The organism is Rahnella sp. NRRL B-41462, assembly GCF_003263525.1.
In the GTDB taxonomy this organism is placed as follows: Bacteria; Pseudomonadota; Gammaproteobacteria; order Enterobacterales; family Enterobacteriaceae; genus Rahnella; species Rahnella aceris.
In genome coordinates, this window is the sequence record NZ_JYDF01000044.1 from 1 (window position 1) to 57,671 (window position 57,671).

Annotated in this window: 52 protein-coding genes, 1 tRNA gene and 4 pseudogenes (1 of these 57 running past the window's edge); 35 read left to right on the top strand and 22 right to left on the bottom strand. The window is 53.1% G+C overall.

Annotation, left to right across the window (positions count from 1 at the left end; genetic code table 11):
* Positions 1–44: 44 nt before the first annotated feature.
* The 6 genes and pseudogenes from astE to UC14_RS26710 all read right to left on the bottom strand — a co-directional run bounded on the left by astE (position 45) and on the right by UC14_RS26710 (position 6,656).
* Positions 45–1,025 carry a succinylglutamate desuccinylase gene (astE, locus tag UC14_RS11500; protein WP_112197720.1) on the bottom strand — a complete coding sequence of 327 codons (981 nt, stop codon included), beginning with the start codon at positions 1,023–1,025 and terminating at the stop codon, positions 45–47.
* A 20-nt stretch (positions 1,026–1,045) separates the two neighbouring features.
* Entirely contained in the window at positions 1,046–2,389 is a 1,344-nt protein-coding gene (gene astB, locus UC14_RS11505) for an N-succinylarginine dihydrolase (protein ID WP_013575008.1), read from the bottom strand.
* A gap of 10 nt (positions 2,390–2,399) precedes the next feature.
* Positions 2,400–3,879: pseudogene (gene astD / locus UC14_RS11510) on the bottom strand (succinylglutamate-semialdehyde dehydrogenase).
* A complete protein-coding gene (astA, locus tag UC14_RS11515; RefSeq protein ID WP_013575006.1) occupies positions 3,876–4,949 on the bottom strand; it encodes an arginine N-succinyltransferase in 1,074 nt (357 codons plus the stop codon). Before astA ends, astD begins: the two are co-directional and overlap by 4 nt.
* Before the next feature lie 28 nt (positions 4,950–4,977).
* On the bottom strand, positions 4,978–6,198 hold the full coding sequence (locus UC14_RS11520) for an aspartate aminotransferase family protein (RefSeq protein ID WP_015689662.1): 1,221 nt from the start codon (positions 6,196–6,198) through the stop codon (positions 4,978–4,980).
* Positions 6,199–6,458: 260 nt separating this feature from the next.
* Positions 6,459–6,656 (bottom strand): hypothetical protein, encoded by a 198-nt coding sequence (locus UC14_RS26710; protein WP_126124174.1) that lies wholly within the window; start codon positions 6,654–6,656, stop codon positions 6,459–6,461.
* 358 nt (positions 6,657–7,014) lie between these two features.
* Here UC14_RS26710 and UC14_RS11525 point away from each other — a divergent pair, with 358 nt between their 5' ends.
* The 6 genes and pseudogenes from UC14_RS11525 (at position 7,015) to UC14_RS11550 (ending at position 14,031) form a co-directional block, all read left to right on the top strand.
* Positions 7,015–8,001 carry an autoinducer 2 ABC transporter substrate-binding protein gene (locus tag UC14_RS11525; protein WP_013575004.1) on the top strand — a complete coding sequence of 329 codons (987 nt, stop codon included), beginning with the start codon at positions 7,015–7,017 and terminating at the stop codon, positions 7,999–8,001.
* A gap of 280 nt (positions 8,002–8,281) precedes the next feature.
* A complete protein-coding gene (locus UC14_RS11530) occupies positions 8,282–9,820 on the top strand; it encodes a sugar ABC transporter ATP-binding protein (RefSeq protein WP_051931094.1) in 1,539 nt (512 codons plus the stop codon).
* The gene (locus UC14_RS11535) at positions 9,813–10,802 is read left to right on the top strand and encodes an ABC transporter permease (RefSeq protein WP_112197721.1); all 990 of its coding nucleotides are present in this window, start codon (positions 9,813–9,815) and stop codon (positions 10,800–10,802) included. The genes UC14_RS11530 and UC14_RS11535 overlap by 8 nt, the downstream gene beginning before the upstream one ends.
* A 1-nt stretch (position 10,803) precedes the next feature.
* Positions 10,804–11,757, top strand: coding sequence for an ABC transporter permease (locus UC14_RS11540; RefSeq protein ID WP_013575001.1), 954 nt, complete (start codon positions 10,804–10,806; stop codon positions 11,755–11,757).
* 29 nt (positions 11,758–11,786) lie between these two features.
* Positions 11,787–13,426 (top strand): annotated as a pseudogene (locus UC14_RS11545) (FGGY-family carbohydrate kinase).
* A complete protein-coding gene (locus tag UC14_RS11550) occupies positions 13,423–14,031 on the top strand; it encodes an SIS domain-containing protein (protein ID WP_013574999.1) in 609 nt (202 codons plus the stop codon). The pseudogene UC14_RS11545 and the gene UC14_RS11550 overlap by 4 nt, the downstream one beginning before the upstream one ends.
* A 9-nt stretch (positions 14,032–14,040) precedes the next feature.
* Here UC14_RS11550 and UC14_RS11555 read toward each other — a convergent pair whose 3' ends face one another.
* The gene (locus UC14_RS11555) at positions 14,041–15,474 is read right to left on the bottom strand and encodes a PLP-dependent aminotransferase family protein (RefSeq protein WP_015689659.1); all 1,434 of its coding nucleotides are present in this window, start codon (positions 15,472–15,474) and stop codon (positions 14,041–14,043) included.
* 367 nt (positions 15,475–15,841) lie between these two features.
* Here UC14_RS11555 and spy point away from each other — a divergent pair, with 367 nt between their 5' ends.
* Positions 15,842–16,351, top strand: a complete 510-nt coding sequence (spy, locus tag UC14_RS11560) for an ATP-independent periplasmic protein-refolding chaperone Spy (RefSeq protein ID WP_037035864.1) — start codon at positions 15,842–15,844, stop codon at positions 16,349–16,351.
* 76 nt (positions 16,352–16,427) lie between these two features.
* On the opposite strand, the gene UC14_RS11565 is transcribed toward spy, so the two are convergent.
* Together UC14_RS11565 and UC14_RS11570 are read right to left on the bottom strand one after the other, a co-directional pair.
* On the bottom strand, positions 16,428–16,970 hold the full coding sequence (locus UC14_RS11565; protein ID WP_112197723.1) for a hypothetical protein: 543 nt from the start codon (positions 16,968–16,970) through the stop codon (positions 16,428–16,430).
* Between the two features lie 15 nt (positions 16,971–16,985).
* Entirely contained in the window at positions 16,986–18,758 is a 1,773-nt protein-coding gene (locus UC14_RS11570) for a zinc-dependent metalloprotease family protein (protein WP_112197724.1), read from the bottom strand.
* Between the two features lie 377 nt (positions 18,759–19,135).
* On the opposite strand from UC14_RS11570, the gene UC14_RS11575 reads away from it, so the two are divergent.
* The 3 genes from UC14_RS11575 to UC14_RS11585 all read left to right on the top strand — a co-directional run bounded on the left by UC14_RS11575 (position 19,136) and on the right by UC14_RS11585 (position 22,082).
* Entirely contained in the window at positions 19,136–21,202 is a 2,067-nt protein-coding gene (locus UC14_RS11575) for a carbon starvation CstA family protein (protein WP_013574996.1), read from the top strand.
* Entirely contained in the window at positions 21,195–21,500 is a 306-nt protein-coding gene (locus UC14_RS11580) for a YbdD/YjiX family protein (protein WP_013574995.1), read from the top strand. Before UC14_RS11575 ends, UC14_RS11580 begins: the two co-directional genes overlap by 8 nt.
* Before the next feature lie 246 nt (positions 21,501–21,746).
* Positions 21,747–22,082 carry a phage holin family protein gene (locus UC14_RS11585; RefSeq protein ID WP_112197725.1) on the top strand — a complete coding sequence of 112 codons (336 nt, stop codon included), beginning with the start codon at positions 21,747–21,749 and terminating at the stop codon, positions 22,080–22,082.
* Positions 22,083–22,165: 83 nt separating this feature from the next.
* Here the strand turns inward: UC14_RS11585 and nac are convergent, their stop codons facing one another.
* The 3 genes and pseudogenes from nac to UC14_RS11600 form a co-directional block, all read right to left on the bottom strand.
* Positions 22,166–23,092 (bottom strand): nitrogen assimilation transcriptional regulator NAC, encoded by a 927-nt coding sequence (nac, locus tag UC14_RS11590; protein WP_013574993.1) that lies wholly within the window; start codon positions 23,090–23,092, stop codon positions 22,166–22,168.
* Between the two features lie 349 nt (positions 23,093–23,441).
* A pseudogene (locus UC14_RS11595) lies at positions 23,442–24,228 on the bottom strand (SDR family oxidoreductase).
* Positions 24,229–24,267: 39 nt separating this feature from the next.
* A complete protein-coding gene (locus tag UC14_RS11600) occupies positions 24,268–25,167 on the bottom strand; it encodes a GntR family transcriptional regulator (RefSeq protein ID WP_013574991.1) in 900 nt (299 codons plus the stop codon).
* 192 nt (positions 25,168–25,359) lie between these two features.
* Between UC14_RS11600 and UC14_RS11605 the strand changes: the two genes are divergently transcribed.
* The 7 genes from UC14_RS11605 (at position 25,360) to UC14_RS11635 (ending at position 32,183) form a co-directional block, all read left to right on the top strand.
* Entirely contained in the window at positions 25,360–26,178 is an 819-nt protein-coding gene (locus UC14_RS11605) for an ABC transporter substrate-binding protein (protein ID WP_013574990.1), read from the top strand.
* Between the two features lie 46 nt (positions 26,179–26,224).
* Positions 26,225–26,938 (top strand): amino acid ABC transporter permease, encoded by a 714-nt coding sequence (locus UC14_RS11610; RefSeq protein WP_013574989.1) that lies wholly within the window; start codon positions 26,225–26,227, stop codon positions 26,936–26,938.
* A gap of 10 nt (positions 26,939–26,948) precedes the next feature.
* The gene (locus UC14_RS11615; protein ID WP_013574988.1) at positions 26,949–27,692 is read left to right on the top strand and encodes an amino acid ABC transporter ATP-binding protein; all 744 of its coding nucleotides are present in this window, start codon (positions 26,949–26,951) and stop codon (positions 27,690–27,692) included.
* An 83-nt stretch (positions 27,693–27,775) separates the two neighbouring features.
* A complete protein-coding gene (locus UC14_RS11620; RefSeq protein ID WP_112197726.1) occupies positions 27,776–28,939 on the top strand; it encodes a M20 family metallopeptidase in 1,164 nt (387 codons plus the stop codon).
* A 10-nt stretch (positions 28,940–28,949) separates the two neighbouring features.
* Positions 28,950–30,047 (top strand): mandelate racemase/muconate lactonizing enzyme family protein, encoded by a 1,098-nt coding sequence (locus tag UC14_RS11625; protein WP_112197727.1) that lies wholly within the window; start codon positions 28,950–28,952, stop codon positions 30,045–30,047.
* Complete coding sequence (locus tag UC14_RS11630) at positions 30,044–31,228, top strand: Xaa-Pro peptidase family protein (RefSeq protein ID WP_112197728.1); 1,185 nt, start codon at positions 30,044–30,046, stop codon at positions 31,226–31,228. The genes UC14_RS11625 and UC14_RS11630 overlap by 4 nt, the downstream gene beginning before the upstream one ends.
* A 34-nt stretch (positions 31,229–31,262) precedes the next feature.
* Positions 31,263–32,183, top strand: coding sequence for a dihydrodipicolinate synthase family protein (locus tag UC14_RS11635; protein ID WP_015689654.1), 921 nt, complete (start codon positions 31,263–31,265; stop codon positions 32,181–32,183).
* A gap of 59 nt (positions 32,184–32,242) precedes the next feature.
* Here the strand turns inward: UC14_RS11635 and UC14_RS11640 are convergent, their stop codons facing one another.
* Positions 32,243–33,445: a gamma-glutamyl-gamma-aminobutyrate hydrolase family protein gene (locus UC14_RS11640; RefSeq protein ID WP_198670064.1), complete on the bottom strand. Its 1,203-nt coding sequence runs from the start codon at positions 33,443–33,445 to the stop codon at positions 32,243–32,245.
* A gap of 203 nt (positions 33,446–33,648) precedes the next feature.
* Between UC14_RS11640 and UC14_RS11645 the strand changes: the two genes are divergently transcribed.
* The gene (locus UC14_RS11645; RefSeq protein WP_013574982.1) at positions 33,649–34,857 is read left to right on the top strand and encodes a pyridoxal phosphate-dependent aminotransferase; all 1,209 of its coding nucleotides are present in this window, start codon (positions 33,649–33,651) and stop codon (positions 34,855–34,857) included.
* 151 nt (positions 34,858–35,008) lie between these two features.
* Positions 35,009–35,084: transfer RNA gene (locus tag UC14_RS11650), tRNA-Asn, on the top strand.
* 297 nt (positions 35,085–35,381) lie between these two features.
* Here the strand turns inward: UC14_RS11650 and UC14_RS11655 are convergent.
* Positions 35,382–36,032 carry a DUF1028 domain-containing protein gene (locus UC14_RS11655; RefSeq protein ID WP_112151786.1) on the bottom strand — a complete coding sequence of 217 codons (651 nt, stop codon included), beginning with the start codon at positions 36,030–36,032 and terminating at the stop codon, positions 35,382–35,384.
* 143 nt (positions 36,033–36,175) lie between these two features.
* Here UC14_RS11655 and UC14_RS11660 point away from each other — a divergent pair, with 143 nt between their 5' ends.
* Genes UC14_RS11660 through UC14_RS11680 form a run of 5 tightly spaced genes read left to right on the top strand, consistent with a single transcriptional unit; the run spans position 36,176 to position 42,077 of the window.
* Positions 36,176–37,750 (top strand): ABC transporter substrate-binding protein, encoded by a 1,575-nt coding sequence (locus tag UC14_RS11660; protein WP_112151785.1) that lies wholly within the window; start codon positions 36,176–36,178, stop codon positions 37,748–37,750.
* Between the two features lie 14 nt (positions 37,751–37,764).
* Entirely contained in the window at positions 37,765–38,712 is a 948-nt protein-coding gene (locus UC14_RS11665; protein ID WP_013574978.1) for an ABC transporter permease, read from the top strand.
* Positions 38,709–40,505 carry a dipeptide/oligopeptide/nickel ABC transporter permease/ATP-binding protein gene (locus UC14_RS11670; protein WP_112151784.1) on the top strand — a complete coding sequence of 599 codons (1,797 nt, stop codon included), beginning with the start codon at positions 38,709–38,711 and terminating at the stop codon, positions 40,503–40,505. The genes UC14_RS11665 and UC14_RS11670 overlap by 4 nt, the downstream gene beginning before the upstream one ends.
* On the top strand, positions 40,502–41,287 hold the full coding sequence (locus UC14_RS11675; protein ID WP_013574976.1) for an ATP-binding cassette domain-containing protein: 786 nt from the start codon (positions 40,502–40,504) through the stop codon (positions 41,285–41,287). The genes UC14_RS11670 and UC14_RS11675 overlap by 4 nt, the downstream gene beginning before the upstream one ends.
* 16 nt (positions 41,288–41,303) lie before the next feature.
* The gene (locus tag UC14_RS11680) at positions 41,304–42,077 is read left to right on the top strand and encodes a FadR/GntR family transcriptional regulator (protein WP_013574975.1); all 774 of its coding nucleotides are present in this window, start codon (positions 41,304–41,306) and stop codon (positions 42,075–42,077) included.
* 276 nt (positions 42,078–42,353) lie between these two features.
* Here the strand turns inward: UC14_RS11680 and UC14_RS11690 are convergent, their stop codons facing one another.
* Complete coding sequence (locus UC14_RS11690; protein WP_112197730.1) at positions 42,354–43,058, bottom strand: B3/4 domain-containing protein; 705 nt, start codon at positions 43,056–43,058, stop codon at positions 42,354–42,356.
* Between the two features lie 43 nt (positions 43,059–43,101).
* Between UC14_RS11690 and UC14_RS11695 the strand changes: the two genes are divergently transcribed.
* The 5 genes from UC14_RS11695 (at position 43,102) to UC14_RS11715 (ending at position 48,580) form a co-directional block, all read left to right on the top strand.
* The gene (locus UC14_RS11695) at positions 43,102–43,698 is read left to right on the top strand and encodes an XRE family transcriptional regulator (protein WP_112197731.1); all 597 of its coding nucleotides are present in this window, start codon (positions 43,102–43,104) and stop codon (positions 43,696–43,698) included.
* 338 nt (positions 43,699–44,036) lie between these two features.
* Positions 44,037–44,951, top strand: coding sequence for a GGDEF domain-containing protein (locus UC14_RS11700; protein WP_013574972.1), 915 nt, complete (start codon positions 44,037–44,039; stop codon positions 44,949–44,951).
* 213 nt (positions 44,952–45,164) lie between these two features.
* A complete protein-coding gene (locus UC14_RS11705) occupies positions 45,165–46,202 on the top strand; it encodes an extracellular solute-binding protein (protein WP_013574971.1) in 1,038 nt (345 codons plus the stop codon).
* Positions 46,186–47,874 carry an iron ABC transporter permease gene (locus tag UC14_RS11710; protein WP_013574970.1) on the top strand — a complete coding sequence of 563 codons (1,689 nt, stop codon included), beginning with the start codon at positions 46,186–46,188 and terminating at the stop codon, positions 47,872–47,874. The genes UC14_RS11705 and UC14_RS11710 overlap by 17 nt, the downstream gene beginning before the upstream one ends.
* 10 nt (positions 47,875–47,884) lie before the next feature.
* Positions 47,885–48,580, top strand: a complete 696-nt coding sequence (locus UC14_RS11715; RefSeq protein WP_015689650.1) for an ABC transporter ATP-binding protein — start codon at positions 47,885–47,887, stop codon at positions 48,578–48,580.
* On the opposite strand, the gene UC14_RS11720 is transcribed toward UC14_RS11715, so the two are convergent.
* Positions 48,577–49,059 (bottom strand): glutathione peroxidase, encoded by a 483-nt coding sequence (locus UC14_RS11720; protein ID WP_013574968.1) that lies wholly within the window; start codon positions 49,057–49,059, stop codon positions 48,577–48,579. The genes UC14_RS11715 and UC14_RS11720 overlap by 4 nt on opposite strands.
* 137 nt (positions 49,060–49,196) lie before the next feature.
* A complete protein-coding gene (locus tag UC14_RS11725; RefSeq protein ID WP_112151781.1) occupies positions 49,197–49,814 on the bottom strand; it encodes a dTMP kinase in 618 nt (205 codons plus the stop codon).
* Between the two features lie 337 nt (positions 49,815–50,151).
* Here UC14_RS11725 and UC14_RS11730 point away from each other — a divergent pair, with 337 nt between their 5' ends.
* From UC14_RS11730 to UC14_RS11740, 3 genes are all read left to right on the top strand, one after another.
* Positions 50,152–50,448 carry a chorismate mutase gene (locus UC14_RS11730; protein ID WP_013574966.1) on the top strand — a complete coding sequence of 99 codons (297 nt, stop codon included), beginning with the start codon at positions 50,152–50,154 and terminating at the stop codon, positions 50,446–50,448.
* A gap of 4 nt (positions 50,449–50,452) precedes the next feature.
* Positions 50,453–50,992 carry a LysE family translocator gene (locus UC14_RS11735; RefSeq protein ID WP_015689648.1) on the top strand — a complete coding sequence of 180 codons (540 nt, stop codon included), beginning with the start codon at positions 50,453–50,455 and terminating at the stop codon, positions 50,990–50,992.
* A gap of 229 nt (positions 50,993–51,221) precedes the next feature.
* Complete coding sequence (locus UC14_RS11740) at positions 51,222–51,845, top strand: pyridoxamine 5'-phosphate oxidase family protein (RefSeq protein ID WP_015689647.1); 624 nt, start codon at positions 51,222–51,224, stop codon at positions 51,843–51,845.
* Positions 51,846–52,199: 354 nt separating this feature from the next.
* Here UC14_RS11740 and UC14_RS11750 read toward each other — a convergent pair whose 3' ends face one another.
* From UC14_RS11750 to UC14_RS11760, 3 genes are read right to left on the bottom strand one after another with little or no spacing between them, the layout of a single operon-like run.
* On the bottom strand, positions 52,200–53,258 hold the full coding sequence (locus tag UC14_RS11750; RefSeq protein WP_112197732.1) for an aldo/keto reductase: 1,059 nt from the start codon (positions 53,256–53,258) through the stop codon (positions 52,200–52,202).
* A gap of 44 nt (positions 53,259–53,302) precedes the next feature.
* The gene (locus UC14_RS11755) at positions 53,303–53,581 is read right to left on the bottom strand and encodes a YciI family protein (RefSeq protein WP_013574961.1); all 279 of its coding nucleotides are present in this window, start codon (positions 53,579–53,581) and stop codon (positions 53,303–53,305) included.
* Between the two features lie 15 nt (positions 53,582–53,596).
* Positions 53,597–54,172 (bottom strand): NAD(P)H-dependent oxidoreductase, encoded by a 576-nt coding sequence (locus tag UC14_RS11760; protein ID WP_112151778.1) that lies wholly within the window; start codon positions 54,170–54,172, stop codon positions 53,597–53,599.
* 140 nt (positions 54,173–54,312) lie between these two features.
* On the opposite strand from UC14_RS11760, the gene UC14_RS11765 reads away from it, so the two are divergent.
* Positions 54,313–55,212, top strand: coding sequence for a LysR family transcriptional regulator (locus tag UC14_RS11765; protein WP_013574959.1), 900 nt, complete (start codon positions 54,313–54,315; stop codon positions 55,210–55,212).
* Between the two features lie 488 nt (positions 55,213–55,700).
* On the opposite strand, the gene UC14_RS11775 is transcribed toward UC14_RS11765, so the two are convergent.
* Positions 55,701–56,636 (bottom strand): zinc-binding alcohol dehydrogenase family protein, encoded by a 936-nt coding sequence (locus UC14_RS11775; RefSeq protein WP_013574958.1) that lies wholly within the window; start codon positions 56,634–56,636, stop codon positions 55,701–55,703.
* Between the two features lie 70 nt (positions 56,637–56,706).
* On the opposite strand from UC14_RS11775, the gene UC14_RS11780 reads away from it, so the two are divergent.
* Positions 56,707–57,189 (top strand): MarR family winged helix-turn-helix transcriptional regulator, encoded by a 483-nt coding sequence (locus tag UC14_RS11780; RefSeq protein ID WP_013574957.1) that lies wholly within the window; start codon positions 56,707–56,709, stop codon positions 57,187–57,189.
* 98 nt (positions 57,190–57,287) lie between these two features.
* On the opposite strand, the pseudogene UC14_RS11785 reads toward UC14_RS11780, so the two are convergent.
* A pseudogene (locus UC14_RS11785) lies at positions 57,288–57,431 on the bottom strand (TolC family protein); the annotation flags it as partial.
* Positions 57,432–57,473: 42 nt separating this feature from the next.
* On the opposite strand from UC14_RS11785, the gene UC14_RS11790 reads away from it, so the two are divergent.
* Positions 57,474–57,671 carry the 5' portion of a hypothetical protein gene (locus tag UC14_RS11790; protein WP_015689645.1) on the top strand. Its footprint extends 6 nt past the window's final position, so the window shows 198 of its 204 coding nt (coding positions 1–198); it begins with the start codon at positions 57,474–57,476; its stop codon lies off the right edge, out of view.

A 57,671-nucleotide genomic window follows, 5' to 3' on the forward strand; every position in this document is an offset into this window, starting at 1 on the left:
GAGGTTGGGAGGGGGTTTTGCAGCTACTGCGGTGCTTTTACTCATCAGATTTTCATCAGCATCAGCCCTGCCCTTAACCCCAGCGCCACATTCGGATTCGGGAATAACACGACTTCTTCCTCTGCTTCAACCTTGTAGGTTTTACCGCTTTCTTTAGCAATGACAAAACCCTGCCTGAACGCCGTAAAATTCAGGGCATCTGCCGGGACAAATAACTCGAAATCTTCCTGTGACCGGATCACATCCTGCACCACACGGTAATGCACCAGCGGCGCGGCGGCGTCACGGGCAGGCATCGGTTCGCCACTCACCAGCGTTTGCAGCGCGCGGCGGATACCGGTGAACTGCGCGTGATCGTTACTGCCGAACGGCAGCGCTTTGCCCAGTTCCAGCGTGCAACTGTCGGCCTGAAAAACATCGCTGCTGAAATGCGTAAAAGTACCGCCCGGCGAACGGTGATGCACCAGCGCATCCAGCCCGGCGGCGTCGAGCCAGGCGAGCATCGCTTCGCTTTTCGGACGACTTTGTAAAGGCAGCAGCCCGAAGCGCACGTGTTTTGATCCGCGGATCGCCGTGTGCAAATCATAGTGGAATCGCTGCGTGGTTCCCGCCGCCGTGGCACTGCGGTAAAACAACGCCATCACCTGTTCGAGTTCCTGCGCCCGGCGGGTTTCATCATTCGGTGTATAACGCGCATGACGCCCGCCGAACATGCGGTTCATGTCAGCCTCCACAAACCGCTTATTGACACGCATTGACGGCGGATTGCCCAGTAACACCAGCAGCCGGACCCGCAACAGCCTTTCGCCTGACAGCAACTCGCTGACCAGTTGATTGAGCAGTTCAACCGGCGCAGTTTCATTACCGTGAATACCGGCGGAAATCACCACCGCCGCCTCGCAGGGCTGCCGCGGTGAAAGCTCGAGAATGCCTTCACCACGCCATTGCCAGTCCAGCGTTTCGGTTTGTCCGGCAGGTTCTTTCACCGCATCACCGGCAAGCGTCGTCGCCAGTAAATCAAACATACATTCACTCCTGTGATGGCTCAGCGCTGGAACGGATAAATCGCACCCAGCCCGAGAATATTGGTCAGTTCGTCGAGCGCAGTACGCACTTCGGTCAGAAGCTGTGGATCGGCCAGATCTTTGGCCTGCATCCGGTCACGATAATGCGTGTCCACCCAGGTATTGAGCCGCGTGAACTGACTGTCACTCATCAGCGAAGCCACATTGATTGCATTAAGTTCGTTGCGGTTGAGCGCGACACGCAGGCGCAAACACGCCGGGCCACCGCCGTTGCGCATGCTTTCACGCAGATCAAACACTTCAATCTGATCAACCGGGCCACCGCTGTCTTTCAGTGCTGAAAGATACGTCCAGACGCCGGTGTGCTGGCGGGACTCTTCCGGCACCACCAGCATCATTTTGCCGTCGGATTTGGTCAGGAGCTGGCTGTTAAACAGATACGTCGCGACCGCATCGTCGAGAGACACTTTTGACTGCGGCACTTCAATCGGGTGGAAATCCAGCTCAAGCGCCGCCATTTTGCGACGAATTTCCTCCAGCGCTTTGCCTGAATTCACAAACGCCTGCTCGTGATGGAAAAGCACGTTGCCGTTGCTGACAGAAATGACGTCGTTATGAAAAACGCCGCTGTCGATGGCTTGCGGATTTTGCTGAATAAACACCGTGCGCTTTTCATCAAGCTGATGCAAACGCGCTACGGCATCACTGGCTAAACGGGTCTGACGTGCCGGATAACGCACCGGTTCGTTGTCGCCGGTCGCCAGCCCGTCGCGTCCGTAAACAAACACCTGTACGCCGGGTTTATCGTACTCACCGCATAACCGGTTATGATTCGCCGCGCCCTCATCTCCCAGCGCCGCCACCTGCGGCAGCGCATCGTGATGGGCAAAATATTTATCGGCATGGAAGGTCGCGCGTAAAATGGCAGATGTGGTTTCTGCCTCAATGGCCCGGTGAAATTTATTATTCAGGTTGGCAACCGTGAAATGCACACGCCCGTCTGCGCTGTCTGCCGAAGGCGACACCGTGGCCGCATTCGCCACCCACATGGAAGACGCCGAACTCAGTGACGACAGCAAACGCGGCGAATAAGCCTGCGCTTTAGTCAGCACTTCGCGATCGCTGCCACCAAAACCCATTTTGCGCAATGTGCTCAGATGCGGACGTTCATGCGGCGGCAAAATCCCCTGTGCAAAACCGAGATCGGCCAGCGATTTCATTTTCAGCAAGCCCTGTTTTGCCGCCAGACGCGGGTTCGCCACCGCATTCTGGTTTTTAGTCGAAGCTTCATTGCCAAACGACAGCCCCGCGTAATGGTGCGTCGGCCCGACTAAGCCGTCAAAATTTGCTTCACATCCAGACATTGCTGTCTCCTCAGGTTGTACGGAAATCAATACCAGGCGACAGCGTCGCAGGGAGTTCCAGCTTGTCTGTTTCCAGCGAGGCCATCGGCCAGACACAATAATCCGCCGCATAATAAGCACTTGGGCGGTGATTGCCTGAAGCACCGATGCCACCAAAAGGCGCGTTGCTCGATGCGCCAGTCAGCGGTTTGTTCCAGTTCACAATGCCCGCCCTTGCTTCCAATAATAGCTGCTCAAACTGAGAGCGCTCAGCAGAGATAAGCCCGGTGGCCAGCCCGAAACGGGTCTGATTGGCGAGGGCGACGGCATTATCGAAATCGCTGTAACGGTAAATGCTCAGCAACGGGCCGAAGTATTCTTCATCAGGAATGCCCGCCACACCGGTCAGATCGATAATCCCCCGGTGTCAGCAGGGTATTGAGCGGATCCGGGCGCGTCAGCAACAGCAGAGGTTTACCGCCCAGCGCCAGCAGTTCGTCCTGTGCTTTGAGCATATTGCGTGCCGCCACGTCAGAAATCACACCGCCCATAAACGGCTGCGGATCATCATTCCAGCCGCCCACGCGCAGTTGCATGGTGACATCGAGCAAACGCGCGATAAATGCATCACCTGCCGCGCCCTCTTTCACCAGCAGACGGCGTGCACAGGTACAACGCTGTCCGGCAGAAATAAACGCCGACTGAATAGTCAGATTAACCGCTGCATCAATATCTTCTACCGGCTCGACAATCAGCGCGTTGTTGCCGCCCATTTCCAGCGCCAGAATTTTTTCAGGCTGACCGGCGAGCTGGCGGTGCAACTGATAGCCGGTGCCCGCGCTGCCGGTAAATAGCAGACCGTCGATATTGCCGCACGCTGCCAGCGCCTCACCGGTCGAACGACCGCCTTGTACCAGATTCAGCACACCTTCCGGCAGCCCGGCCTGTTGCCACAATTTCACCGTTTCCTCGGCAGTTTTGGGCGTCAGTTCGCTCGGTTTGAAGACCAGCGTGTTGCCCGCCAGCAAGGCCGGAACGATATGGCCGTTCGGCAGATGTCCGGGGAAATTATACGGACCAAAAACCGCCAGCACGCCATGCGGCCGGTGGCGCAGCACGGCTTCACCGTCGGGCATGGCGGTGTGTTTCTCGCCAGTGCGTTGCTGGTTGGCTTCCAGTGAAATCGACACCTTGCCGATCATCGCCTGAATCTCGGTCAGCGTCTCCCAGCGTGGTTTGCTGGTTTCCAGACTGATAATTTCCGCCAGCCGTGCTTTATGTTCCGTCAGTAAATCCGCAAAACGTTGAATCACTTCGGCGCGTTCGGCCACGGTTTTACGTGCCCAGGCGGGAAATGCCGTGCGGGCGGCTGTACAGGCAGCATCGACATCTTCCGCATTGGCGCTCAGTGCCGACCACAACAACGTATTATCTGCCGGATTGGTTTTGTTCAGTTGCGCGCCTTGTCCGCTGCGCCACTGGCCCTGAATAAAAAGTGCAGGTTGCATCATGCGAGACTTTCCTTTTTGAGAATAGGGGTTGCAGGAGCCGGTTTATCGCCGGGGAAAAGCGCCACGGCGCGCAGGGTATCGCCCTCGCGCAGGCCAAGCATGTCAGCCTCGCGGGAATTAAGCGTCAGTGAATCGGCTGAATCTCCACCCGGCACCAGCAGGGCGCGGAAATGCTGATATTGCTCGTTGGCCACCAGGTACAGCGGCTCATCACGACCGCTGCGGTGTTCCGCCAGCCGCACCGGCAACAGACGGCTTTCTTTGACGGCGCGTAACTGATCGATTTCACCTTCGAGCGTCGGACCGGCATCGAAGATATCCACATAACCTTCGTAACGCAGCCCTTCACCTTCAAGTACGGCACGCGCCGGGGCGGTTTGCGGATGCACTTCGCCGATCACTTCACGGGCCTCATGGCTGAGCAATTCGGTATATAAAGGATGCTTTGGCATCAGTTCGGCAATAAAGGATTTCTGTCCCATGCCGGTCAGACGGTCAGCTTCGGCGAATTCCATACCAAAAAAATGACGCCCGACGCTGTCCCAGAACGGGGAATGGCCGCTGTCGTCAGACATGCCGCGCATCTCCGCAATTACCTTGCGGGAGAAATACTCACGAAATGCCGCCAGAAACAGGAAACGGACCTTCGACAACAGTTGCCCGTTTTTGCCGTGACGGCAGTCCGGATCGAGGAACAGCGTGCAAAGTTCGGTATAACCGGTGTGATCGTTACTCAGAAACAGCGTCGGTACCGGCTTATAAATATTCAGGCTTTTGGAGGCGTGCACCAGCGTGCCGAGGCGAAAGTTGTACCACGGCTCACTCAGCCCGACCGCCACTTCAATAGCGCTGACGCCGACAACTTTTTGCTGTTCGGTGTCTTCGAGCACGAACAGATAGCCCTGTTCGCCTTTTTCCAGGCGACCTTCCCAGGTCGCCACTGAGCGCTCAATGCGCCCGCGTAAATGCGCTTCATCCTTGGGCAAAGACGTTAAACCGATGCCGGTTTTGCCTGACAACTGCAGGATATCGGCGAGATCGCCGGGCCGCACAGGTCGAATCAACATCATGATGCTCTACCTCATTTAACCCAAAGAATCACACGCACAGGCGCGCGACAGCCCGCTCAAGGCGGTTCAGCCCTTCTTCAATATCCGCGCCCGGAATAATCAGTGATGGCGCAAAGCGCAGTACATTTGGCCCGGCAATCAGGGCGATCAGTCCTTCTTCTGCCGCCAGCGTGTTCAGCTGTTTGGCCTGATCTTTATACCGTTCACTCATCACAGCGCCGATCAGCAGCCCCTGCCCGCGCACTTCGCTGAATACCTTATAACGGTCATTGATGCGTTTCAGACCATCGGCAAACCACTGATGACGCTTTTGCACACCGGACAACACCTCCGGCGTGTTAATCAGCTCGAAGACTTTGCCCGCCACCGCCGTCGCCAGCGGGTTACCGCCGTAAGTGGTGCCGTGCGTGCCCGGCTGGAATAACGCAGCATAGCGGTCAGTGGTCAGCATCGCGCCAATCGGGAAACCGCCGCCCAGCGCTTTGGCACTGGTCAGAATGTCCGGCACCACGCCGTAATGCTGATACGCATACAGCTCGCCGGTACGCCCGACGCCGGTCTGTACTTCATCGAAAATCAGCACAGCCTGATGTTTGTCACACAGCTCACGCAGACCTTGCAGGAAACCGGCCTCTGCCGGTACCACACCGCCTTCGCCCTGGATCGGCTCGACAATCACGGCACAGGTGCGGGAAGAAATCTGGCTGGCAACGGCGGCCAGATCGTTAAACGGCAGATGGGTAATCGCCTGCGGTAAAGGCGCAAAATCTTCTGAATATTTCGGCTGACCGCCGGTCGTCACCGTAAACAGCGTGCGGCCGTGGAACGCGTTTTTGAAGGCGATGATTTCATTCTTTTCGCCGCCGGATTTATTACCGTACAGCCTGGCCAGTTTCAGCGCCGCTTCGTTGGCTTCCGCGCCGGAGTTACAGAAAAACACTTTGTCCGCAAAGGTGGCGTCGATCAGTTGCTTCGCCAGACGCAGCACCGGTTCGTTGGTGTAACCGTTGCCCAGATGCCAGACTTTATCCGCCTGTTCATGCAGGGTTTTACGAATTTCCGGATGCGCATGTCCCAGCGCATTCACGGCAATCCCGCCTGCGAAATCGACATAATCTTTACCCGTCTGATCCCACAGCCAGGATCCTTCGCCACGCACAGGAATAAACGCCGCCGGGGCATAAACCGGCACCATCCAGTCATCAAAGTTCTGGCGGCTGACGTTTTGTGGTTGCTGTTGGTGTTCCATATAAACCTCTTTTTCGCTGATTTCAGGGTGCACCCCCCCGTCCCCCATACAGACAGGAAGTGCACCGGGTTCCGATGTTTTTGCACATTTAGCGGGCAATCGCGCTGGCGAGAAATGGCAGTTGCTAATTTGTTATTTAAAAGTTAACAAATAATTTCACTCAGTCTCATCATAGATTGCAGTCTTCATGCCAGCAAAGGAAAAAAGTGAATAAAAAAAATGACATCGAGAAAAAACAACCACTTAAAATCGCCTGTTATTCACTTTAATTGCATAAAAAATGAATAAAAGAAAAAATCCCCTTTTGCAGCAACGAGGGCACAAGAATGAGTATGCAGGGAAATATTTTGATTTCGGGTGGAATGTTTTATGCAGGATTGTGATCCGGCGCGGATCACCCGCGCTTCAATGCAGAGCAATGCCAGATAAAGGTGCAACAGCGCACGATTTTGGCGCACCCGCGTCCCGTGACGCTGCTCACAGTCTGTGCAAATAAAAAAAACCACGCGGTCTTTCTTTCAGGAAAAAGACCGTTATTACTTTCTCATGTTTCTTAATTGTTAAATATTAGGTATTTTTTTGTTTAATTGTTATCGGTAACATTTATCAAATCCCAGGCTATGATGGTTTTTATATTTTTAATTAACTTAATTTTTACATATAAAACCACTTAATTTAACATTTTAGGACTTTGATCACATTCCGTTCACGACCACGCGAAAACAGCTTTCCCCTTAAGTTAATCTCTGAATGTGGAATAAATAACCACCACCCGTTCCCTACACCAAAACAGAACCTCATAAGAAAGGTACAGACATGAAATTTAACCTCGCATTAGTCAGTGCATGTGTGGTTTCAGCATGCATGTTATTCACAACACCGTCGTTCGCCGCCAAACCCTATGACATTGCCGTCGTCGCTAAAGTCACCGGTATTCCCTGGTTCACCCGCATGGAAGTCGGCGTAAAAGAAGCCGCGCAGAAGCTGGATGTCAACGCCTATCAGGTAGGCGCATCCACGCCGGATCCGGCACAGCAGGTCAAAGTGATTGAAGATTTGATCGCCAAAAAAGTCGACGCCATTATCGTGGTACCGAACGACGCCAAAGTGCTGGAGCCGGTGCTGAAAAAAGCCCGTGATCAGGGCATCGTGGTGTTAACACATGAATCTCCCGATCAGCAGATTGGTCAGTGGGATATCGAAACCATCGACAGCCAGAAATATGCCGAAGCCAATATGGACGAGCTGGCGAAAGATATGGGCGGCAAAGGCGGTTATGCGATTTATGTCGGTTCCCTGACCGTGCCATTGCATAACGCATGGGCTGATGCCGCCATTAAATATCAGAAAGAAAAATACCCGGACATGCATGAAGTCACTTCACGCCTGCCGGTCGCAGAAAACATCGATAAGTCTTACTCCACGACGCTCGATTTAATGAAAACCTACCCTGACCTGAAAGGGATTATCGGTTTCGGTTCGCTCGGCCCGATCGGTGCCGGTCAGGCCGTTCAGCAGAAACGTGCGAAAAATAAAATTGCCGTTGTCGGTATCGCTATGCCAGCTCAGGCCGCGCCCTATCTGATGCGTGGCGATATTAAGAAAGTGCTGTTGTGGGATCCGAAAGATGCCGGTTACGCCTTAGTCACCGTTGCTGACCAGATGTTGCAGGGTAAAGAAGTGACTAAAGATCTGAGCATTGACGGGCTGGGCAAAGCTGATGTGGATATGGATAAGCATGTGATCCGCTTTAATAAAATTCTGGAAGTCACACCAGAGAATGCGAAATCACTTGGCTTCTGATTTAACTTTTTAATGCTTTTATTTACCGGATATTTACCGGAGATAAATTTATCTCCAGCGCCACACCAGGCAAATAGAAACAGATACGGCGATGTTTGCTGTGCCGTATCTGAATTTCTAATCAGACATTGAAAACTTATACCCTAAATAATTCGAGTTGTGGGAAGGCGGCAAATGAGTGAATCCCGATGAGCTTACATAAGTAAGTGATTCGGGTGAGCGAGTGCAGTCAACGCATCCACAGCGCGAAGTATGAAGGGTATGTTGTAAGGATAATGTGATGAATACTCTCACTCCGTCGTCCAGTTCGCGCACGTCCCCTGCCCCTGCTGAGGCCTTTATCAGCCTCGAAAAAATCAGTAAAAAATTCCCCGGCGTATTAGCGCTGGATAATGTCAGCCTGACGCTGAATAAAGGCGAAGTGCATTGCCTCGCGGGTCAGAATGGCTGCGGCAAGAGCACCATTATTAAAGTCATTTCCGGGGTCTATCAGCCGGAAAAAGGGGCGGCGATTACCCTCGACGGGAAATTATTTCATACCCTGACGCCACAACTTTCTTCTTATTACGGCATTCAGGTTATTTATCAGGATTTATCTTTATTCCCGAATTTATCGGTGGCTGAAAATATCGCTATTCACCGTTATTTACCGGGCGGCGATTTCTGGGTACATCGCGAGGCAATGCGCAAAAAAGCGGTCGCGGCGATGCAACGCGTCGGCGTCTCTCTGGACCCGGATCGTAAAGTCGAAAAGCTGTCGATCGCCGACCGTCAGTTAGTGGCAATATGCCGCGCAATCGCCGCTGACGCCAGTCTGGTTATCATGGATGAACCAACCGCCTCACTGACCCGCACCGAAGTAAACGGTCTGCTGCGGGTGGTGAATGAGCTGAAAGCCGCCGGTATTTGCGTGGTGTTTGTCAGCCACCGTCTTGATGAAGTGATGGAAGTCGCTGACCGTATCAGCGTGATGCGTGACGGTAAACTGGTCGGCACCTATCCGGCCAGCGAACTCGACAGCAATGAGCTGGCCTTCCTGATGACCGGACAGCGTTTTACCTACAGTCATCTGCCGCACCGTGCGCCCGCAGACGTGACGCCGCTGCTGGAAGTCCGCCGCCTGAGCCGCAAAGGTCAGTATCAGGATATTTCGCTGTCGCTGCGTCAGGGCGAGATCACCTCGATTATCGGTCTGCTCGGTTCAGGGCGAACCGAGCTGTGTCTGAGCCTGTTTGGCATGAGCCAGCCGGACAGCGGGGAAATCCGCGTTAACGGCAATGCGGTGAAATTCCACAGCAACCGCGACGCCATCCGCCACGGTATTGCTTATGTGTCGGAAGACCGTCTGACACAAGGGTTGATCATGGAGCAATCCATTTACGACAACACGCTGGTATCGATTTTCGACAAATTGCACACCCGCGCAGGGCTGATGGATCACCGCAAAGCAGCGTCAGTGGTCAAAGACCTGATCCGTGATCTGAACATTAAAGTGTCGGACAGCGGCCTGCCAGTGAAAACCCTGTCCGGCGGCAATGCGCAGCGTATCGCTATCGCCAAATGGGTGGCGACGCAACCACATATCCTGATCCTCGACTCCCCCACGGTGGGCGTCGATATCGCCAACAAAGAAGGGATTTATCGCATCGCACGTGATCTGGCGGAGTCCGGCATGGCAGTGCTGATGATTTGCGATGAAATCCCGGAAGCTTATTACAACAGTCACCGCGTGCTGGTGATGCGCAAAGGCGAACTGGTGGCGGAATTCGCCCCACACCAGAGCAGCGAAGCGCAAATTGCGGAGGCGATCAATGGATAATAAATCTCTCTCGAAACTGTTTTCTCAGCACGAATTCTGGCTGGGATTACTGGTTCTGCTGCTGGTGATTGGCCTGAGTGTCAGCACCAGTGAATTTATGACGCTCGGCAACCTGACCGATGTCGCCACCAGTTACACCATTCTCGGTATTCTGGCCTGTGGCCTGTTTGTGGTGCTGATCGCCGGTGGCATCGACATCTCCTTCCCGGCCGTCACCTCCATCGGTCAGTACGTGATGGCGAGTTACATCATTCATCATGGCGGCAGCTTTCCGCTGGCGTTTGCCATGTCGATGGGTACCGGTTTGTTACTCGGGCTGGTGAACGGTTTTCTGGTTTACTGGCTGCGCGTTCCGGCCATTATTATCACCATTGCCACGCTGAACCTGTTCTACGGTTTGCTGGTGTATCTGACCAACGGCACCTGGCTGTACGGTTTCCCTGACTGGTTTATGAACGGCATTAACTGGTTCTCCTTTACCGCTGCCGATGGCTATGACTATGGCCTGACGCTGCCGCTGCTCAGCCTGCTGGGCGTGATTATCGCCACCGGCGTGCTGATGAACCGCACCCGCGTGGGACGTCAGATTTACGCGATGGGCAGCAACCGTGACGCCGCGTCGCGTCTCGGTCTGAACATCCTGCGGCTACATTTTTACGTCTACGGTTTTATGGGATTGCTGGCGGGTATCGCTGCCGTGGTGCAGGCACAAATTACGCAGTCGGTGGCACCTAACTCACTGCTCGGTTATGAGCTGACGGTACTGGCGGCGGTGGTCTTAGGCGGCACCAGCATGACCGGCGGACGCGGCTCGCTCACCGGCACCATTCTCGGTGTGATGCTGCTGGCCTTCCTGCAAAACGGTCTGACACTGCTGAGTATTTCGTCTTACTGGCATCAGGTTTTCAGCGGCGTGATCATTCTGGTCAGCATCAGCAGCACCGCGTGGAATGAAAAACGCAAACTGGCAAAGGGGATGTGACATGACAACCTTAAACCGATTCTTCCCCGGCGACCGCATCATCCGTTTGCAGTTGCTGATCATCGTCGCCGTTGCCGTGTTGTTCTCATTCACGCTGGGCGGCAGTTTCTACAGCGTCGGTAATTTCCAGTCGATCTCTTCGCAGTTGCCGATTCTGGGCATGCTGGCGCTGGGGATGGGCATCACCATGCTCACCGGCGGTATCAACCTTTCGGTCATTGCCGGTGCCAATGCCTGTTCGCTGGTCATGGCGGCCATTCTGGTGGCACATCCGGATCAGCCGCAATATTTCGTGCTGGCGATGCTCGCCGGTCTGGCTGTCGCGGTTGTCATTGGTGTACTTAACGGCGCGCTGATTGCGTATATCGGTGTCTCACCGATTCTGGCAACGCTCGGCACCATGACACTTATCGCCGGGCTGAATATTCTGCTGACCAACGGCGCGGTGATTTCCGGCTTCCCGGCGGCGATTCAGTATCTGAGCAATGGCAGTCTGCTGGGCATTCCCGTCGCCCTGCTGCTTTTCCTGCTGGTGGCGCTGTTGTTGTGGGTTTTACTCGAACACACCACGCTTGGCCGCAGTTTGTATCTGATGGGTTCCAACGAACAGGCCACGCGCTTCAGTGGCGTCAATACGCACAAAGTGACCATCGCGGTGTATGTGCTTTCCGCCCTGCTCGGCTGGGGCGCGGCACTGCTGATGATGTCCAAATTTAACTCGGCAAAAGCAGGCTACGGTGACTCGTATTTGCTGGTAACCATTCTGGCCTCCGTGCTCGGCGGAATTAACCCCGACGGCGGCTTCGGGCGGGTCATCGGGCTGGTACTGGCGCTGATCGTCCTGCAAATGCTGGAAAGCGGCCTGAACCTGATGGGCGTCAGCAGTTACCTGACAATGGCTCTGTGGGGCGGCGTCCTGATCCTGTTTATCGCTCTGCAAAACAGAAAATCTTAAGCGAAAGCTTTTTACCGAAGGGAAAGAACATGGCGAGTTATTTTATTGGAGTAGACGTAGGAACCGGCAGCGCCCGCGCGGCGTCTTCGACATGACCGGCCGCATGGTCGGCCAGGCCAGCCGTGAGATTACGTTGTACCGCCCGAAAGCCGATTTCGTTGAGCAATCTTCTGATGAGATCTGGCAGTCCGTTTGCAATGCCGTGAAAGACGCGGTCAATCAGGCGGACATCAACCCGATTCAGGTGAAAGGTATCGGTTTCGACGCCACCTGTTCGCTGGTGGTGCTGGATAAAGAAGGCAAGCCGCTGACCGTCAGCCCGTCCGGGCGCAGCGAGCAAAACATTATTGTCTGGATGGATCACCGCGCCATTACTCAGGCCGAGCGCATCAACGCCACCGGTCACCGCGTGCTGGAATTCGTCGGCGGGATTATTTCGCCGGAAATGCAGACGCCAAAATTGCTGTGGCTGAAACAGCATATGCCCACCACCTGGAACAACGTCGGCCACCTGTTCGACCTGCCGGATTTTCTGACCTGGCGCGCCACGCAGGACACCACCCGTTCGCTGTGTTCTACCGTCTGTAAATGGACGTATATCGGCCATGAAGACCGCTGGGATCCCAGCTATTTCCGTCAGATCGGACTGGAAGATTTACTGGAAAACAACGCGGCGAAAATCGGCAGCGAAGTGAAAACCATGGGTGAACCGCTCGGACACGGTCTGACCCAGCGTGCCGCTGCAGAAATGGGGCTGATGGCCGGTACCGCCGTCAGCGTTTCCATTATCGATGCCCACGCAGGCAGCCTCGGTATTCTCGGTGCCAGCGGCGCCTCCGGTGAATCGGCCGATTTCGACAACCGCATTGCGCTGATTGGTGGCACGTCCACGGCACATATGGCGATGTCCCGCAGCGCACGCTATATCGGCGGTATCTGGGGGCCATACTATTCGGCCATTCTGCCTGATTACTGGCTGAACGAAGGTGGACAATCCACTACCGGGGCGCTGATTGACCATGTGATTCAGTCGCATCCGTGTTATCAGGATTTACTGAAACAGGGCAAAGACAGCGGCAAAACCATCTATGAAGTGCTCAACGGCATTTTGCGAAAAATGGCCGGTGAACCGGAGAATATTGCCTTCCTGACCAAAGACATTCATATGCTGCCCTATTTCCACGGCAACCGTTCACCGCGCGCTAACCCGACGCTGACCGGTACGCTGACCGGCCTGAAACTCTCGCGTACGCCGGAAGACATGGCGCTGCATTATCTGGCCACCATTCAGGCGCTGGCGCTGGGCACCCGCCACATTATCGAGACCATGAATCAGAGCGGATATCGCATTGATACCATGATGGCAAGCGGCGGCGGCACCAAAAATCCGGTGTTTGTGCAGGAACATTCCAACGCCACAGGCTGCGCGATGTTATTGCCGGAAGAAAGCGAAGCGATGCTGCTCGGCAGTGCCATGATGGGCACCGTCGCGGCGGGCGCCTACGACTCTTTGCCAGAAGCGATGGCCGCCATGAGCCGCATCGGCAAAACCGTGACACCGCAAACCAACAAAATTAAAGAGTATTACGACCGTAAATACCGCGTATTTCATGAGATGTACCACGACAGCATGAAATACCGCCGCCTGATGCAGGGGGAAACCCAATGAATGCGGATGAAGAATTTACCCTGGCGTGTCAGGGCTGGCAGACCTACAGTCAGGAATTACTGGCGTTACAGCATCATCTCGATGCTGATATATGGCAGCAGTTACTGACGCTGGTCACCGGCTGTACGGGCAAAATTGCCGTCACCGGCGTCGGCACGTCGGGCATTGCCGCGCGGAAAATAGCCCACATGCTGGCGTGCGTCGAGCAACCGGCGGTGTATCTGAGCGCCACCGATGCCGCCCACGGTGACCTGGGATTTATGCGCAGCAACGACCTGATGATCCTGATTTCCCGTGGCGGCAATTCTGAAGAGCTGACGCGCCTGTTACCGACGCTGAAAGCCAAAGGTGTGGCAATCATCAGTGTGACGGAGAATCTGGATTCGGCGATTGCCCGCGCCGCCACGCTGGTGGTGAAAACGCATATCCGGCGGGAAATCGACCCGCTCAATATGCTGGCCACCACGTCTGTGGTGCTGGTGCTGGCGGTGTTCGATGCATTGTGCGGCAATATCATGCTGCGTAACGGTTTCGATCAGCAAAGCCTGCTGAAAGTGCATCCGGGCGGAAATGTGGGCAAGACGCTGCGTGAGCAGGATCTGTGAACAACATCCTCAACCTTTAATCTCTTCCGCCACCAGCGCCGCCAGAATGGAGATGGCGCGCGCGGTGTGCGGCCCCCATTCGAAAGAGGTATTGATACGGATGCAATGGCTGAAGCGCTTGTCGGCAGAAAACATGGTGCCGGGCGCGACGCTGACGCCTTTTGTCAGCGCGCGCTGATAGACCCGCGCCGCATCCACATTGTCACCCAGATCCAGCCACAGAAAATAGCCGCCTGCAGGTTGCGTCACCGACACCTGCGCCGGAAACTCCGCCAGAATCGCATGACGCATCGCCATCTGCCGTTGTTCGAGTACGCGCCGTAAGCGTCGCAGATGGGTATCGTAACCTCCCTGCTGCGCCCCCTTTTGCAGATAATCGGCTAACGCCAGCTGAACCGGCACGCTGGCCGATAACGTGCTCATCAGTTGCAGGCGCTGAATACGTTCAGCATAAGCCCCCGCCGCCACCCAGCCCACGCGAAAGCCCGGCGCGAGGGATTTCGAAAACGATGAGCAATGCAGAATGTCGCTGCGATAATCTGACGCCTTCAGCGGCACCGTTCGTTCGCTGCCAAAATACAGTTCGCTGTATACGTCGTCCTCGATCAGAGCCACTTTATGTCCCTGCAAAATACTCACCAGCCGTGCTTTTTTCTCCGGCGGCAAACTGCATCCGAGCGGGTTCTGAAAACTCGACATCAGCCAGCAGGCTTTGATCGGATAAAGTTTCAGCGCCTGTTCCAGCGCATCGGGATCCATGCCGTAACGCACGTCAGTCGGAATGGCGATGGCTTTTAATTTGCGCCGTTCAATCGCCTGCAATACGCCGTAAAAAGCCGGTGATTCGATAGCAACCCAGTCACCTGGCTCTGTCACCACCTGCAAACTTAACCCGAGCGACTCCATCGCACCCGACGTAATGACGATTTCATCGGGCGCGACTTCAATACCATTTTGTGCATAGCGCTGTGCAATGCTGCGGCGCAGTTCTTCATTACCCGGTGGCAGATTCGCAATGGCGCTGTGCGGGGACATCCGGCGCACCGCGCTGGCCAGGGAACGCGCCAGACGTGGCTGCGGAAAAAGTGTCGGATCAGGAAACGCAGAACCGAGTGGCACCACGGCGGGATCTTGCCCGGCTTTGAGAATGTCGAAAATGGCGTCATTGACGTCCACCTGCTCTGCAGCATGCAAATACCCGTCGGGAGATGGGCGCACCGGCCGCTGTATACCCGCTGCCACGTAATAACCGGACTGCGGACGCGCGACAATCACCCCCTGACTTTCCAGCAACTGATAGGCCTGCAAAACCGTCATCAGACTCAGGCCAGACTGTTTGCAGGTATCACGTAAGGAAGGCAGCCGGTCGCCCGGCAACCAGACCTGCGTATCAATTTGTCTGCGCAACGTACGCGCCAGCGTTTCATAACGGGATTGAGTCATAATTCATCAGTACTGTTATAGGAAGTGTTAATCAAATGATAACTATTATGCCTGATTTTGCGCTTTTCCCCGGAGTAAACTGCTCATCAACAGCAATCAATGTTTACCCGGGAGGTATGGCGGCGAAACATTCGCCATGGTAATGTGTTAATTCATCGCATTACTCAGATTTATCTGAGCTTCCCTTCACACCTGTTCGCGCAACCTTACGCTTTCTAAACACTTTCTCCATGATCGCTGGAAAAGTAACACCACGCCTTTCACTCTTTTACATCCACACCGCATTACTATTCATTGGATTGCGTAGACTTGTTTTCGTCGAAACAAAACGGGCGAATTGCCTGAATCTCCAATGAGGAATTTAATTATGCGTAAACTTACCGCAATGATTGTGGCTTCAACTCTGGCTTTGAGCTCTGCTTCTTTCGCATTTGCTGCTGAAACCGCAGCCACACCGGCCACTGATGCCACGACCGCGACGCACGGCAAAATGCTGCATCATAAAGGACCGCAACATATGAACCCGTTTGCGGCGCTGAACCTGACTGAGCAGCAGAAAACGCAGATGAAAGAAATCATGAAAGACAGCGGCGCGCGCCCTGACCGCGCAGCGATGAAAGCCCAGATGGATCAGATGCACAACCTGGTGGCTTCCGACAGCTTCGATGAAGCCAAGGTGAAATCGCAGATTGATACCATTACCAAAGCACAGTCTGATCGTATGCTCGACCGTGCCCGCGCAGAGAACAAAATGTATAACCTGCTGACACCAGAGCAGAAAAAACAGTTCAATGAGAACTACCAGAACCGCGCGGCCAAAATGGAACAGATGCGTGACCACAAACCGGGTCAGGAAAAACCAGTAACCGCTGAATAATCGCTGAGTCTTAATAAAAAGCCCGATCAATTCTCTTGATCGGGCTTTTTTATTATCAAGAACTCAAAACATACGATCAGTGAGGCATATCTATTTCTGAAGTCTGCATCAGTAACTCTTCATTATTCATATTATTCATCCATCCCAGACCATTTTTCGCTTCGAGCGTATAATCGCTGTTCTCTAATGAAAAGTTAGCAGCCACATAACTGTCATCTGATGACAGCGTAATACTTAAGGGAAACTTTCTGTTCAACGATACCGGGGTGAAATAGCCCGATAAACGGCGAATCCCTTCAAAAGATTGCTCCTTTTCAATAGTTCCGGTAACCCTTTCGCCCTGATCTGTTATGGCAATGGAAAAGGTATTTCCGGGTTTCAATTTTTTAAGCAACGCTGTATCGATACGAATAAATATCCGTCCGTCATTGAGCTGTTTTTCACCAAGATAATCAAAAGATTGTTTTATAGAGTGGATTTCAACAGCCTGTGCTTTTGTGATAAGCATCGGTGACGTATATTCATGATTATCAGTATTGGCAGTACTTGCCGATACCGGGGAAACAGAAACAAGCAAGCCAGATAAGATGGCAGCAACCAGCAAAGGTGATTTAGGCATTTATATTTCCTCCGGTTAGCGATATGCAGCAACAGTTGCCGAGAATTCATTTATGGCACGTACAGCATCAAATTGGTTTTCGATTCCCATCGGGATGCCATAATCTTCGGTATAACGGTAAGGCGTTGCATAGAAAGGAATCGCATTGCCCGCCATAATTGAGGAGACTTTGGTATAGCCCTGAGCATAGTTCGAACCTTCACCACCATGACTGAGTCCCATGTTATGTCCAAATTCATGGCGCATAACAGTGGTGCCACAATTTACAGAACCGGTTGCGACCATATTAAAGGCAGATGATCTAACCCAGGCCAGGCCACAACCTTCTTCTGTACCGGTAAAATAAATGGCATCAGCATGCAGTTTGTCACGCAGTTGCTGAACTTCAGGGTCGCTGCGCAGTGCAGATAATGGATCACCCAGCGCCTTCCATCCCGGAGCGGCTTTAATCTTGACAATATCAGCCTGACGCAAGCGGAAGTTTGCTCCCGAATTTTCTAATGCTTCATTAGTTAAAGCGAAACTTTCAAACATTCTTGCGCGCATGGCGGCTTCACCCAAACGGTCAGCCGCCTTATCGCTATACAGTAAAAGCATATTTATAATACGTGTTTCTTGTTCCCAGATACCCCGGTCATTCATTTTAAATGCTGTCGTGTCACCATTATTGACCCGCCCCAGGCGCGTACCGGCAGCACTGACATCGAATCCCCACAGAGCGTGGGAGATAACAACAACGCGATCGCCTCGTTTCGCATCCATCGGTAATTTTAAATTGGCGACATAATTAGCGTCAGCAGACTCCACGTTCGTCACCGGATGAATCAATGTCGGAAGATTCCCTCCGGAGAGTTTACCCGCCTGATAAGTGTCTACGGGGCTTTTGATAATGGTCCACAATCCTTTTTCACTGATAAATGTAAACTTGTACTCATCCCCTTTTTTAATTTTCAGCGAGCCTTCGTAGTCAATATGTGAGTTACTGATCTCTGACAACTGAGCGGAATCTGATTTAATTCTGATTTGATCCCTGTCTCCTGCTTTGGCAGGTAAAGTAATATGAAATGACATTCCCTCTTTGATATCAAGCAGGGTCCGGGGCGAAGTCGGATAAGGCACTTCAGGCATAGTTTTACCCATATCTATAACCCTCAGCGGTGCCTGTTCAATCACCCACGCAGACTTATTAGCATGATAAACAAATGTATAGGTGTCGCTCGTTTTTAATATTGTCGAGGAAGGATATAACTGGTTTTCACCGCTAATTGAAGAATCCCATGTCGCGTCCGAGCGAACCGTAACAATATCTCCGTCCTTACCGGATTTTGGCAAATATAATTTTTTAAACCATCCACCATTGTACATATCAAAGAAGGTGATTTTTTTATGATTCTCATCAAGTCTTTCAGAATGGCCCTCCGGATTTAAATAAGAGACATTGTCACCGCTAATAACCCATTTATTTTTTGAGGATGAATAAGTAAACTTGTATTTCTCACCACTTTTTATTGCCAGCTGGCTAATGGCAATATCGACATTTCCGGCCAAAATATTGGTAGTGTATGTGGCGCTCGAAGTAATCTCTACTACCGCATTATTCTTCGCACTCGCAGGTAACGAGACCGGTGAAGTCCAGTTACCGTCAGCTAATTTATAATCAACCTTGTCATAACCTGAAGGTATTAATCCGCCTACGTCATGCGGGGTTACTGCAATCTCCGCAGCATACGTTGTAGATATGGCAACAGGACTTATCAGCAAAGCCGTTAATAATCCAGTTTTATTCATAATGATTCCTTTTATGATTTATTGTTATGCGAAAGACAAAATAGCAAAGCAATGAAATAACATAAATAACCAGTACGCCCCTGAATATATAATTAAGTAAACTTAAAACGTCACGATAAAATAAATAAAAAATTCAAACATAAAAAAATAATGTTCAACGAAAGTTTTTACGCATAAATGGATAGCTTAGCGATCTCACTAAATTGTGTAATTAATGCACCTTACATCACACTATTTACATTTACTTAACGCAAAACATTTATAGGTTGCGATTTTTAAACAATAATTCAGCAAAATTACACTCTGTGACCACACCCTACGTCCATTTAAAACAGCGCTGTCATGAAAAAGCGCTCACTCATAAGGAGTTGTACATCATGAAAAGCGTCAAGTCCGGGATAACCTGGCTGGTGGTGGCGTTAATCGGGGCTTTTGCCTTTGGAATGCTGGCCCTGAGCCGGGGCGAACATGTTAACGCCCTGTGGCTGGTGGTCGCTGCCGTTGCCTGTTACAGCATTGCCTACCGTTTCTACAGCCTGTTTATCGCAGAAAAAGTCTTCGAACTCGATGACAAACGCATGACACCTGCCGAGCGTCGTAACGACGGGCTGGATTATGTGCCGACCAATAAATGGGTTTTGTTCGGCCACCACTTTGCCGCCATCGCAGGCGCGGGTCCGCTGGTCGGCCCGATACTGGCTGCGCAAATGGGTTTCCTGCCGGGCACGATCTGGATCCTGGTCGGCGTGATGCTCGCCGGTGCGGTGCAAGACTTCCTGATCCTGTTCATCTCCACCCGTCGTGACGGCCGTTCACTGGGCGAAATGGCAAAGCAGGAACTGGGCAGTTTCGCGGGCGTGATCACCATGCTCGGCGCGCTGGGCGTGATGATTATCATTCTTTCCGCGCTGGCGTTAGTGGTCGTCAAAGCGCTGGCCGATAGCCCGTGGGGTCTGTTCACCATTGCCGCGACCATTCCCATTGCCCTGTTTATGGGCATCTATATGCGTTTTCTGCGTCCGGGGAAAATTGCAGAAGTGTCGGTGATTGGCTTCGTGCTGATGATGCTCGCCATCGTTTACGGCGGCAACGTCGCGGCGGATCCTTACTGGGGACCGTTCTTTACCCTGCACGGCACCACGCTGACCTGGGTGCTGGTGATCTATGGGTTTATTGCCTCAGTATTGCCGGTCTGGCTGCTGCTGGCACCGCGCGATTATCTCTCAACGTTCCTGAAAATAGGCGTCATTGTCGGGCTGGCGGTCGGTATCGTCTTTGCTATGCCAGAGATGAAAATGCCAGCGGTTTCGCGCTTTATTGACGGCAGCGGCCCGGTATTCTCCGGCAGCCTGTTCCCGTTCCTGTTTATCACTATCGCCTGCGGGTCGATTTCCGGTTTCCATGCGCTGGTCTCGAGCGGCACAACGCCGAAGCTGATTGAGCGCGAAAGCCATATCCGCTTTATCGGCTACGGCGCGATGCTGATGGAGTCGTTCGTGGCAATCATGGCGCTGATTTGTGCGTCGGTTATCGACCCGGGGGTGTATTTTGCGATGAACTCTCCGGCGGCGCTGATCGGCACCACGGCAGAGAGCGCTTCACAGGTGATTAACGGCTGGGGCTTTGTCATCACGCCAGACATTCTTACGCAAATAGCCAAAGATGTCGGCGAGCAGTCAATCCTTTCCCGTGCCGGTGGCGCACCGACCTTCGCTGTCGGGATGGCACACATCATCACCGATGTGTTTAACAGCCGCGCGATGATGGCCTTCTGGTATCACTTCGCGATCCTGTTCGAAGCCTTATTTATTCTGACCGCAGTGGATGCCGGTACCCGCGCCTGCCGCTTTATGGTGCAGGATCTGGTGGGTGTCGCCGTCCCTTCGCTGGCGAATAACCGTTCGTGGATCGGCACCTTCGCCGGTACCACCGTCGCGGTTGCGGGCTGGGGCTTCTTCGTTTATCAGGGTGTCGTCGATCCGCTGGGCGGCATAAATACTCTGTGGCCACTGTTTGGTATTGGTAATCAGATGCTGGCCTCGATGGCGTTGATTCTGGGCACCGTGGTGCTGTTCAAAATGAAGAAACAGCGCTACGCCTGGGTCACGATTTTGCCGACTATCTGGCTGTTTATCACCTCGATGACTGCGGGCTGGCAGAAGATTTTCCACGAAAAACCGTCGATTGGATTCCTGGCGCAGGCGAAGAAATTCTCTGCCGGGATCGACAGCGGCGAAATCATTAAACCGGCCAAAACGCTGGCGGACATGCAAACCATCGTGCTGAACAATCAGATCAACGCCATCCTGTGTGGATTCTTTATGCTGGTGGCGGTCACCATGCTGATTTCAGCGTTCTTCGTTATCCGTCGCGCGCTGCAATCGAGCACACCGACAGTGCATGAAACGGCTGTTGTACAACGTCGCGAGGCCCGCCATGTCTGATTCAAGAGCATTATTTAAAACCGCGCGCCCTGCGGCGTTACACGTCATCCGCTGTCAGCCGTTGTTCACCGTGCAGCCCAAACCACACAATGTGACCGGCTGGCTGAAACTGGCGATAAAACGCACTGCTCAGAGTTTTCGCCTGATGGTCGGCGTGCAGGATTATCAGAATTATGTCCGGCACATGAAGGTCAGACACCCGGAAATGACGCCGATGACGGAACGCGAATTCCACCGGCGATGCCTTGAAGCCCGGTTCCCGAGCGAAGGCGGGAAAATGGGGAAATGTCCGTGCTGACATCAGAGTGACCCCTCCGGCTCAGTCACGATGTCGTGTTTTACACCTTCCTCTTCACACAGGGGAAGGTGTCGTCACACCACCTGAAATGCAAAGCCTTTTATATTTTTTAATTGCCCGGTGATGTCAGCCTGAAAACCTCACAGTGAAATGTGTTGTCTTGTGATTTTAGCCCCCTCGTATCTGGTGATAATTTAGCCGCATTAGTTTTATTGAGAATTCATTTTTACTTCTGAGGGCATCACTATGATCGAGGCAACACATATCCGGGACATCCTCCTGATGGATCACCGTATTGTACTTTGCGTCATTGGAATGGCGGCGTGGGGCGGGATTGTTCGCTATATCATGCTCAGGCAGCAGAAACCCATCCTGGATGAAATCAGGGCATGCATGTTGCAGATTGTTGTTTCCTGCTTCAGCGGAATGCTGTTGAGTATTTTCGTTCTGTCACGCAACGCCAACGATGACCGGTTACTGGTCATTGCCGGTTTGGGCGGGGTATTTGCCGGGCCACTTCTCACCCTTATCGGTAAGAGAATCGCTGGCTTTGTTGACAACTACAGTCCGGCGTCTAAATAAGCGCATTCACCTCTTCCCCGGCAAAATCTATGCGCCGGGGATTTTTTTGCCTTGCTCTGGTTAGCTGAATGTTAACGCCCCGCTTAACTCGCCACTAACATCGGCTCTGCCACCGGAGCCGTCTGTTCGAAAACCAGAGACAGCAGGATCTTCTTCACCGCCATGGCTTCCTGCGATAACGCCAGCGTTTCACAAACACACAGCGAAAGCGGAACCTGAATCGCCGGACTGCTGATGCATGACATCCAGGCTTTAGCCGGACCCGTCATGGTGCGGGCAGCGGATTCAGGCAAAATAGTCGCCCCCAGACCGCTGGCAACGGCGGCAGTCAGCGTGGCGGAAGATTCAATTTCACCAATGATATTGGCACTTAAACGGCGCAACGCCATCGCATCATCCACCAGACGGCGGGTGACATTGTGGGAACGCGGCATGAACAGGTTTAGTTTTGCCACCTCAGCCAGTTCGACATATTTACCCGGATTCGGCACAGAATGCGCGCCGACCAGATACAAATCTTCTTTCATCAGCGGCTGACTGCTCAACCCTGAGGCCACGCTGGTGCCATAAAAGACCGCCATATCCATGCGCCCGTTGAGCACTAAATCGCCCAGCGCAGTGCCGAAATTCTCGTTGAGATACAGCAGAATGCCCGGGTGCTGCTTGCGGACAGCCTGTAGCAACGGCAACGCCAGCCCGGAGGCGGCAGTGCCCGGCGCAAGGCCGACAGAAACCTGTCCGCTAAGCGATTGTCCGGCGTTATTCACGGCACTGTGGATTTGGTCGCACTGGCGCAAAATGGCCTGGGCGTGGGAATAAAGAATATTACCTGCTTCGGTAGGAGTGACGCCGCGCTTGGTGCGAATCAGCAATTGTTGCTGCAATTCCCCTTCCAGTGTCGCCAGTTGCTGGCTTAATGCCGGTTGGGCGATATGCAGAACATCAGCGGCCTGTGTCAGGCTGCCAATATCGACGATTTTCACAAAGTATTTCAGACGTCTGAGATTCATCTCTGTCTCCATTTTGCGCGAAAAGGGATAACCCTGGACTGTTGTTATGAAGGTAAGTTATCTACGCAAACGATTAGCGTGACTGATAAAAGCAAGATTTACGCCAATCTCCGGCATGCAGATTAAAAACGCCTGCTTCAGAGGCTAATACCGCAAAATATAAGAGAAAACTATTACGCGTGACGTGTGGAAAACGGAGGGCGCGGGGAATCTCAGAGGGAATTCACTGCGCTGATAAAGAAGGATGCACCAATATCATGCATTCTTATAGGTCACCCTTATAAATTAGCAGGGTTAATAACAGCGATGCCACGAAACAGATTCGCAGCATCACGTCCTGACGTCGCGTTTATATTGACGGGATCATGCCGCCATCGACGCGGATCACCGAACCGGTTACATATGACGCCTGCTGGCTGGCAAGAAACGCCGCCACAGCGCCATACTCTTCCGGTTTACCGTAGCGTTTTGCCGGAATGCTGGCGGCACTTTTTTGCCGCTACCTCTTCGACCGATGTCCCTTCCCGCCCGGCGCGTGCGGCATCGAGCTGACCCAGACGCTGCGTGGAAATACGCCCCGGCACCATCACGTTAACCGTGATGCCGTCACCCGCCACTTCGGAGGCCAGCGTTTTCGACCAGCCGGCCAGCGCCATGCGTAAAGTATTCGACATGCCGAGGTTGGCAATTGGCGCGATCACGCCCGACGACGTGCTGGTAATAATCCGCCCCCAGCCCGCATTGTGCATATCCGGCAGCACTTTATCGGTCAGTTGAATAAGCGAACTCACCATCGTGGAGAACTGAGATTGCCACGCATCCGGCGCGACGCCAGCCGCCTTCGTCGGCGGTGGCCCGCCTGAGTTGTTTATCAGAATACCCACCGGTCCGAATGTGCGGCGGATTTGCATCAGCACATCATCAAAGCTTTCCGGTGCTGTCAGATCCAGCACCCACGCCTGCGCGGTACCGCCCTGTTTTTCAATCAGGCTGACAGTTTCCTGCAACGCACTGAGCGTTCGCCCGCAAACCGCCACCTGAACGCCTTCGCCTGCCAGAGCAGTGGCCATCGCACGGCCTAAACCGCCGCCTGCGCCACTGACCAGCGCCACGCGGCCCTGAATACCAAAATCCATCACTTTTTCCTCTGGTTTATGTAAGACAAAAACAGCGGATCACCCCACTTTGCTGACTTTGTTAAGCACCATCTGATAAGCCGATTGCAGGTGGCTGCGCATCATGTCCGCCGCCGCTTCCATCCGCCCTTCCAGCACGGCGTCGATGATGGCGACATGTTCCTCGCACCATTCGCGCACACGCTGTTTATTGGTGTAACTGCCGAACTCCAGCAGGCGGCGCAGCCGGTTTTGCTGCTGAATTGCCTGTAATACAAAAATATTGCCGCTGAACTCCGCCAGCATTTCATGAAAGGTGGCGTCCGTTTCGAAAATCTGACGGCCATCAACGGCCAGAATATCCGGATGCGTAATCAGATAAATATGCTGCATCCGCAGGCGGCGCAGCGCGCTTTTATCGGCGTGAAAACCTGCCGCCATTAGCGCGCCCGGCTCAATCATCAGACGGAATCCGTAGCCGTTACTCAGCGCTACATCGGTATTCAGGGTCGGTAAGAATGACCAGCCATGCCCTTTGTTGCGAGCGATCAACCCGTCTTCCGCCAGACGCAGCAACGTGCGCGCCAGCACGCCACGATCGACGTCATAGCGCTGGGCGATTTCCGTCTGCGTCAGGGAATCCGGCAACTTTCCGGCGATACGGTCTTTCACCAGTTGCTCGTATAAATCCTGATCATTACTGGCGGGGATATCAATGCTGATGCGCTGAAGTTCATCGAAGGCTTTCAGCAGGAAAAAACCCTGATTGCGTCGCGCTTCGATAATGCCTAATTCACACAGTAATTTCAGGGCAGTACGCACCGGCGTACGCGACACACCGAGCATATCAGCCAGTTGTTGCTCCCTGAGATGATGACCTGGCTCAAATTTTGCTTCACGTATCAGGTCAAGGATTTGGTTTGCCAGACGCCTTCCGCTGGCTGTCGTAGTTTGGGTCATGGAATAGCAGCACCTGAAAGTATTTGTTGTTTAGGTTTGTACAATATCACAAGCCTTGAGGATGGTGAAGTCTGGTTACAAAGCCCCCAAATCGTGCAATTAATGCACCAAAAAAGAGCCTTGACTCACAAATTTAATTGTATTTAATGAGACACAAAGAGCAATCCTGCTCATGGGAAACTGGAGTCTGTCATGTCAAAAAAAGCTTTTTTGCGTCGATATGCCGCCGTCTCTCTGGCCGCTATTTGCCTGAGTGCCCCGTTGTTCAGCCAGGCTGCTGCGCCAGTTCTGGTCAGTAAAGGTCATCTGACGTATGGCACCGCCGCCACGTTCATGCCGTTTGAATTTACTAAAGATGGCAAGCTGACCGGTTTCGATATCGATCTCATCACCGCCCTGTCGAAAAAACTGGCGCTGACACCGGAACCGATGTCGATGGAGTTCAAAGGACTGATCCCCGCGTTGCAGGGCAAACGTCTCGATATCATCAACTCAGCGATGTACATCAACCCGACCCGTTCTGAGCAGGTGGATTTTGTGCCGTACCTGAAAATCGGCAGCCGCGTCATTGTGGCGAAAGGCAATCCGGAAAAAATCACCGGTCGAGATTTGTCCCTGTGCGGCAAAAACATCGCCGTGACGCTGGGCGGCATTGAAGAAAGTCAGGCGCGTGCAGACAACCAAAAATGTCTGGATGCGAAAAAACCGGCGCTGACCGTGCTGACCTTCCCGGCTGCCACGGATTCCGCCGTCGCAGTGGCACAAAAACGTGCTGATGCAGAATTCCTGTCAACGCCGGGTGCTGTGGCGCTGCTGAGTGAAAAAGGCGATACCTTCGAAGCCGTCGGCGCTGAGTTTGAAGCAGACACGCACATCGGTTTTGCCGTGCGTAAAGGCGATACCGAAATGAAATCGCTGCTGGAAAAAGGCCTTCAGGACGTGGTGAAAGACGGAACTTATCAAAAAATCATCAGCAAATGGCAGTTCCCGGCTTCGGTGTCCATTTTCTGAAACCGTGATGTTAAGTAAAGCGTTGCCCTGACGTTGAGGAAAGTTCATGTCACTTGATCTTGTTTGGCAATACCTGTTCTCACCGGCGTTCTTTCAGGGCGCATTAATGACCTTGTTGTTAACGGTGTGCTCGTTGTTCTTTGGCATTATTGCGGGGCTGGTGCTGGCCCTGCTGCAGGAATCCCGCTTCCGGGCGGGATCCGTTCTGGCCTTCTTCTATCTCTGGTTATTTCGCGGCACACCGGTGCTGTTCCAGATTATTTTCGTTTACAACGTCCTGCCAACCTTCGGCCTGCGCTTCTCCGCTTTCACCTGTGCGGTGATGGCGCTGTCCTTAAATGAAGGGGCGTATATGGCGGAGATTTTACGCTCCGGCTTACAGGCCGTACGCAGCGGGCAGCGAACGGCGGGGATGGCGCTCGGCATGACTCAGAGCCAGATCATGCGCAAGATTGTGTTGCCACAGGCCGCGCGCATCGTGTTGCCGCCGATGGGCAATCAGATGATCAGCATGCTGAAGTCGAGCGCACTGGTGTCGGTGATTGCCGTGCAGGAACTGCTGCTTATCGCCAATCAGACCGCCAGCGCCAGCTTCCGATATTTCGAAGCACTGTGCGCCGCAGGTATTTACTACCTGGTGCTGACTTCCGTATTCATGGTCGGACAGGCCTGGCTGGAACGTTCGCTTGATCCGAAAAAGCGCAAGAAACCCGCGCTGTCACTGACTGAACGCCTGCTGCGCAGCAGCACGCCAAACTGAGGAGAAGTCCGTGAGTCAATCCAAACCGGTTCTGGAAATCATCGGCGTCGATAAACATTTTGGCGCACAACACGTGCTTAAAAACTGTTCACTGAATGTGGTTCAGGGCGAAACCGTGGTGCTGATTGGTCCGTCAGGCTCAGGCAAATCTACCCTGCTGCGCTGCATCAATTTGCTGGAGCCGATCCAGGGGGGGTCGATCTTCTTTCGCAATCAGGACATCACCCACGCCAGTATCGAGCCGCATAAATTACGCCGTGACATCGGCATGGTGTTCCAGAACTACGAACTGTTTTCCCATCTGACGGCGGCCGAAAACATCATGCTCGCGCCGATGACCGTGCTGGGCGTCAGCCGCAGTGAAGCCGAGGCGCAGGCACTGGAACTGCTCGGCAAAGTACGAATTCCTGATAAAGCCGATTCGTTCCCGGATGAGCTTTCCGGCGGCCAGCAGCAACGTGTCGCCATTGCCCGTGCACTGGCGATGAAACCCAAACTGATGCTGTTTGACGAGCCGACTTCGGCGCTCGACCCGGAAATGATCCGCGAAGTGCTCGACGTGATGGCCGATCTCAGCGCCGAAGGCATGACCAGCATTGTGGTCACGCATGAAATGGGCTTCGCGAAACGTGCAGCCAATCACATCGTCTTTATGGAAAACGGCGAAATCATCGAAAACGCGACCGGCGAAAAATTCTTCGGCGGCGATGTCAGCCTGCGGGCACAACGTTTCTTAGATCAAATCTTACATTGATCCTTTTCAGCATTCTCAAAACACCTATTGCGCCCTCACCAGGGGCCTGACTTTTGCCACAACACTGTTTTCAGGAGACACCGATGAGTCTTTCATCGCCCGATATCAGCAGAATGAAACGCGATCTTGCCGCACTGGTGGCGATCAATACCGAAAACCCGCCGGGACGTGAACGCGAGGCCGCAGAGCTTATCAGCGCCATGCTCAGCGACATCGGCTTCGACATGACGCTCAGCGAGTACGCACCGGGACGCACCAACGTGATTGGCAGGCTGGAAAACGGCAGCGGCCCGTGCTTTGCCTTTAATACCCACATCGACGTCGTACCGGCCGGTGAAGGCTGGCAGCAGGATCCGTTCACCCTCACCGAACGCGACGGGCGGTTGTATGGCCGCGGAGCCTGCGACGCTAAAGGCCCGCTGATCGCCATGATCGAAGCCATGCGCTGGCTCGCGGCCAACCGCAATGACTGGCGCGGCACGCTGATGGCGATTTTTGTCGCCGACGAAGAAGTCGCCAGCGAAGGCGCGAAGTTTTATGTGCGCGAAGCCCCGGCGCATATCGATTACGTGGTGATCGGCGAACCGACGTCCAACACCACATACTCGGCGCACAAAGGCAGTTTACGTCCGCTGGTTCGCGTTCATGGCGTCACCGCGCATTCCGGCACACCGGAGCTGGGCGAGAACGCTATTTTCCGTGCCGCGCAACTGCTCGGTCTGGTGGAAGAAACGCATGAACATACCGTGCGTTGTCGCTGCCATCCGCTGGTCGGTAACGCCAGCCTGACGGTCACGCGCATTAGCGGCGGACATGCCGATAACGTGCTGCCGGGCGCCTGCGAATTATTGCTCGACCGGCGTATGGTGCCGGGCGAAGACGAAAACGCCGTGAAACAGGAAATTCAGGATTTACTGCAACTGGCGCAGGAAAAATTCGGTGTGCGCAGCGAAATCATCACCTACAAACCCACCACCGGCGGTGCGACCGAAACCGATTCTGACGATCCGATTGTGCGGGCGGGCGTTGAAGCCTGCGCCGCCCAGGGCAATCCTGAACCCGGCCCGTTCGGTTTTCAGGGAGGATGCGATCTGGTGCATTTTCGCAGTCTGGGCACTAAAGGCATCATCATCGGCCCCGGTTCGCTGGCCGTCGCGCATAAACCTGATGAATTTATCCCCATCGATGAATTCGTGGCAGGCAGCAAAATTTACTGCGATGTTGCCTTAAAAATGCTCAAACGCTGAGGGGAAAACGGTGAAAGCGACATTATATCGCGCCGACCTGCGGTATCCGCATCTGCAACTTTATACCGCCTCGTCGGGCAGTGTGCCGGGGCTGGACACCTTGTATCTGCTGCTTGAAGACAAAAACTTCAACGGGCTGGGCGAAGTGCGCATCAACATGGCGTATCTCAATGGTTACAGCGCCGAACGGGTGTTGAGTGATGTGATCCGTGCGTTGCAGCAACTGGATCTCAGTCAGCCTGCCAGCACAATTTTGCTCAATCTGCCGCAACGGCTGGCGGATTTTCTGGCACCGACACGCATGCTGCTGGATATCGCGCTGCATGATCTGATCGCGCGTCAGGAAGGCATCAGCGTGGCGCAACTGGCGGGCGCAGATAATAGCGAAATGGTGAGTTATCACACCAACCAGACGCTGTTCTGGACGCCGATGGCGCAGATGCTGCAACAGGCGACGGCGTATGTGGATCGCGGTTTTACACAGCTTAAACTGCGCGTCGGCGTGGCTTCGTTCGAAGAAGATGAAGCACGGCTCAGTGCGCTGCGCCGACGTTTCGGGCACGAAATCAGTTTGTCCGCAGATGCCAACGGCCAATGGCAGCCGGAAGCCGCCCGCAGCCATTTAATCTCGCTGGCGAAGTTTGACATGAGTTATCTCGAACAGCCGGTTTCTGACGCTAATGCGCACTATTATCCGACGCTGGCCGAAGCCAGTCCGGTGCCGCTGATGCTCGATGAAAGCATGAGCAGCGAGGCGGATTTAGAACGCATTTTGGCGCTGAACGGCAAGATTATGGCGCATCTCAAACTGGTCAAAATGGGCGGCATTGCGCCGACAATGGCTGCCGCACGACGTCTTACGGCAGCGGGCGTGCCCTTCATGATTGGTCAGATGAACGAAGGCGGTGCCGCTACCGCCGCCGCCCTGCACGTCGCCCGCGCCTGCCAGCCCGCTTACGCCGAACTTTACGGTGCCGACGGGCTGGGTAACGACCCGGTTCACGGCCTTTCCTATCATCAGGGGTTACTCAGCAGCCCGCCGGGCGCGGGGCTGGGTATCCGCTTCACCCCTTCCCAGGCAGAATTTATTCAGGAGTTTGAACAATGACAGCAACATCATTACCCGATACGGGCCGCGTCGTGCCAGGCGCAGAATCTGCATTTCACGAAGAAGAATATCGGCAGCGCATGGCGAAGGCGCGTCAGTTACTGGTGAAAGCCGGTCTGGACGTGATGGTGATCACCGGGCCGGAAAACATCTTTTACCTGACAGGTCAGCAAACACCGGGCTATTACACTTTCCAGACGCTGGTACTGCCGGTGGAAGGCGATCCGGTGTTTGTTATCCGCCAGCTTGAGTATTTCAACTTCATCTCCAACACCTTTATCCGCGATGCGGCGATTTATACCGATGGCGATAATCCGGTGAATTTCCTGCTCGATGTGCTGAAAGCGCGTGGCTGGATGAAGAGCCGGATCGGTATCGATAAACGCGGCTGGTTTCTGCCGATCGCAATATACGAAGCCTTACAGGCTGAAATCGGCACGATCCAGGATGCGGCTGGTGTTATCGAGCAACTGCGCGCCGTGAAATCAGCCGCAGAACTGGAAAAAATGGCGCACGCCGCCCGTTACGTTGACGCTGGCATGCTGGCAGGCCGCGCGGCGATTGCCGCAGGTGCGACAGAAAACGATCTGGTTTCCGCCATGATGGGGGCAGCGATTGCCGCCGGTTCCGAATATATGGGCATGGAACCGCTGGTCTCCAGCGGCCCGCGCACCGGTGTGCCGCACGGTACATGGCGACGCCGTAAAATTCTCGGGGGCGACCCGATTTTCCTTGAAATGGCCGCCACTCACGACCGTTATCACGCGGCCCTGATGCGCTCCGCCTGGCTCGGCAAACCGCCAGCCGTGGCGCTGGAAATGGAAAAAGTCTGTCAGGAAGCGTTGCAGGCTGCACTCGATGCCATCCGTCCGGGCGCGACATGCGAAGCGCCGCATCTGGCCTGTCAGGCCGTTATCGACCGCGCTGGCTATACCGATAACTTCAAAAAACGCACCGGTTATTCGATTGGTATTTCGTTCGCACCGGACTGGGGCGAAGGCGCGATCCTCAGCCTTTACAGCGGCATCACCACCGAATTACAGCCGGGAATGACCTTCCACATTCCGCCTGCATTGCGCATTTACGGCGAATTCACCGTCGGTGTCAGTGAAACCATTGTGGTGACCGAAACCGGCTATCGCGCCCTCGGCACAGTGGATCGTCCGCTGACCTTACTTTGATTTTGCTTTTAACCAGATGATGGGAATTGAATAAATGAAAGACATCAGTGAAAGTCAGGCGCGCCTGAAAGGTATTTTTAATATTACCGTGACGCCTTTTACGCCGGGCGGCGAGTTTGATTTTGCCGGGTTATCCCGCAACATTGAGCGGGTCATCGGCCTCGGTTATGACGGCATTTTGATTGGCGGCACGTACGGTGAATTCCCGGCGATGACCGCCGACGAACGCGCCACGCTGTTCCGCCATGTGATGGAAGTGGTGGGTGACCGCGTGCCGGTAATGTTGTGCAGCGCAGGGTCAGATGTCCGTGTCGTGCGCGATTTAACGCAACTGGCGGGCGATCTGGGTGGCCTGCCGATGGTCACGCCGCCGTTTGTTTCTGAAGTGACCGACGCGCAAATTATCAGCTTCTTCAAACAGATGGCACCGTTATCACGCACCGGTATTTTGGTATATAACGCACCGGGTATCGGCATTACGTTGCCGCCGGTAGTGCTGGAGCAACTGGCCGACATCGACGGCGTGGTGGGTATCAAACAAGGTGATCTGAACCCGACCGCCATCGATCAGATTGCCAACCGTCTTGGCGGGCGTCTGCGTCTGTTCTGCGCCTCCGATCTGGCATTTTTAGGGCCGATGATGTGTGGTTTTGACGGCATCAGCACCACCAACAGCGGCGCTTTGCCGGAAATTATTCTGGCAACCTATCGTGCGCTGGAAAGCGGCGATGCCAGCACCGCACGCGAACTGCACCGTCTGTGGTATCCGTACCGGGCGCTGGCCCGCCGTTTCGGTCAGCCGCAACTGGTAAAAGCGGCCATGAACCTGCGCGGTTTTGACGGCCACCATGTCCGCGCCCCGCTGATTGATCTGCAAGCTGACGTCATCGGGCTGGTGGAGCAGGAACTGCGCCGTCTGGCCGCCGATCCGCGCTCCGGCGTCACCCTGAAGTAACCCGCTTTAAGCAAAAATCCCCGTCTTTGCAGGCGGGGATTTTTCATGGTGCCGTCAATTTATCCGTGCTGAGCTGACGCCGCTTTCAGAAAAGCTATCAGCAACGGGTGAGGTTTCACCGGCAGTGATGACAACTCCGGGTGGCCCTGCACGCCGAGGTAAAACGGATGGCGGGTGAATTCGATTCCGTCAGCAATCTTGCCGGTGGCATCGGTCCCGCTGATCAGTAATCCGTGATTTTCCAGATCCGGTTTCAGTTCAGGTGCAAGGTGAAAACGGTGGTTGTAGCGCACGATAAATTCATCGCCAAGAATCTCATGCAACCGGCTGCCGGGGCGGGAATGCATCCGATGATCCCCGAGGCGGTGAACCGGAAATGTGGGCGTATTCGTCAGCGGCACAAAAGTTTTAATATCAGCATCAGGATCCGCTTCCGCCAGATTGGCTTTCGCAGAACCCATCATGTTCTGCACGATGGCCGTAGTCATGGTTTGCATGCCCAGGCACAAGCCGAGAATGGGAATATGGCGATTCAGGGCGTAATGTGCGGCACAAATCTGTCCGGTAACATTACACATCGCGGATCCGCCCGGCAGTAAAATGCCATCGACGTTTTCCATCACTTCATGCAGATGATCTTCCAGCACCTGGGGCGCGGCATACACCATATCAAGCGACACTGATAAAGCATCCGCGGCATCACCCAGCGCAGCGAGCGTGGCCGGATAGGTCGTGCACTGCTCGGACTGCGCACCGACCAGCGCGATACGCAGCGAAGTGGTGGTTTGTGGCGGCGTATCGTGATTTATCCAGCGCCCATAACGATCACGCCACCAGCATCCGGCGGCTTCATCCGTCAGTCCGTGCCGCCTGAACATATACCCCTGATTTTCGCGCTCAACCGTAATCAATTCATAGTCAAACGCGTTTTCGCGAACCTGCCGTGCAACTTGAGTGAACTGAATGATCTGTATTGGCCCGAGGGGGATCACCACATCCCCGGTGCCATACGTCTTCAGCAATTCTTCCAGCTTCATCACTTTACCGGCACTTTGCAAAATCAGCCGTTCTGCCCAAAGCAACCCGCTGGTTACCCGTTGCCCTTCACCAACGACGTGCTGGCAGGCATCAGGGTAGCGTGCGGTATCCCAGCTCACCGGCAGATGCGCCAGCGGTAAATCCTTTTGTGCCGCCAGTATTGCCGCCATCGCACCGTACAGCGACGGCTCAGGTGTGTCATGTGCAACAAAAATAAAAGCCATAAGACAACCTTGAATTATAAATGAAAAGTTCAGACAGCCCGCAGGCTCACCGCCAGCCATACCCGCTGCCCTGCCGTTTCCGTCAGTAAAATACCGCTCAGCACGAAGAAATTATGAGCAAAGCAAAAAGAAGAATGGTAAGTTTAAATTGGTTTTAATGATTCACATAATACAATTTTGTTATTGTTCATACAGGGGAAACAATGTCTGCTGAATTTCTTGCACCTCGTTTGCGTCGCGTGCGCCCTTCGCCGACAGCGGCGATCTCCGACCAGGTTCGTGCGCTCAGCGCGGCAGGTACTGATGTCATCAACCTGGGCGAAGGTGAGCTGGATTTCGATACTCCCGCACATATTAAGCAGGCCGGCATCGACGCGATTGTACAAGGTGACACAAAATACACTGCCGTTGCCGGTACCGCCGCGCTTAAACACGCCATCATGACTAAGTTTAATCGTGAAAATAGGATCAGCTACCGCCCGGATGAAGTCATCGCGGGCAGTGGCGCCAAGCAACTCATTTTCAACGCACTTTTGGCCACCGTTTCGTCTGGCGATCAGGTGATTATCCCGGCCCCTTACTGGGTGTCTTATCCGGATATGGTGGCACTGGCGGAAGGTGAACCGCGGATTGTTCATTGTCTGGAAAGTGATGGCTGGAAATTGCAGCCGGAAGTTTTAGCCGCCGCAATCACCCCGAAAACACGTTGGGTCATCCTCAACTCCCCGAACAATCCGACCGGGGCAGTCTATTCAGCTGACGAACTCCACGCACTGGCCGCCGTTCTGCTGGAGCACCCGCAGGTGCTGGTGATGGCAGACGACATCTACGAACAAATTTGTTTTGTGCCCGGTATTTTCGCCACACTCGCCGAAGTCGAACCTCGTCTGAAAGAGCGTATCCTGACCGTAAACGGTGTTTCTAAAGGCTATTCAATGACCGGCTGGCGTTTGGGTTATGCGGGCGGCCCCGCGTGGCTGATTTCTGCCATGCAAATTTTGCAGTCGCAAAGCACTTCCAACCCCAGCTCCATTTCTCAGGCCGCGACTGTTGCCGCTCTGGAACAGGGCAATGCATTCATCGCGGACTGGATCGACATCCTGACGCACCGTCGCACCCTGATCATGAACTGCGTGAATGCCATTGACGGCCTGAGTGCCGAAACGCCGCCGGGCGCATTTTACGTTTTCGCTAATTGTCAGGGGATGTCAGGTAAAACGACACCTTCAGGCGATATTCTCAGAACAGATGAAGATTTTGCAGCTTATCTGCTGAAATCAGGCCATGTCGCCACGCTTCAGGGTTCTGCTTTTGGTGCGCCGGGTTATTTGCGTATTGCTTATGCCATCGATGACAACCGGTTGCAGGAAGCCTGCGAGCGAATCACCCGCGCTTGTCGTGAATTGCGTTAAGACCGAAAAAGGCCTGCTTCAATATGAAAACGGGCCTTTTTGACTCTATTCTCAACAACTTGGCTAAAGTATCAGCAAACGCACACATTTATTCAGTTTCCCCTTTGACATGCCACGGGGCAGTCGCTATTATTCGCCCCGTTCCAACGATTCCTCTGTAGTTCAGTCGGTAGAACGGCGGACTGTTAATCCGTATGTCACTGGTTCGAGTCCAGTCAGAGGAGCCAAATTAGAAAATCCCGCTTAAGGAAACTTAAGCGGGATTTTTGCTTTTTATGCCCGGAGCCCGGGCCTGTATGGCGTTGATGCAATCAGTGAGTGTGAAAATAGTCCTGATGCATTTTCAGTTTTCCCTCGGCGCCGGGAAAATTTGGTGGTCAGATTTGGGGTCAGGTGAGTTCGATGACACAGTGACCCCCAAATATCTCTTAACGACTCAAAAATCCGCAAATTAAAACTCCCCGCAAAACCCTTTAATGTTTCTGATTCTCATGGCCTGTACCTTTATGCAATCTTATGACTGATTAACGCAGCTGGCCTTTCGGTAAGGCGGAAAAAAAATCGGCATGAGAAGGAGAGCGCGTCTGTTGCAGGATCTCCGCTAACGCCTCCAACGGCGCATCGGACCAGTCAGCGCGCAGATCAACGCTGGCATACTGACGGTCGCACCAGATTTTCAGCGCCGCAGATTTAAGCCCGCGCCGGTCGCCGCCGGCCTGCGCACCGGCGTTCATGGCCCCCAGAAGGCGGTCGGCCAGCGGCAGGTCAGTTTGCAGGTGATAATTTTCCAGCATCGCAAACAGCGTTCGTTCCCCAGTCAGTAAATTCCCACCGACGACACATTGATGCCCCGCGATGCTTCCGGCCCAGACTCCGCAATCTGCCCCGCTCCACTGCGCCGTATTGCCCTGATTATCGACTATCAGTAGCTGCCTTCGGGCAGCGTCCGCATCCTGCGCCAGCAGGTTTTTCAATGTATATGCCGCATCGGCCCCCTGCTGTAACAACGTCAGACCCCGCTCCCCGTAAAGTGGATTGGTCATTGCCTGGGTGGCAATCGCGCCGGTCTGCGCACGTCCGTGTACCACCAATGCACCCACGGCAGGGCCAGCGGTAGCGGTGGCGACACCCACCGCACCTGAGTGCGGATCCCGCGCCACGATAGAAAAAGTCATAAGTACTCCGCGACAGTCTGGTTAAATTTATACGTATAAATTATTGCAATTCAGTTAATTTATACGCATAAATAATAAACAGGACAACGCCTGATTTTTTTCTGAGGTTTCCACATAGCGTTTTATTAAGCGACGAGGTCGATATGCTGCCAGCTTTGCAAAAGTCATTTATGCCAATCTGTTTTTGTCTCTTTGCGCTGTCGTGGCAGGCTCAGGTGCAGGCCAGAACCCCTGCGGATGCGCTGTTGATTGGTCAGGTGGCTGAGCCACAATCGCTGGACCCACAGGTTGCTACCGCAGCCAACGACTCGCGCATTCTGGTGAACGTTTACGACGGGCTGGTGCGTAACGGTGAGGGGAAACTGGATATCGAACCGGCGCTGGCCACTCGTTGGACAATCAGTCCCGACGGCCTTACTTACCGCTTTTATCTGCGCGAAGGGGTGAAATTTCAGGACGGAACACCGTTTAATGCCGATGCGGTGAAATTTACCTTTGACCGTATGCTGGATGATAAAAATCCGTGGCATGACACCGGGCCTTTCCCGTTGTCATTTTTCTTCTCTTCGATAAAAAACATCGAAACACCGGACCAAAATACGCTGGTCTTTACGCTGAAAGAGCCGTTCTCACCGTTTCTCTCCAACCTCGCCACGCCAACCGGCCTTATCGTGTCACCAGCGGCAGTGAAAAAATACGGCAAAGAGTTTGGCCGTCACCCGGTCGGCACTGGCGCATTCCGCTTTGCAGAATGGAAAGCCAATCAGCGCGTGGTGGTGACGGCCAATAGTGATTACTGGGACGGTAAACCTGCGGTACAAAACGTGGTGTTCCGCCCCATCACCGATGGTAATACGCGGGTCGCCGAGATGCTTTCCGGCGGCATTGATGCAATGGTAGAAGTGCCTCCTGACACGGTGAAACTGTTCAAGGAGAAAAGTGACCGCTTCCGCCTGTACCAGACTACCGGCCCACACGTCTGGTACGTGATGCTCAATACACAAGTGCCCCCCTTTAACGACGTGCGGGTGCGACAGGCGGTGAATTACGCCATCAATAAACAGTCGCTGACAGATAAAATTTTGCAGGGTTCGGCCGACGTAGCCGAGGGTCCGATCCCCCGCGCCTTTAACTGGGCGGCCAATAAAGAGGTGACGCCCTATCCTTATGATCCGACTAAAGCCCGCGCACTGCTGAAAGCCGCCGGAGCAGAAGGGACAACGCTGACCTTCTACGTCGCCGAGGGGGGATCAGGCATGCTGGATCCCATCCCGATGGCCACCGCCATTCAGGCTGACCTGAAAGCAGTAGGTCTGAATGTTTCGCTCCAGACCTATGAGTGGAATACCTATCTATCGAAGGTTAATGCCGGTCTGGACAATCACACCCATATGGCGGAAATGGCCTGGATGACCAACGACCCTGACACCCTACCTTTCCTGACGCTACGCACCGACGCCTGGCCGAAAAAAGGCGGTTTTAACTCCGGTTATTACAGCAATCCGCAGGTGGACAATCTGTTGCAACAAGCGCGCATGACCACAGACACCGCAACGCGCGCCGCGCTTTACAGGCAGGTGCAGCAGCTCGTACATGACGATGCACCGTGGATTTTCGTCGCCAACTGGAAACAGAACGCCGTAACCTCCACACGAATTCAGCACTTCGCACTGCAACCGAATTTCAATCTGTTGCTCAACCGGGTAACCAAACAGTAATCGGAGAGAAACTTATGGGGAGTTACGTGCTTAAAAGGCTGCTCTCGACCATTCCGGTGTTTATCGGGTTGTCGCTGATTGTTTTTTTGATTATGGCAATGATCCCGGGGGATCCGGCTCAGGCGTTGCTCGGTGCCTGGGCCACGCCGGAAAACGTCGCACGGATCAATCAGGAACTCGGGCTGAATAAACCGCTCTATCAACAATATCTGATCTGGGCGGGCAATATTTTGCACGGCGATTTTGGCCGTTCTTACGTGCTTAATCGCCCGGTCATTGATGAAGTGATGGAGCGTTTTGGCGCCACGCTGTTGCTCGGAGGCTGCGCACTGCTGTTAAGCACCGTGCTGGGGCTGCTGGCCGGAATACTCTCCGCCGTCCGCCAGTTTGGCCTGGGCGACCACATCATTACGTTGCTGGTGCTGCTGGGAATTTCCATGCCTTCGTTTTGGATTGGTCTGCTGCTGATCATGCTGTTCGCCGTAGAGCTACAATGGTTCCCTGCTTCTGGTATGTATGCCATTTGGGCCGGTGGCGGCTGGCTCGACTTGCTGCATCATCTGACCTTACCCGCTATTACGCTGGCGATTGTTGCCACCGGCGTTATCGCTCGCCTGACCCGCACCGCGATGCTCGAAGTGTTGCGTCAGGACTTCATTCGTACCGCCCGCGCCAAAGGCCTGTCCGAGCGCAAAGTGATCTATAAGCACGCCTTTCGTATGGCGCTGGTGTCAGTCATTCCGGTGATCGGTATTCAGGCCGGTTTTGTGCTCGGCGGCGCGGTCTATATAGAGACGGTATTTCAGTGGCCGGGGCTTGGCGCAATGATGGTGAAAGCCGTCGCCACCCGCGACTTGCTTCTGGTACAGGGTGGCGTGCTGGTTGCCGCTGCGGCCTATGTACTGATCAACCTGTGTGCTGACATTTTACAGGCGCTTCTCGACCCGAGGTTAAAATCATGAGCCAGAACATCATCACTGTCACGCCTCGTCATCGCCAGCCGTTGTGGGCGCTGCTGTTGGCCAACCGGCTGGCCACGCTCGGCCTTATCCTGCTGGTGCTGGTGGCAGGTGCCGCCCTCGCCGCGCCGTTGCTGCCGTTACCAGACCCTGACGCCACCGATCTGCTCAACCGTCTGCTGCGACCGTTTTCGCCCGGCCACTGGCTCGGCACAGACCCGCTGGGCCGGGACATGCTCTCCCGCCTGCTGTGGGGAACCCGCGTGTCACTGGCAATGGGAGTTTGCGCCACGCTGCTGGCCGCACTGTTCGGTACACTGATTGGTCTGGTCGCCGGGTATGCCGGAGGTAAAACCGACAGCCTGTTGATGCGCCTGATCGATATGCTGATGGCCTTCCCTTATATACTGTTGGCGCTGGTGATCGTCACGGTGCTGGGTCCCGGACTGCTCAATGCGCTTTACGCCATCTCGGTGGTGAATATTCCTTTCTTCGCCCGTAATATTCGCGGTCTGACCGTTGGCCTGCGTCAGCGCGATTTTATTCAGGCGGCGCGGCTGTCGGGCAAAAATCATTTGCAAATTTTGCTGACCGAAGTGCTACCCAACATGATGCCGGTTGTGGTGGTCACCATGTCAACCACCGTCGGCTGGATGATTTTAGAGACCGCCGGGTTGTCGTTCCTCGGACTGGGAACCCAGCCACCCAACGCTGATTTAGGCTCGATGCTGGGTCAGGGACGCGCACAGATGTTCAGCGCACCGCACGTTTCCATCGTACCTGGATTGACGATTTTCATTCTTGTCATGAGTTTTAATCTGCTGGGTGACGGCGTCCGCGACCTGCTCGATCCACGCCTGAAGTCCGGCATTCTATTGCGCGGGAAAGCCGTCACTACGGTCAATCGTGCCAGCGTTCCCTCTGCCATACAGGGCAAGAATGCGCTGCTGGAAGTGGTGGATTTACAAGTGAATTTCCGCTCGGGAAAACAATCCGTCGCAGCGGTCAAAGGCGTAAGTTTTTACGTTGCCAAAGGAGAATGTCTGGGGCTGATTGGGGAGAGCGGATCTGGAAAAAGCGTCACTGCGCTGTCCGTGATGGGGCTGGTATCTTCCCCACCGGGAGAAATCACCGCTGGCGCGATTTACGTTGGCGGCGAAGAGATGCTGTCGCGAACGCAAAGCGAGCTGCAACAGTGCCGCGGCGCGCGGGTGGCCTATATTTTCCAGGATCCGCTGACCACCCTGCACCCTCAGTTCAGCATTGGCGCACAAATCATTGAAGCCATTCAGGCCCATCAGCCGCTGTCAAACCGGCTGGCTAAAGAGAAAGCACTGACGCTGCTCCACAGCGTAGGAATTGATGAGGCTGCGGCGCGCTTCGACGCCTTTCCCCATCAGCTTTCTGGCGGGCAGCGTCAGCGTGTCGGCATCGCAGTGGCACTGGCCAATGACCCGGAAATCATCATCGCCGATGAACCCACTACCGCGCTGGATGTCACGGTACAGGCACGTATTCTCGAGCTGCTGCAACAGCTGCGTCGTGAACGTGGCCTGACGCTGCTATTCATCACTCATGATTTTAGCGTGATCGCCCAGATTTGCGACCGGGTGGCAGTGATGCGTAACGGCGAAATTGTTGAAAGCGGTGAAACCCGGTCAGTGCTGCGGGACCCGCAGCATGATTACACCCGCAGGCTGATTGCCAGCGTGCCGAAACTCGGCCAGGGACGCGATTTCCTCAAACAGGTCGGCGAACTGTATGCCAACTCAAAACCACAGCCGGGGGCAATATGAGCAACGTGATTGAAGTCAACGGGCTGGTGAAAACCTTCGGCAGTACCTCAGGCTGGTTCTCCGGCCGCAAACTGCAGGTTGAAGCGGTAAAAGGGATATCTCTGCATCTGGCTGAAGGCGAAACGCTGGCGGTAGTGGGTGAAAGTGGTTCAGGTAAAAGTACGCTGGCGCGAATGCTGGTCGGTCTGGAACGTCCGACGTCCGGCACCATTAAACTGATGGGCGAAGCGATGTCGACACATGCTAAACGCAGCGACAAAGCCTTCGGCCAGATGATTCAGTATGTTTTTCAGGATCCTGTGGCCTCGCTCAACCCCCGAAAAACCATCGCTGATACGCTGGATGTGCCGCTGCGTTATTTATGCGCCTACCCCACCATGCGACGTAAAGCGCGAATGCTGGAATTGATGGAGGCAGTGCAGATGCCTGCCGACGCGCTCAGTGGTTATCCGCATGAGTTTTCTGGCGGTCAGGCTCAGCGGTTAGCGATTGCCCGCGCACTGGCGGCCGAGGCCCGTATTCTGGTGCTTGACGAGCCGGTCAGTGCTTTAGATGTGTCGGTACAGGCACAGGTTTTGTTATTACTCGATCGCCTGAAACGTGAGTTCGGCCTGTCGTATCTGTTTATCAGCCATGATTTAGCGGTGGTGGAGTCCATTGCCGATCGCGTGGCGGTGATGTATCACGGTGATTTAGTAGAATGCGCGGATAACGATCGGTTGTTCAACGCACCGCAGCACGCCTACACGCAACGTCTTCTGGCCAGTGCGCCAAGGGTTTAAATCAATGAAGGGATTTATGAGTATTGAAATGACACACCAACCGGAACCGGTACGCCGCAAGCGCACTGATGAAATTGTCGATGCCATCAAAGAGAGCATCATCAGCGAGAATCTGCTGCCCGGCGACCGTCTGCCGCAGGAGAAAGATCTGATAACGCGTTATGCCGCAGGGAAAGGCACAGTGCGTGAAGCGCTGAAATCTTTAGAGGTTCAGGGGCTGATCCGCACCAAAACCGGCCCCGGTGGCGGTGCGTTTATTGATTCAATGACCGAATCTCGCGCCATGAGTTTGCTGTCCAATTATCTGTTTACCCGTCAGCTTTCCATCAGCAATATCTACGCCTTGCGCAAAGCGCTGGAGCCTCTGGTGGCGGTCAGCGCCATCGGCAATATCGACGCCAAAGGCTTCGTGCAACTGCATCAGCTGATTGCCGTCTACGATCATGAACCCGCTGACGAAGCTGAACGCTGGGAACAGCGCATGGCCGAACTGGATTTTCACGGCGTGGTGGCCAGTTATTCTGACAACGTTCTGCTGGCGTTTATCTGCCATTTCCTGCAACGTCTGCTCAAAGATTTGGCCGTCTGCAAAGATATTTACCAGCGCCCCGAGCCGGTGGCGCGCAGCGTCGGCATTGATTATCAATATCGCCTGATCGACGCGATGCGCCGTCAGGATGCCGCCACCGTTCAGCAGATCATGACCGAACACATGCAGCATGCCGAAGACGCCATGCTTGGGCTGGAAGCCACGCTTGAGGAGCGTTTTTTGAGCGACCGGGCGGAGTGACGCGTCTTCTGAAACCTGTTTCAGCGTGTAAGTATCCCGCTTAAGCGGAAGTTAGATCAGAACAGAGGTATGGCTGTCGCTGGTGCTGTGAGCAGCCAGATATTCATCTATTTTTATTATGCTGATGAAAATAAGAGAAAATGTCATGCGCCTGTACATGCTTTACCTGGGGACTATGCAGCCGGGTGATATACCTGTACCGGGATATTTGATTCAGACAGACGAAGGAATAAATATCCTTGTCGACAGTGGCTGGCCGCGCCAGGAGAGCAAAAGTTATTCCGCGTCAGACAATACGTTGCTGATAAGAACGGTCTGACAGCGCACCCCGGGCATCATTTTTCCCAGGCCGTCTGTCAGCATTCTGCCAGCCGCATGCAGCGCATCCAAAGGCATTTCAGGCAGGCTCTCAAGGATGAACCACATGCTGCTGTCTGCCACGCTCAGCCGCGTCCGGACGCCTTGTCGCCAGTTCCACCGGCGGCAGGTCACACCGGTGTCATCGCGCCAGACAACTTCTCCCGCCTCCGGTGACTCGCTTCCCGGCTGACCGTCTTTCATAGTGTCAAAAATTTCGGTTCCGTCAGCAACAACCAGCTGCGGCATCCCGGCGTAAGCCGCAAGGTTTTCACCACCTACCGGAATGGCATACCGGATGCTGACCGCGTTATACAGATCAACCACCGGATCGAGAGCGGCCATCGTGCCATCCTTTATGACGCGCTTTCTCAGGGCTTCTGCCGAACAGGGCGTACGCTTAGGTTTTGCACCGAAGGCGCGGAATACCTCCGCCCATGCGCTGAGGTGGGCCTCAGCCCAGGCTGGCTGCCCGGCCTGAGCGGCCTCGCAGGCTTCCCGCAGCGCGACTTCCCCCACCCGCTCATCGGCCACGGGGGCCGCTTTCACGCAGATGCTGAGCGCACGAAAACCCGGTGCGATGCGGTAAATTTCAGGGCTGATTGACGGTGACACGGCTGGCATAGGATAATCCTGTAATGACTGATTTATTACATAATAATGACCGATGACCAGTAAAGTCAATATAACGACCGACGCCGATGCAGCCAGAATAAACGAGGCCGTTTCCGCGCGCACAAAGCTTTACCGCAGCCAGAAAAAAATGTCGCTCGATGAGCTTTCCCGCCGTGCGGGCGTCAGTAAGGGAATGCTGGTTGAGATAGAAGGATGCCGGGCCAACCCCAGCATTGCCCTGCTCTGCCGCCTTGCGTCTGCGATGAACGTCTCCGTGGCCGATTTTGTCAACGTAGCTGGCAAGCCCGCAGTTCATCTCATCAATGCCGGTGACATTCCCGTACTCTGGAAAGGAGAAAAAGGTGGCAGCGCGCGCCTGCTTGCGGGCACGAGCGGGCCGGACATGGTCGAGCTGTGGGAGTGGGTGCTTTACCCCGGGGAAACCTTTGAGTCTCCCGGCCATCCGGAAGGCACCAGTGAACTGCTTCATGTGTCCGGCGGGACCCTGACGCTCGTCGTCAGCGACACCACTTACGTGATAAGCCCCGGGGGTGCAGCGGTTGCAAGAACAGACGCGCCGCATGCCTATATGAACAGTGGCACGGAGGTGACCGTGTTTACCATGACGGTAAATGAGAAAGGCCGCTGAAAACAGTGGCTGCTGTTTCCCCGGGTGTGATTCTGAGTAGTTCGGCTACCGGTCAGCCCGGTGAGGAAAGTTCGAGGTGCGCTAAATAACCTTGTAAAAACAGCGTGCGAGAGTGAGCAGTCTCGGGCAGGGTCAGCCTGCTCACGCCCCGATGTCACGCCTAAACTGTCATCTTGACAGTTTGCTGGCTCATCTGATAAAGAAGAAGTCCCGATTGATCCCCCATCATCACTCAGCCTGTTTTGTGCGTGTTGCGGCGCTTTCTCAGACAATAAGAAGGTCAGAGTCTGACACTCCCGAAATCTGATTTTAGTATCTACCTGTATCAGGGACTAACTATGCCATTTTTGAAGTATGAAAGCGGACTTTTTACTAAAAACAAATCACGTAAAATTCTGTATATGCCAATGGCATTATCGGTGATGCTGTGTATTTTTGTTATGGTGTTTAATCTTGTCGCATTTTCTACAAAACAGAACGAGGGTTCCTGGATACAAAATTCTGGCTGGATATTTGATGGCATCCAATTGCTGATACTTAACTTTATCTTGTGGAACTTTAATCGATTATTATTGAAAACCAGTCTTCGCCGATGGATAAACGCGGGGCTGATGATATGGATTGTGTCTGCAGCATTTGATCTGATGGATGAAATTATTCGCCAGCCGATGTGGGTCGGGTATTATCTTGAGGATCTCAGTAAGCTGGCAGGTATGGTCTGCGTCTCGGCAGGCATCTATTTCATCGTACGTTATGTGAATAATAAATATTCGGATATGAGCATTAATTCATTCCGTGATGAGCTTACACGTTTGCCAAATCGTCGTTATTTTAAAAACGCCCTTATGGACTTAGATAATGTCAGTGTTTACGTCTTTTTAATCGATATTGACTTCTTCAAAAATATAAATGACAAATACGGCCACTACATTGGCGATGATGTCCTGAGAGCCTTTAGCCTGATGCTCAGTGAACTCTTTAAAAATAACGTCATCGCCGCCCGCGTCGGCGGAGAAGAATTTGCCGTCATCGTGCAAACGTCAGTATTTGAAGAAGCACGATTAATGGCCGAAAAAATATTAGTTCATGTCAGAGAATTAGTGATTAATGATGAAATTCGCTTCACCGTCAGCATCGGTGCCGGGATAAAAAAAGAAAATGAAAGCCAGGAAAGCTTGTTCCGACGTATAGATATCGCGTTGTACCAGGCGAAGCACTCTGGAAGAAATCGTGTCGAATGGGTGGAGGAGTAAGAGATACAACGATCGGGTATCAATCCCCCTGCATAAGCCCTCCCGATTCCGTGTCCGGCCATATCATCGCGTTGATTAAAGTTGTGTAAATGTGAATCATTTACACTTTGCAATGATTGTAACTGTGAGTGATTATCATTTATTGTGCGCATGCCGCAGGGATCTTGTCCTGCCCGGGTCACAATTAGTTTCAATTACTCTGGGATATCAACGATGAATGCTTTGCCTCGCACCGGACTGCGCCGTATCACGCTTGCATCGGCTCTGGTTTTCTCCGTCAGCCTTCCGGCTTTCGCCCAAGATACTTTGACGCTTTATACCACTCGCGAACCCGGTCTGATCCAGCCATTGCTGGATAGCTGGACACAATCGAGCGGCATAAAAGTCAATACGGTTTACATCAAGGATGGCATGCTCGAACGTGTTAAAGCGGAAGGCCAGAACTCCCCTGCCGACCTGCTAATGACGGTAGATGCAGGAAATCTCATTGATTTAGTGGAAGCAGGTGTGACACAACCTGTGGAGTCACAAACGCTTAAGACGGCTATTCCGGCAAACTTGCGAGGAGCAGATAATCAGTGGTTTGCGCTTTCGATGCGCGCTCGCGTGCTTTACGCCGAGAAATCGCTGGCGATGGATAACTGGCATTACGAACAGCTTTCCAGCCCGGAATACAAAGGCAAAGTGTGTATTCGCTCCGGCCAGCATCCTTACAATACCGGACTGATTGCCGCCATGATTGCCCACCACGGTGAAGCGAAAACCGAAGAGTGGCTGCGTGGTGTGAAGGCTAATCTGGCACGTAAAGCGACTGGCGGCGATCGTGACGTTGCTCGCGATATCCTCGGCGGTATTTGCGATATTGGCCTCGCAAACTCTTACTATATCGGCCATATGAAAAACGCCAAAGAAGGCACCGATGCGCGTAAGTGGGGCGATGCCATTAAAGTGGTGAAACCAACCTTTGAACAAGGCGGCACGCACGTGAATATCAGTGGTGCTGCAGTGGCTCGTTATGCGCCGAACAAAGCTGATGCCGTAAAACTGATGGAATATCTGGTTTCCGCACCCGCCCAGCAACAATACGCCAAAGCGAACTTTGAATACCCGGTGCTGAAAGGTGTGGCGCTTGATCCGGTGATCACCGCCACCATCGGTGAAATCGATGTCGATAAAATCCCGTTAACCGAGATGGTGAAATACCGTAAACAAGCGAGCCTGCTGGTAGATAAAGTTGGATTCGATCAATAAATCACTTCGTCTTCCGACGTTACGCGGCCTGGTTTCCGGGCCGCAGTCATTATTAACGCCGCTGCATCTTGCCGCGCTAGGTATTGCGCTTGGCGTACTCACACCTATCGTTGCGCTAATCTGGCAGGCGACGCAGGCTGATTTCTCGCACTGGGATAATCTCATCACTTTTGTGCTGCCTTCGGTGTTGAAAAATACCGGGCTTTTGCTGGCAGGTGTCGCCGTGATCGTGGGGGTGACTGGCGTCGGCAGCGCGTGGGCGGTCACAGCATGGGATTTCCCCGGACGCAAAATACTTAGCTGGGCGTTACTGCTGCCGCTAGCCATGCCGACTTATATTGTGGCCTTTGCCTGGCTTGACCTGCTGCATCCCCTTGGCCCGCTACAAACATTCATTCGTTTTTTGCTGGGCTTCGACAGTCCGCGGCAGTTCCGTTTACCGGATTTACGCTCCCTGCCCGGCGCCATTATTCTGCTCGGCTTAGTGCTGTATCCTTACGTTTATCTGACGACCCGTGCGATGTTCATCAGCCAACCTGCACATTTGCTGGAAGCCGCTCGTACCCTGGGTTGCAGCGCTGCCGGTGTTTTCTTTCGTGTTGCCCTGCCGATGGCTCGCCCGGCGCTGGCTGTCGGTATCAGCCTGGCGCTACTGGAAACGCTCAATGATATCGGCGCATCTGAATTTCTTGGCGTACAAACGTTAACCGTCACCGTCTACACCACCTGGATTTCGCGTTCCGATCTTGCCGGTGCCGCGCAAATCGCCTGCATGATGCTGATGTTTATTTTCTGCATTCTGACGCTGGAATTTTATGGTCGCAGAAAACAAGGCCTTAGCAGCCGCAGCTTGCGAGAGATTCAACCTACCAGAGTACGCGGCTGGCGTGGATGGCTGCTCAGCTCGGTTATTGCGTTACCGGTTATTCTGGGGTTCCTCGCACCGGTTGTATTTTTAGCCTGGGAAAGCGCAAAGCGTTTAGGTGAAGAAAATCCCCTCTCCCCTTCGTTGCTTTCAGCCTTACAAAATACGCTGTCGCTGGCGGCAGGCACCACTCTGGTGGTGGTTTGCGTCAGTTTACTGGTGGCCTGGAGCGCGAGGCACAGTGCCGCAGATAACACGATGTCGGGCTTTCGTCGCGGCGTAATGCGCCTTGCGTCCTTAGGCTATGCGGTGCCTGGCACCATTCTGGCGATTGGTTTTCTCACTCCGGCAATGGCAGCAGACAAATGGTTGGCAGATTTAATGGATATTCGCGGCTTACCGCTGATGTCCGCCGGTATCTTGCTGGTTATCTGCTGCGCGATGCGCTTCCAGGCCATTGCCATCGGCGCACTGGATTCCGGGCTTGGCCGTATCCCTCTTTCGCTGGAACAAGCATCGCGTTTGTTGGGGGAAAATGGTGCGGGGACTTTCGTGCGGGTTCACTTCCCGTTGCTGCGCCCCGCGCTGGTTAGCAGCGCATTATTAGTCTTTGCCGACGCGATGAAAGAACTGCCGACAACCTTGCTTTTACGCCCGGTAAACTTCGAGACGCTGGCAACGTTACTCTATGCAGAAGCAGCTCGTGGAACCTATGAAGAAGGGGCCATTGCCGCCTTAATGATTGTTCTCGCAGGCACGCTGCCGGTTATATTGCTGGTGCGTCATCAGATGACTCGCCACGGCTAAAGGAACCACCATGTCAGAAATTGCGTTACGCCTTCAGGATGTGCATGTGGCTTATGACAACGGCCAGCAACCGGTATTGAAAGGATTTTCAATGTCAGTACGTGAGGGGGAGCTTGCTTGCTTATTGGGAGCCTCGGGTTGCGGGAAAACCACGGTGCTGCGTGCCGTTGCCGGGTTTGAACGGCTGCAAAGCGGTGAGATCTATGTTTCACAGCATCGCGTTGCCGGGCCAGGTCTTCATCTGCCGCCAGAAAAACGTCATGTCGGCATGGTCTTTCAGGAATATGCGTTATTCCCGCACCTGACAGCTCAACAGAATGTTGCGTTTGGCCTGCGAAGGATACCGCGTGAGGAGCAACAAGCCAGAGTGACGGCGCTGTTAAGACTGGTGGAATTGCATAGCCATGCCAGCCGCTATCCCCACGAACTCTCCGGCGGGCAACAACAGCGCATTGCGTTGGCTCGCGCGCTGGCACCGAATCCAGAGATCCTATTGCTGGATGAGCCCTTTTCCAGTCTGGATAAAAAAACGCGCGAGCGACTCGGCGGCGAGGTGCGCGATATTCTGCGTGAAGCCGGGCAAACGGCACTTCTGGTGACGCACAGTGAGCAAGAAGCGCAATTGATGGCAGATCATATTGGTTATGTGCAACAGGGTGAATATCACAAAATAAAGGTGGACGATTCGAATTACGCGAACATTTAGATTTCAAGTGCAGCAAGTATTACGGTTTCCATTTTCTCCGGGGTGGTGAACGGTGCAAAACGTTTGAGCGGTTTGCCGTCGCGTCCGATCAGGAACTTAGTGAAGTTCCACTTGATCCGCCCACCGAGCACACCGGGCAATTCGTTTTTCAGATACCTAAACACCGGGTGCGTAGCAGCGCCGTTGACCTCCACTTTTTCGAATATCGGGAAGCTCACACCATAGTTGATGTGACAGGTCTGCGCGATTTCGTCGGCGCCGCCGGGTTCCTGCTTACCGAACTGGTTGCAGGGAAAACCAAGCACCACCAGACCCTGTGCAGCGTACTTCTTGTAGAGCGCTTCAAGGCCTGCGTATTGTGGCGTGAAGCCACAATGGCTGGCGGTATTCACCACCAGAACCAGCTTACCCGCATAGTCGGCCATAGAGATGAGCTGGCCATCCAGACTGGTGGCGGTGAGTTGATGAAAGGTGATCATGTCGGGCTCCTCAGAGGGAATTGGCAAAGTCGAACGAAAAGAAAAACAAACCGACGTGCTAAAGGCCTCGCGTCGCGATGAGTAAGATAGAGTCAGTCGCAGCACCGGTTCAATGAGTCTGCCCGCAAAACCGATGACTATGGGCATCCGGGCACTCTGTAGATCTCAGAAATAACCTGCATCGTTGCGTCTTCGATCATTCCTTCATTACGGCATAAAACCCAGCCGTGATCTGCAACTTCCCGCTCGAACGCCTGGGTACAGGCGACATGATCTTCCAGCTTATGAATCACCGTACTACTTAGCCCACGCGGTCGGGCTGCGGCCCTCGCCCATGAAATATCAGGCGCGGTAACCACCCCGACATGCAGGTCTGGCATTCTCACATTTCGTTCAATGTTAAGCTGTAAAATCTCTGCAAATGGAACCATCCGGCGAAACGCGGCTTCCGACGGGTACCAACGATCCATCAAAATAATGCTGTCCGGTGGCTGTTTAGTCAGCACATGCCGGGAAATCCATGCACGGCTATCAGCAAAGCGCTCACAAACCTCCAGCTCCAAATCCCGGGAGGGATTTCTGGCGAGCCTGTTCACGAGGGCCATTGTTTCCCTCCTGTAAGGATCGCTTTTTTTCTCGCAAAGCCGGACCACCTTCTTGTTGTCAGCCCTGAGTACTTTCGTCATGGCCTCCAACAGTGTGGTTTTGCCGACCCCCTTGGGCCCATCCAGAGAAATAAACAACGGACGACTCATTCCTGAAATGACGATTGATACAGGGTTTTTGTAAAGCTCAAATCTGGCAAAAACATCTTATTTCCTTCAGATGAACAGACACTGATGAACATTCCGGCAAGGGTTCTGACTCACGGGTTGTGACCTGCACGGTGTAGTTTAAGGGATCCGCTTAGCAAACGGAAAACATCCCACGTTAAGCCTCACAAATTCATCACCATGCCAATAGCAGCGAGATTCTGGATAAGTTTTACTTTATATATCGTCCTCTCAGCCAGAACCTTTCAGGTTCAAAACTGTATTTAATCGAAATTTTATGTAAGCTGACATACTCATGTACTAGTCAGGTGGATTGAAGATGAATTTTTTGTCAATTGAAGATGTTAGAAATCGAATCGATCAGATTGATCGCGAACTGGTTAAGATGATCGCGCAACGCAGCGAATGTGTTAAAGCTGCAGCAGCTTTCAAAATTGACCACTCAGCCGTTCGCGCGCCTGACCGCGTCCAACAGGTCATCGACAAGGTATGTCAACAGGCCACTGAAGCAGGACTTCCCGAAGTGATTATCGAAAAGGTCTACCGGACAATGATCGGTGCGTTTATCGATTATGAACTCGAGCAACACGACCAGCTCCGACAGGAAAAACGCTGACATCATGCGCCAACATACCATTCAACTTCTCCCCCTTACTGTAGCGGGTATCGAGGCGGTAAACGCCAACAGCGATATCTCTTTTGGGCGGCATACTCACGACCAGTTCGGCATTGGTTTGATGGACAGCGGCGGGCAAAAATCCCTGTATACCGGTGTGGCTTACCTGCTGTTTATGGCGTGGCAAACGCTACGGGATAAGACACTTTTATCTGCTGACTGCCCCGGGTTGGCGTTATCTCATCGCGCCTTGATACAGCAGGCTGTGGTTGCCAATCTTCTTAATCCCAAGCTTTCGCTATTTTTCCTGGCATTTCTTCCGCAGTTTATCGCCGCCAGGGATGTACACCCCACACAGAGCATGTTGATTCTTTCTGCAATTTTTGCGGCCATGACTTTTGCTGTGTTTTCTCTGTATGGCATTTTTGCTTCGGCTGTTAGTCATAGTGTATTAGGAAATCACAGGGTGATGACCGGCATTCGTTGGGGTGTAGCGCTGGCCTTTACTGCAGTTGGGATTCGACTGGCGATGGCCGTGCAATAATAAATATTCGTATTAGATAGCACTGGAAAAAAGTGTGCTTATAAAAGCTATTGGATGTCCGAATTTGGCACTAACCGGCCCGCTACGTTGGAAACGTCGGCTCTGAGCGAAGAGCTGACGCTACTCCTGGAAAATAAATACTTATTAGCCATAAAAATGAACAAATAAAAAAGCATCTGCTATAAATATCAGCATGCATTGTGTTTTGAAATCAATGAAGGTGAATGAGATGGCTGATGAAAACATGCTCATTACTGATAGTAATGAGCTTGAGCAACTTTACGGTGCGGTAGCAAAGCCTTCTTTAACAAAGGTGACAGACCATATTCATCCTGCCTACCGCCCCTTTATTGAAGCATCAACATTCGTGGCGCTTGCAACATCGGGACCTGATGGTCTGGATGTATCGCCAAGAGGTGATCCTGCAGGCTTCATTTACATCGAGGATGCTAAAACTTTATTTTTGCCTGACCGCCGGGGTAATAACCGCATTGATAGTCTACGCAATATATTAAATGACAATCGGGTTGCGCTTCTCTTTTTAATTCCCGGCATTGGCGAAACTTTGCGTATAAGTGGCACAGCTGAAATACGTAAAGACCCGGCTTTGCTGGATAAATTCGCAATCAATAATCAATCCCCTAAAACGGTGTTGCGCATTTCAGTGGAAAGCGTTTTTTTCCAGTGTAGCCGAGCGATCATTCGCTCAAAACTCTGGGATCCTGCCGCACAAATTGACCGGCAGGCTCTGCCCAGCACAGGAAGTATCCTGAGTATGATCTCACAGTCAGAAATTGATGGTTTGGCTTACGACGAGGCCTTGCCGGAACGATTGAAAAACACACTTTACTGATTGTAATGTTGGGTGACTAAATAACATCAGCATCGATATGCCGAAGTAGCCAACAATCCCCTGATACCCCGGCGAAACGCAGGGAAGGTGGAATGCGAACCTGGATTGACAATCCTTAACCCTCAGGCAATCTTTCATCTGATAGATGAACCCTGTGAACTTCAGAATTGAATTAATTTTTTCAGCCCTGCTTGCCGGGCAGAGCAGTGACTTTTTGCCCCTGCGCAACAGCAGAACAGCTCAGAGCCAACAAAAGTGATAAAGAAATCCCGGCTTTCATCAATGACCCTCTCTTTTCGGCTGCATTAAATTTTGCGCCACTATTGCTGATAAGGCGCGTTAACCGCGCCACCCTCACAATCCATTTTCATCGCACTCAGCTCCCTGGTTGATTCGCAAGGGTGAGAGTCGTGGCGCTTGTTCAGGCAGTGGCGGTACGATGCCATCAACAACATGAGGAACATACGGTGCTTCCAGCGCTGCAATTTCTTCTGCCGATAATGTCAGGTTAAGTGCTTCCACGGCGGTGGACAGGTGCTCCGCTTTAGTGGCACCGATTATAGGTGCGGTAATCACAGATTTTGACAGCAACCATGCAAGTGCAACATGTGCACGAGGAACGCCCCGCCCGGCGGCCACCTGCGCCACAACCTCAACCACTTTCTGGTCCTGCTGCGCGGCATTTTCATACATTTTCAGCGCAAAGACGTCGTTCTGCGTTCGGGTGGTGGTTTCACTCCAGTCGCGGGTCAACCTGCCGCGCGCCATCGGGCTCCAGGGAATAACACCCACGCCCTGATCCCCACAAAGCGGCAGCATTTCCCGCTCTTCTTCCCGGTACAGTAAATTGTATTGCGGTTGCATAGAGACAAAGCGCGTCCAGCCGTTACGCTCAGCAACATGCTGCATCTTTGCAAAACGCCAGGCTTCCATTGAGGATGCACCGATATAGCGAACTTTCCCGGCTTTCACCAAATCGTGAAGTGCTTCCATGGTTTCTTCAACAGGTGTGCCGTGATCAAAACGGTGAATCTGATACAGATCCACATAATCCATACCCAACCGGGTCAGGCTGTCATCGATAGACTGAAACAGCGATTTTCGCGAGAGAAAACCGGTATTGGGTGAGTTACGCCATGGGAAAAATGCCTTAGTAGCGACGACAATTTCATCCCGGTACGCCATATCGCGTAGCGCCCGACCAACAATTTCTTCTGAGCTTCCACCTGAATAAATATTAGCCGTATCAAAAAAATTAATTCCCGCCTCAAGTGCCTGGCGAATCAACGGTCGCGAAGCACTTTCATCAAGCGACCACGGCTGAGGAAGGCGTTCCGGTTCGCCGTAACTCATGCATCCCAGACACAGTCGTGAGACTTTCAGGCCACTTCGCCCCAGGTTTACATACTGCATAATCATCTCCCTGCCACGTTATTTAATGAAAATTGCGACGTCTGTTATTGCCAGTTGCCCACCATTTTCGGGATGAATTCACGAATCTCATATTCAGCGAGATTGGGGTGATAGGCGTCTTCGCTCAGAATAGCGTCCAGCTCTTCCCGGCTTTCAGTCTGAGCAATAATCACCCCTGCTCTTTCGCGATCGGAATAGGGACCGATGAGAACAAACTTGCCTGCATTGAAATACTGCTGAAACCAACTGACATGGCGTGTGAAAAGCGCCTCATGCTGAACAGCCGTGATATCGCCATTCACCGTAATATTGATGAGATACATTTTCCCTCTTCTCCTTTACACAGCCATTTTTAAAGCAGGGGTAGTTTCTTTAATCGCGGTAATCAGACGCGCGGCATGAACTTTTGCCAGTGCTTTCTGTTCGAGGACTTTAGCTTCATCACGCCCTGCATAGCTCATCCCAAAGGTGTAAACCGGCTCCTGCCAATCCAGATTGCACAGCAGTGCCGTGGTTTCAAACGGTGTGATGTATTGCTGAATGTCGTGACCGAACAAACCTTCAGGGGAATACAGGCCCTCTGGTGCTCCGGCGGTAAAGGAAATGATCAGCTTTTTGCCACCCAGTTTTGCGGTTGAGCCATGGGCAAAGCCGTGAACTAATACCTGATCAATCCACAACTTCATTAACCCCGGCACTGAATACCATGAAAAAGGAAACTGCCAGACAATCACATCAGCTTCGAGTAAGGCTTGCTGCTCCCGTGCCACGTCGATCCGGTAGTCAGGATACAGAGCATCAAGAAAGCGAATTTTGGCCCCGGGCAACGCTTTTGCGACTTCATCCAGGATAGTGGCGTTACCAATGGATTCACTAAGATTCGGATGACCTGAAATAATCAGTACATTTTGCATTTTTGGCTTCTTTAACAGGGGTTTGTTTTACTGTAAGTGAGTATAACCAACCCTGATTCTGTTTTTTAGAGCAGTAATAGCTCATACACTCTTAGCCAATAGCTAATAATCTAACTTTGTTTCCTCTGCTGGGGGTCGCCATGAACAATGTCATTTACAACCAAATCCGTATTTTCCAGAGCATCGCCCGTGAAGGCAGCATCACTGCTGCGGCCAGGAAACTTGAGATAACGCCACCTTCGGTCAGCAAAGCGCTAAAACTGCTTGAGCAGCATATTGGTCACCCGCTTTTTGTGCGCACCACCCGGCGCATTGAGCTGACGGATGCCGGGGAACAATTGTTGCAACAGACATCGCGGGCTGTGGCGTCACTGGAAAGTGCGGTGGAAAGCATCAAAGACCTGAATCAGGAACCCTCCGGGCTGGTCAGAATTACGCTGTCACGCTTTGCCTACCTGCTTATCCTGAAGCCCTTTATGGCAGAGTTTTGCCAGAGCTACCCCGGAATACAGCTTGAGATATCCGTTTATGACGGAACAGTAAACATGGTTGATGAACGTTTTGATTTGGGCATTCGTTTTGGCGATATCCTTGAAGAGAGTGTTGTGGCCCGCCCGTTGATGAAACCGTTTCGTGAAGGTTTGTATGCTTCTGCGGCCTATCTCGCGGAACACGGTACGCCCAAACTGCCAGCGGACTTGCATCAGCATCAACTCATCGGCTACCGCTTTATTACCAATAACCGCCTCCTCCCTCTGATGCTGGAAGATAAAGGTCAGCAATTAACCGTTGAGATGCCAGGGCAGCTCATCAGCAATGATATTGATGTCATGGCAGATGGCATACGCAGCGGTCTTGGAATTGGCAGATTGTTTGAGCCGGTGTATGAATTGCAGCCCGATAAAGAGCAGTTTATCCCGGTGATGATGCCTTACTGGAAGACCTATCCACCGGTTTATCTCTACTACTTAAAAAACACCGGCAAGGCAAAACGAGTCAAAGCGCTGATTGATTTTTTAATGATGAAAACCAAAAAATAGCTGACGACATAACCTGTTAAAGGTCCACATCCGTTTGAAGCGCTAAACAGCGCTACAGGTATATCGCTGCGTGCGCCGTAGCCGTTAAGGTCAGGAGCAATAACTGGCCGACCACCCGGAGGTCTGTGAAATTTCGGATCCCTCAAAGTACCGGTTAAGCCGTTGATAAATATGACAGGTGCGATGTTACCTCAGTCTTTTGGTGGTTTTGACAGGATAAGAATTCAAATTTAGTTTATTTATTAGCCAGCTCATGGCAAAAGTGATCCAGTCAAAGGAGCCAAATTTAAGAAGCCCGCTTAGGAAACTCAGCGGGCTTCTTGCTTTTCATGCTCCGGTACTATGCCTTTATGGCTTTGATGCAATCAGTGAGTGTGAAATTTCCGAAGACAGCCACAGATTCCATGCATTAGCATTTAGGTAACTTTATGATTTTTCCATACCATTTCTGAGAAACCCGCTAAGGACCAGACTGCATTTGTTTAACATCAGATATTGAAAACAGTACGGCAACGGCTGTCATCTTCATTCCAGGCATCATTCACTTCGCTTAATGGCCGAATACGAAATGGGACTGAGAAATCACTCAAAGCAGCAGCTTGTAATAGTTCACCAACCGAAGCGACCAGTTCAGCATCAGATACGCTGCCAAGTCCGCTCCCCATCAGGGTCAGTCCTGATGAGCGTAGTAATTTGCTATGTAATGATATTTCTTGTCCACTTAATGAGCCGATCTGCACAAAACGCACCAGTCTGGCACCTCCGGCAGCGGCAGACTTCATAATATCAAGCGCACTCTCCCCCCAGAGATAATCCAAAACGACATCAACACCCTGTTCCATGAGTGCCGGGAGTTCATGCGATAATTCATCCAGCGTAAGCGTGATATCAGCCCCCTGAGTACGGAGTTTCGCCAGGACTTCAGTATTACGCCCAGTCGCGATGATTTTCCCCGCGCCCAGGTGACGAGCGATACGCACCGCCAGACCGCCGGAGGTGCCTGTCGCGCCATTGATGAGAACAGTTTCCCCTTTTCGCAGCTGCGCCCTGCGCGTTAATGCTGTCCAGGATGACATTCCGGGATTACCAATGGCGGCTGCCATTGAGAGATCAAGTGTTGCCGGGAGCGGCACAATACTTTTAGGCGTAACCAGGGTCATCTCAGCCATACTGCCAAAAGGGGAGCTCAATGCGAAAAAAAAGACCGGGTCTCCGTTAGTCAGATAACCTGCGCCATCAATTCCGGGTATAAACGGATATTCCATTGCTGAACTGTAGTGTGTTCCCGCGGCCCGCGACTTGGCCAGTTGACTGATTGCAGCGGCTTTAACGTTGACCACTATATGCTGCTCATCTCCCTGAGGGTCCATGAAATCACCGTAAATCGGCGTTTCGCCTTTGCCATTAACAAGTGCTGCTTTCATTAAGTTCACCTTTAGCTCAAGAAATATATGTGTACAATGCACACATTATTCCCACTCCCGGATGCCGTCAATGAAAAGAGTGCAAAATACACATAAACCCGATTATTTTGATGATTTACATGATACGTTGCTGGCTATCGTCGGTGCTTTCAATCGGCCGCAACGTGATGAAATAATGATAAAAAACTCCGGTATTAATATTGACCGTGCATTATTTCCACTGCTGGTCCTGATAGGCCGCTTTGGCCCTATAGGTGTAGGAGAACTCGCTGATCGGGTGGGGCGGGATTATACGACGGTAAGCCGTCAGGTAACTAAACTCGGGCAAATGGGCCTAACCCATCGACAGAGAAATGTTAAAGATAAGCGAATTAACGAAGCGGTCGTTACGCCTGAAGGAAAAATGATGACCGATAAAATCGATCACACGCGAGCACTCATTTATAACGACATCTTCAATAGCTGGCCGGACAATGACCGCGTCGAATTCGAAAGATTATTGAAAAACTTCGTTCATGATTTTAATGCATTGGAACCCATTAAGTCCGTTTGATCCGGACTTATGAATATGCAGGCGAAGTGCGCAATAAACTTAGCCTGCACGTAAACAGCCGTACATGGCAGGGTCCGCTAGTCTACAGCTCCACGCTCCTACCCTCCTCCCAAGGCCTTGTAAAGGGTAATAAGACTGTTTTGCTGCGAAAGTCTGCTCTGAATCAGAGACTGTTGCGCAGAGAATAATGTCCGCTGCGCATCCAGCACATTCAGGTAGTCCGTCGCACCGTTAGCATAGCGATGGCTCATCACCATTCCCAACCCTACCGTGATGTGTTGAGCATGTCTGACTCATTCAAAGGCACTTGCGCTGAACGCCTGCGTCAGCGGCTTCTCTTTGCCTTTGAGAAAATATCAAAGGACAAAAAAATCCAGCAAATGCTGCGCTTGTCTTTGACTGAGGGTGTACGTCTTCCGGAAATTGTTGATCGTCATTATGACGAATTCGTAGAGCCTCTGGCAGGAGCAATAGGCAGCTTA

Excerpts from the sequence above, each read along its gene's own strand:
- UC14_RS11735 (WP_015689648.1), top strand. The coding sequence starts at position 50,453 with ATGCGCCAACATACCATTCAACTTCTCCCCCTTACTGTAGCGGGTATC.
- UC14_RS11665 (WP_013574978.1), top strand. The coding sequence starts at position 37,765 with ATGGGGAGTTACGTGCTTAAAAGGCTGCTCTCGACCATTCCGGTGTTT.
- UC14_RS11765 (WP_013574959.1), top strand. The coding sequence starts at position 54,313 with ATGAACAATGTCATTTACAACCAAATCCGTATTTTCCAGAGCATCGCC.
- UC14_RS11670 (WP_112151784.1), top strand. The coding sequence starts at position 38,709 with ATGAGCCAGAACATCATCACTGTCACGCCTCGTCATCGCCAGCCGTTG.
- UC14_RS11585 (WP_112197725.1), top strand. The coding sequence starts at position 21,747 with ATGATCGAGGCAACACATATCCGGGACATCCTCCTGATGGATCACCGT.
- UC14_RS11680 (WP_013574975.1), top strand. The coding sequence starts at position 41,304 with ATGAGTATTGAAATGACACACCAACCGGAACCGGTACGCCGCAAGCGC.
- UC14_RS11705 (WP_013574971.1), top strand. The coding sequence starts at position 45,165 with ATGAATGCTTTGCCTCGCACCGGACTGCGCCGTATCACGCTTGCATCG.
- UC14_RS11780 (WP_013574957.1), top strand. The coding sequence starts at position 56,707 with ATGAAAAGAGTGCAAAATACACATAAACCCGATTATTTTGATGATTTA.
- UC14_RS11520 (WP_015689662.1), bottom strand. The coding sequence starts at position 6,198 with ATGGAACACCAACAGCAACCACAAAACGTCAGCCGCCAGAACTTTGAT.
- nac (WP_013574993.1), bottom strand. The coding sequence starts at position 23,092 with ATGAATCTCAGACGTCTGAAATACTTTGTGAAAATCGTCGATATTGGC.
- astE (WP_112197720.1), bottom strand. The coding sequence starts at position 1,025 with ATGTTTGATTTACTGGCGACGACGCTTGCCGGTGATGCGGTGAAAGAA.
- UC14_RS11620 (WP_112197726.1), top strand. The coding sequence starts at position 27,776 with ATGAGTCTTTCATCGCCCGATATCAGCAGAATGAAACGCGATCTTGCC.
- UC14_RS11640 (WP_198670064.1), bottom strand. The coding sequence starts at position 33,445 with ATGGCTTTTATTTTTGTTGCACATGACACACCTGAGCCGTCGCTGTAC.
- UC14_RS11775 (WP_013574958.1), bottom strand. The coding sequence starts at position 56,636 with ATGAAAGCAGCACTTGTTAATGGCAAAGGCGAAACGCCGATTTACGGT.
- UC14_RS11655 (WP_112151786.1), bottom strand. The coding sequence starts at position 36,032 with ATGACTTTTTCTATCGTGGCGCGGGATCCGCACTCAGGTGCGGTGGGT.
- UC14_RS11695 (WP_112197731.1), top strand. The coding sequence starts at position 43,102 with ATGACCAGTAAAGTCAATATAACGACCGACGCCGATGCAGCCAGAATA.
- UC14_RS11605 (WP_013574990.1), top strand. The coding sequence starts at position 25,360 with ATGTCAAAAAAAGCTTTTTTGCGTCGATATGCCGCCGTCTCTCTGGCC.
- astB (WP_013575008.1), bottom strand. The coding sequence starts at position 2,389 with ATGTCTGGATGTGAAGCAAATTTTGACGGCTTAGTCGGGCCGACGCAC.
- UC14_RS11730 (WP_013574966.1), top strand. The coding sequence starts at position 50,152 with ATGAATTTTTTGTCAATTGAAGATGTTAGAAATCGAATCGATCAGATT.
- UC14_RS11690 (WP_112197730.1), bottom strand. The coding sequence starts at position 43,058 with ATGCCAGCCGTGTCACCGTCAATCAGCCCTGAAATTTACCGCATCGCA.
- UC14_RS11540 (WP_013575001.1), top strand. The coding sequence starts at position 10,804 with ATGACAACCTTAAACCGATTCTTCCCCGGCGACCGCATCATCCGTTTG.
- UC14_RS11525 (WP_013575004.1), top strand. The coding sequence starts at position 7,015 with ATGAAATTTAACCTCGCATTAGTCAGTGCATGTGTGGTTTCAGCATGC.
- UC14_RS11750 (WP_112197732.1), bottom strand. The coding sequence starts at position 53,258 with ATGCAGTATGTAAACCTGGGGCGAAGTGGCCTGAAAGTCTCACGACTG.
- UC14_RS11565 (WP_112197723.1), bottom strand. The coding sequence starts at position 16,970 with ATGCCTAAATCACCTTTGCTGGTTGCTGCCATCTTATCTGGCTTGCTT.
- UC14_RS11570 (WP_112197724.1), bottom strand. The coding sequence starts at position 18,758 with ATGAATAAAACTGGATTATTAACGGCTTTGCTGATAAGTCCTGTTGCC.
- UC14_RS11575 (WP_013574996.1), top strand. The coding sequence starts at position 19,136 with ATGAAAAGCGTCAAGTCCGGGATAACCTGGCTGGTGGTGGCGTTAATC.
- UC14_RS11600 (WP_013574991.1), bottom strand. The coding sequence starts at position 25,167 with ATGACCCAAACTACGACAGCCAGCGGAAGGCGTCTGGCAAACCAAATC.
- UC14_RS11675 (WP_013574976.1), top strand. The coding sequence starts at position 40,502 with ATGAGCAACGTGATTGAAGTCAACGGGCTGGTGAAAACCTTCGGCAGT.
- UC14_RS11660 (WP_112151785.1), top strand. The coding sequence starts at position 36,176 with ATGCTGCCAGCTTTGCAAAAGTCATTTATGCCAATCTGTTTTTGTCTC.
- UC14_RS11720 (WP_013574968.1), bottom strand. The coding sequence starts at position 49,059 with ATGATCACCTTTCATCAACTCACCGCCACCAGTCTGGATGGCCAGCTC.
- UC14_RS11610 (WP_013574989.1), top strand. The coding sequence starts at position 26,225 with ATGTCACTTGATCTTGTTTGGCAATACCTGTTCTCACCGGCGTTCTTT.
- UC14_RS11555 (WP_015689659.1), bottom strand. The coding sequence starts at position 15,474 with ATGACTCAATCCCGTTATGAAACGCTGGCGCGTACGTTGCGCAGACAA.
- UC14_RS11760 (WP_112151778.1), bottom strand. The coding sequence starts at position 54,172 with ATGCAAAATGTACTGATTATTTCAGGTCATCCGAATCTTAGTGAATCC.
- astA (WP_013575006.1), bottom strand. The coding sequence starts at position 4,949 with ATGATGTTGATTCGACCTGTGCGGCCCGGCGATCTCGCCGATATCCTG.
- UC14_RS11715 (WP_015689650.1), top strand. The coding sequence starts at position 47,885 with ATGTCAGAAATTGCGTTACGCCTTCAGGATGTGCATGTGGCTTATGAC.
- UC14_RS11635 (WP_015689654.1), top strand. The coding sequence starts at position 31,263 with ATGAAAGACATCAGTGAAAGTCAGGCGCGCCTGAAAGGTATTTTTAAT.
- UC14_RS11630 (WP_112197728.1), top strand. The coding sequence starts at position 30,044 with ATGACAGCAACATCATTACCCGATACGGGCCGCGTCGTGCCAGGCGCA.
- UC14_RS11550 (WP_013574999.1), top strand. The coding sequence starts at position 13,423 with ATGAATGCGGATGAAGAATTTACCCTGGCGTGTCAGGGCTGGCAGACC.
- UC14_RS11700 (WP_013574972.1), top strand. The coding sequence starts at position 44,037 with ATGCCATTTTTGAAGTATGAAAGCGGACTTTTTACTAAAAACAAATCA.
- UC14_RS11725 (WP_112151781.1), bottom strand. The coding sequence starts at position 49,814 with ATGAGTCGTCCGTTGTTTATTTCTCTGGATGGGCCCAAGGGGGTCGGC.
- UC14_RS11580 (WP_013574995.1), top strand. The coding sequence starts at position 21,195 with ATGTCTGATTCAAGAGCATTATTTAAAACCGCGCGCCCTGCGGCGTTA.
- UC14_RS11755 (WP_013574961.1), bottom strand. The coding sequence starts at position 53,581 with ATGTATCTCATCAATATTACGGTGAATGGCGATATCACGGCTGTTCAG.
- UC14_RS11740 (WP_015689647.1), top strand. The coding sequence starts at position 51,222 with ATGGCTGATGAAAACATGCTCATTACTGATAGTAATGAGCTTGAGCAA.
- spy (WP_037035864.1), top strand. The coding sequence starts at position 15,842 with ATGCGTAAACTTACCGCAATGATTGTGGCTTCAACTCTGGCTTTGAGC.
- UC14_RS11645 (WP_013574982.1), top strand. The coding sequence starts at position 33,649 with ATGTCTGCTGAATTTCTTGCACCTCGTTTGCGTCGCGTGCGCCCTTCG.
- UC14_RS11530 (WP_051931094.1), top strand. The coding sequence starts at position 8,282 with ATGAATACTCTCACTCCGTCGTCCAGTTCGCGCACGTCCCCTGCCCCT.
- UC14_RS11535 (WP_112197721.1), top strand. The coding sequence starts at position 9,813 with ATGGATAATAAATCTCTCTCGAAACTGTTTTCTCAGCACGAATTCTGG.